64 protein-coding genes, 1 pseudogene and 1 riboswitch are annotated in these 53,395 nt (G+C 58.4%); of the genes and pseudogenes, 26 read left to right on the top strand and 39 right to left on the bottom strand.

Annotation, left to right across the window (positions count from 1 at the left end):
• Nucleotides 1-527 precede the first annotated feature (527 nt).
• The 8 genes from ACIOWE_RS20835 to ACIOWE_RS20800 form a co-directional block, all read right to left on the bottom strand.
• Complete coding sequence (locus ACIOWE_RS20835; RefSeq protein WP_401395278.1) at nt 528-1,016, bottom strand: tyrosine-type recombinase/integrase; 489 nt, start codon at nt 1,014-1,016, stop codon at nt 528-530.
• A gap of 77 nt (nt 1,017-1,093) precedes the next feature.
• Nucleotides 1,094-1,480 (bottom strand): cupin domain-containing protein, encoded by a 387-nt coding sequence (locus ACIOWE_RS20830; RefSeq protein WP_401395275.1) that lies wholly within the window; start codon nt 1,478-1,480, stop codon nt 1,094-1,096.
• A 72-nt stretch (nt 1,481-1,552) separates the two neighbouring features.
• Nucleotides 1,553-2,377 (bottom strand): AraC family transcriptional regulator, encoded by an 825-nt coding sequence (locus tag ACIOWE_RS20825; RefSeq protein WP_401395272.1) that lies wholly within the window; start codon nt 2,375-2,377, stop codon nt 1,553-1,555.
• Between the two features lie 289 nt (nt 2,378-2,666).
• A complete protein-coding gene (locus ACIOWE_RS20820) occupies nt 2,667-3,233 on the bottom strand; it encodes a hypothetical protein (protein WP_401395269.1) in 567 nt (188 codons plus the stop codon).
• A gap of 55 nt (nt 3,234-3,288) precedes the next feature.
• A complete protein-coding gene (locus ACIOWE_RS20815) occupies nt 3,289-3,534 on the bottom strand; it encodes a hypothetical protein (RefSeq protein WP_401395266.1) in 246 nt (81 codons plus the stop codon).
• Nucleotides 3,535-3,691: 157 nt separating this feature from the next.
• Nucleotides 3,692-4,129, bottom strand: a complete 438-nt coding sequence (locus ACIOWE_RS20810) for a hypothetical protein (RefSeq protein ID WP_401395263.1) — start codon at nt 4,127-4,129, stop codon at nt 3,692-3,694.
• A 228-nt stretch (nt 4,130-4,357) separates the two neighbouring features.
• Nucleotides 4,358-4,801 carry a lysozyme inhibitor LprI family protein gene (locus tag ACIOWE_RS20805; RefSeq protein ID WP_401395260.1) on the bottom strand — a complete coding sequence of 148 codons (444 nt, stop codon included), beginning with the start codon at nt 4,799-4,801 and terminating at the stop codon, nt 4,358-4,360.
• A gap of 254 nt (nt 4,802-5,055) precedes the next feature.
• A complete protein-coding gene (locus ACIOWE_RS20800; protein ID WP_201232696.1) occupies nt 5,056-5,973 on the bottom strand; it encodes a LysR family transcriptional regulator in 918 nt (305 codons plus the stop codon).
• 142 nt (nt 5,974-6,115) lie between these two features.
• Between ACIOWE_RS20800 and ACIOWE_RS20795 the strand changes: the two genes are divergently transcribed.
• The 6 genes from ACIOWE_RS20795 (at nt 6,116) to ACIOWE_RS20770 (ending at nt 11,871) form a co-directional block, all read left to right on the top strand.
• Nucleotides 6,116-6,874 (top strand): 5-oxoprolinase subunit PxpA, encoded by a 759-nt coding sequence (locus ACIOWE_RS20795; RefSeq protein ID WP_401395257.1) that lies wholly within the window; start codon nt 6,116-6,118, stop codon nt 6,872-6,874.
• Nucleotides 6,875-6,967: 93 nt separating this feature from the next.
• Nucleotides 6,968-7,213 (top strand): acetyl-CoA carboxylase, encoded by a 246-nt coding sequence (locus tag ACIOWE_RS20790; RefSeq protein ID WP_401395254.1) that lies wholly within the window; start codon nt 6,968-6,970, stop codon nt 7,211-7,213.
• 10 nt (nt 7,214-7,223) lie between these two features.
• Complete coding sequence (locus ACIOWE_RS20785) at nt 7,224-8,597, top strand: acetyl-CoA carboxylase biotin carboxylase subunit (protein WP_401395251.1); 1,374 nt, start codon at nt 7,224-7,226, stop codon at nt 8,595-8,597.
• On the top strand, nt 8,594-9,466 hold the full coding sequence (locus ACIOWE_RS20780; protein ID WP_401395248.1) for an allophanate hydrolase subunit 1: 873 nt from the start codon (nt 8,594-8,596) through the stop codon (nt 9,464-9,466). The genes ACIOWE_RS20785 and ACIOWE_RS20780 overlap by 4 nt, the downstream gene beginning before the upstream one ends.
• Nucleotides 9,463-10,437: a biotin-dependent carboxyltransferase family protein gene (locus ACIOWE_RS20775; RefSeq protein ID WP_401395245.1), complete on the top strand. Its 975-nt coding sequence runs from the start codon at nt 9,463-9,465 to the stop codon at nt 10,435-10,437. The genes ACIOWE_RS20780 and ACIOWE_RS20775 overlap by 4 nt, the downstream gene beginning before the upstream one ends.
• 111 nt (nt 10,438-10,548) lie before the next feature.
• Nucleotides 10,549-11,871 (top strand): purine-cytosine permease family protein, encoded by a 1,323-nt coding sequence (locus tag ACIOWE_RS20770; protein ID WP_401395243.1) that lies wholly within the window; start codon nt 10,549-10,551, stop codon nt 11,869-11,871.
• Nucleotides 11,872-11,967: 96 nt separating this feature from the next.
• Here ACIOWE_RS20770 and ACIOWE_RS20765 read toward each other — a convergent pair whose 3' ends face one another.
• Nucleotides 11,968-12,330 carry a DUF6124 family protein gene (locus tag ACIOWE_RS20765; RefSeq protein ID WP_401395240.1) on the bottom strand — a complete coding sequence of 121 codons (363 nt, stop codon included), beginning with the start codon at nt 12,328-12,330 and terminating at the stop codon, nt 11,968-11,970.
• 460 nt (nt 12,331-12,790) lie between these two features.
• On the opposite strand from ACIOWE_RS20765, the gene ACIOWE_RS20760 reads away from it, so the two are divergent.
• The 5 genes from ACIOWE_RS20760 (at nt 12,791) to ACIOWE_RS20740 (ending at nt 16,049) form a co-directional block, all read left to right on the top strand.
• Nucleotides 12,791-13,240 (top strand): hypothetical protein, encoded by a 450-nt coding sequence (locus ACIOWE_RS20760; RefSeq protein WP_401395237.1) that lies wholly within the window; start codon nt 12,791-12,793, stop codon nt 13,238-13,240.
• A gap of 140 nt (nt 13,241-13,380) precedes the next feature.
• Nucleotides 13,381-14,094, top strand: coding sequence for an SAM-dependent methyltransferase (locus ACIOWE_RS20755; protein ID WP_401395234.1), 714 nt, complete (start codon nt 13,381-13,383; stop codon nt 14,092-14,094).
• 194 nt (nt 14,095-14,288) lie between these two features.
• Complete coding sequence (locus ACIOWE_RS20750) at nt 14,289-14,849, top strand: hypothetical protein (protein WP_401395231.1); 561 nt, start codon at nt 14,289-14,291, stop codon at nt 14,847-14,849.
• 62 nt (nt 14,850-14,911) lie between these two features.
• Nucleotides 14,912-15,232 (top strand): hypothetical protein, encoded by a 321-nt coding sequence (locus tag ACIOWE_RS20745; RefSeq protein ID WP_401395228.1) that lies wholly within the window; start codon nt 14,912-14,914, stop codon nt 15,230-15,232.
• Nucleotides 15,233-15,356: 124 nt separating this feature from the next.
• A complete protein-coding gene (locus tag ACIOWE_RS20740; protein WP_401395225.1) occupies nt 15,357-16,049 on the top strand; it encodes a M24 family metallopeptidase in 693 nt (230 codons plus the stop codon).
• Between the two features lie 14 nt (nt 16,050-16,063).
• Here ACIOWE_RS20740 and ACIOWE_RS20735 read toward each other — a convergent pair whose 3' ends face one another.
• From ACIOWE_RS20735 to ACIOWE_RS20710, 6 genes are all read right to left on the bottom strand, one after another.
• Nucleotides 16,064-16,222, bottom strand: a complete 159-nt coding sequence (locus ACIOWE_RS20735) for a DUF2986 domain-containing protein (protein WP_201238001.1) — start codon at nt 16,220-16,222, stop codon at nt 16,064-16,066.
• Nucleotides 16,223-16,273: 51 nt separating this feature from the next.
• Nucleotides 16,274-16,600 carry a low molecular weight protein tyrosine phosphatase family protein gene (locus ACIOWE_RS20730; RefSeq protein ID WP_401395221.1) on the bottom strand — a complete coding sequence of 109 codons (327 nt, stop codon included), beginning with the start codon at nt 16,598-16,600 and terminating at the stop codon, nt 16,274-16,276.
• A complete protein-coding gene (locus ACIOWE_RS20725) occupies nt 16,597-16,791 on the bottom strand; it encodes a hypothetical protein (protein WP_201238003.1) in 195 nt (64 codons plus the stop codon). The genes ACIOWE_RS20730 and ACIOWE_RS20725 overlap by 4 nt, the downstream gene beginning before the upstream one ends.
• Before the next feature lie 135 nt (nt 16,792-16,926).
• On the bottom strand, nt 16,927-17,835 hold the full coding sequence (locus tag ACIOWE_RS20720) for an alpha/beta fold hydrolase (RefSeq protein WP_401395219.1): 909 nt from the start codon (nt 17,833-17,835) through the stop codon (nt 16,927-16,929).
• A 67-nt stretch (nt 17,836-17,902) separates the two neighbouring features.
• On the bottom strand, nt 17,903-18,331 hold the full coding sequence (locus ACIOWE_RS20715; protein WP_401395217.1) for a hypothetical protein: 429 nt from the start codon (nt 18,329-18,331) through the stop codon (nt 17,903-17,905).
• Nucleotides 18,328-18,813 carry a GNAT family N-acetyltransferase gene (locus tag ACIOWE_RS20710; RefSeq protein WP_401395213.1) on the bottom strand — a complete coding sequence of 162 codons (486 nt, stop codon included), beginning with the start codon at nt 18,811-18,813 and terminating at the stop codon, nt 18,328-18,330. Before ACIOWE_RS20710 ends, ACIOWE_RS20715 begins: the two co-directional genes overlap by 4 nt.
• A 402-nt stretch (nt 18,814-19,215) precedes the next feature.
• On the opposite strand from ACIOWE_RS20710, the gene panB reads away from it, so the two are divergent.
• Entirely contained in the window at nt 19,216-20,031 is an 816-nt protein-coding gene (panB, locus tag ACIOWE_RS20705; protein ID WP_401395210.1) for a 3-methyl-2-oxobutanoate hydroxymethyltransferase, read from the top strand.
• 6 nt (nt 20,032-20,037) lie between these two features.
• On the opposite strand, the gene ACIOWE_RS20700 is transcribed toward panB, so the two are convergent.
• The 6 genes from ACIOWE_RS20700 to ACIOWE_RS20675 form a co-directional block, all read right to left on the bottom strand.
• The gene (locus ACIOWE_RS20700) at nt 20,038-21,432 is read right to left on the bottom strand and encodes a PLP-dependent aminotransferase family protein (RefSeq protein ID WP_401395207.1); all 1,395 of its coding nucleotides are present in this window, start codon (nt 21,430-21,432) and stop codon (nt 20,038-20,040) included.
• A 2-nt stretch (nt 21,433-21,434) separates the two neighbouring features.
• Entirely contained in the window at nt 21,435-22,154 is a 720-nt protein-coding gene (locus ACIOWE_RS20695; RefSeq protein WP_401395204.1) for a hypothetical protein, read from the bottom strand.
• Complete coding sequence (locus ACIOWE_RS20690) at nt 22,151-22,687, bottom strand: AAA family ATPase (protein ID WP_401395201.1); 537 nt, start codon at nt 22,685-22,687, stop codon at nt 22,151-22,153. The genes ACIOWE_RS20695 and ACIOWE_RS20690 overlap by 4 nt, the downstream gene beginning before the upstream one ends.
• 55 nt (nt 22,688-22,742) lie before the next feature.
• On the bottom strand, nt 22,743-23,795 hold the full coding sequence (locus ACIOWE_RS20685) for an NAD(P)/FAD-dependent oxidoreductase (RefSeq protein ID WP_401395198.1): 1,053 nt from the start codon (nt 23,793-23,795) through the stop codon (nt 22,743-22,745).
• 205 nt (nt 23,796-24,000) lie between these two features.
• A complete protein-coding gene (locus ACIOWE_RS20680) occupies nt 24,001-24,477 on the bottom strand; it encodes a hemerythrin domain-containing protein (RefSeq protein ID WP_401395195.1) in 477 nt (158 codons plus the stop codon).
• Between the two features lie 304 nt (nt 24,478-24,781).
• Entirely contained in the window at nt 24,782-25,159 is a 378-nt protein-coding gene (locus ACIOWE_RS20675) for a low affinity iron permease family protein (RefSeq protein WP_401395192.1), read from the bottom strand.
• An 81-nt stretch (nt 25,160-25,240) separates the two neighbouring features.
• Here ACIOWE_RS20675 and ACIOWE_RS20670 point away from each other — a divergent pair, with 81 nt between their 5' ends.
• Nucleotides 25,241-25,675: a DNA methylase gene (locus ACIOWE_RS20670; RefSeq protein ID WP_401395189.1), complete on the top strand. Its 435-nt coding sequence runs from the start codon at nt 25,241-25,243 to the stop codon at nt 25,673-25,675.
• On the opposite strand, the gene ACIOWE_RS20665 is transcribed toward ACIOWE_RS20670, so the two are convergent.
• The 5 genes from ACIOWE_RS20665 to ACIOWE_RS20645 form a co-directional block, all read right to left on the bottom strand.
• Nucleotides 25,672-25,887 carry a PLD nuclease N-terminal domain-containing protein gene (locus ACIOWE_RS20665; RefSeq protein ID WP_201232673.1) on the bottom strand — a complete coding sequence of 72 codons (216 nt, stop codon included), beginning with the start codon at nt 25,885-25,887 and terminating at the stop codon, nt 25,672-25,674. The two genes, ACIOWE_RS20670 and ACIOWE_RS20665, sit on opposite strands and share 4 nt — an antisense overlap.
• A gap of 52 nt (nt 25,888-25,939) precedes the next feature.
• Nucleotides 25,940-26,863, bottom strand: coding sequence for an ABC transporter substrate-binding protein (locus ACIOWE_RS20660; protein WP_401395186.1), 924 nt, complete (start codon nt 26,861-26,863; stop codon nt 25,940-25,942).
• Nucleotides 26,860-27,219: a (2Fe-2S) ferredoxin domain-containing protein gene (locus tag ACIOWE_RS20655; protein WP_401395183.1), complete on the bottom strand. Its 360-nt coding sequence runs from the start codon at nt 27,217-27,219 to the stop codon at nt 26,860-26,862. The genes ACIOWE_RS20660 and ACIOWE_RS20655 overlap by 4 nt, the downstream gene beginning before the upstream one ends.
• The gene (locus tag ACIOWE_RS20650) at nt 27,219-29,156 is read right to left on the bottom strand and encodes a TonB-dependent receptor plug domain-containing protein (RefSeq protein ID WP_401395180.1); all 1,938 of its coding nucleotides are present in this window, start codon (nt 29,154-29,156) and stop codon (nt 27,219-27,221) included. Before ACIOWE_RS20650 ends, ACIOWE_RS20655 begins: the two co-directional genes overlap by 1 nt.
• A 92-nt stretch (nt 29,157-29,248) precedes the next feature.
• A riboswitch (cobalamin riboswitch) is annotated at nt 29,249-29,455 on the bottom strand.
• A 39-nt stretch (nt 29,456-29,494) separates the two neighbouring features.
• Complete coding sequence (locus ACIOWE_RS20645; RefSeq protein WP_401395292.1) at nt 29,495-30,406, bottom strand: LysR family transcriptional regulator; 912 nt, start codon at nt 30,404-30,406, stop codon at nt 29,495-29,497.
• Nucleotides 30,407-30,592: 186 nt separating this feature from the next.
• Between ACIOWE_RS20645 and ACIOWE_RS20640 the strand changes: the two genes are divergently transcribed.
• The 3 genes from ACIOWE_RS20640 to ACIOWE_RS20630 all read left to right on the top strand — a co-directional run bounded on the left by ACIOWE_RS20640 (nt 30,593) and on the right by ACIOWE_RS20630 (nt 33,301).
• Entirely contained in the window at nt 30,593-31,033 is a 441-nt protein-coding gene (locus ACIOWE_RS20640; protein WP_401395177.1) for a DoxX family protein, read from the top strand.
• A 70-nt stretch (nt 31,034-31,103) separates the two neighbouring features.
• Complete coding sequence (locus ACIOWE_RS20635) at nt 31,104-32,027, top strand: NADP-dependent oxidoreductase (RefSeq protein ID WP_401395174.1); 924 nt, start codon at nt 31,104-31,106, stop codon at nt 32,025-32,027.
• A 146-nt stretch (nt 32,028-32,173) separates the two neighbouring features.
• Nucleotides 32,174-33,301 (top strand): saccharopine dehydrogenase, encoded by a 1,128-nt coding sequence (locus ACIOWE_RS20630; protein WP_401395171.1) that lies wholly within the window; start codon nt 32,174-32,176, stop codon nt 33,299-33,301.
• A gap of 9 nt (nt 33,302-33,310) precedes the next feature.
• On the opposite strand, the gene ACIOWE_RS20625 is transcribed toward ACIOWE_RS20630, so the two are convergent.
• Nucleotides 33,311-33,772: a thiol-disulfide oxidoreductase DCC family protein gene (locus ACIOWE_RS20625; RefSeq protein ID WP_401395168.1), complete on the bottom strand. Its 462-nt coding sequence runs from the start codon at nt 33,770-33,772 to the stop codon at nt 33,311-33,313.
• Nucleotides 33,773-33,978: 206 nt separating this feature from the next.
• Here ACIOWE_RS20625 and ACIOWE_RS20620 point away from each other — a divergent pair, with 206 nt between their 5' ends.
• Nucleotides 33,979-34,575: a DJ-1/PfpI family protein gene (locus ACIOWE_RS20620; protein WP_401395166.1), complete on the top strand. Its 597-nt coding sequence runs from the start codon at nt 33,979-33,981 to the stop codon at nt 34,573-34,575.
• Between the two features lie 18 nt (nt 34,576-34,593).
• On the opposite strand, the gene ACIOWE_RS20615 is transcribed toward ACIOWE_RS20620, so the two are convergent.
• On the bottom strand, nt 34,594-35,226 hold the full coding sequence (locus ACIOWE_RS20615) for a TetR family transcriptional regulator (protein WP_401395163.1): 633 nt from the start codon (nt 35,224-35,226) through the stop codon (nt 34,594-34,596).
• Between the two features lie 112 nt (nt 35,227-35,338).
• Between ACIOWE_RS20615 and ACIOWE_RS20610 the strand changes: the two genes are divergently transcribed.
• On the top strand, nt 35,339-35,995 hold the full coding sequence (locus tag ACIOWE_RS20610; protein WP_401395160.1) for an O-methyltransferase: 657 nt from the start codon (nt 35,339-35,341) through the stop codon (nt 35,993-35,995).
• 96 nt (nt 35,996-36,091) lie between these two features.
• On the opposite strand, the gene ACIOWE_RS20605 is transcribed toward ACIOWE_RS20610, so the two are convergent.
• Complete coding sequence (locus ACIOWE_RS20605; protein ID WP_401395157.1) at nt 36,092-36,832, bottom strand: NAD-dependent epimerase/dehydratase family protein; 741 nt, start codon at nt 36,830-36,832, stop codon at nt 36,092-36,094.
• 604 nt (nt 36,833-37,436) lie between these two features.
• Nucleotides 37,437-37,820, bottom strand: a complete 384-nt coding sequence (locus tag ACIOWE_RS20600) for a hypothetical protein (RefSeq protein ID WP_401395154.1) — start codon at nt 37,818-37,820, stop codon at nt 37,437-37,439.
• A 127-nt stretch (nt 37,821-37,947) separates the two neighbouring features.
• Between ACIOWE_RS20600 and ACIOWE_RS20595 the strand changes: the two genes are divergently transcribed.
• The 5 genes and pseudogenes from ACIOWE_RS20595 to ACIOWE_RS20575 all read left to right on the top strand — a co-directional run bounded on the left by ACIOWE_RS20595 (nt 37,948) and on the right by ACIOWE_RS20575 (nt 40,820).
• A complete protein-coding gene (locus ACIOWE_RS20595; RefSeq protein ID WP_401395151.1) occupies nt 37,948-38,472 on the top strand; it encodes a MarR family winged helix-turn-helix transcriptional regulator in 525 nt (174 codons plus the stop codon).
• Nucleotides 38,472-39,674, top strand: coding sequence for an FAD-dependent monooxygenase (locus tag ACIOWE_RS20590; RefSeq protein ID WP_401395149.1), 1,203 nt, complete (start codon nt 38,472-38,474; stop codon nt 39,672-39,674). Before ACIOWE_RS20595 ends, ACIOWE_RS20590 begins: the two co-directional genes overlap by 1 nt.
• Nucleotides 39,675-39,825: 151 nt before the next feature.
• A complete protein-coding gene (locus tag ACIOWE_RS20585; protein WP_401395147.1) occupies nt 39,826-40,134 on the top strand; it encodes a hypothetical protein in 309 nt (102 codons plus the stop codon).
• Nucleotides 40,135-40,250: 116 nt separating this feature from the next.
• Nucleotides 40,251-40,358: pseudogene (locus ACIOWE_RS20580) on the top strand (SDR family NAD(P)-dependent oxidoreductase); the annotation flags it as partial.
• Between the two features lie 204 nt (nt 40,359-40,562).
• Complete coding sequence (locus ACIOWE_RS20575) at nt 40,563-40,820, top strand: DUF2790 domain-containing protein (RefSeq protein ID WP_401395144.1); 258 nt, start codon at nt 40,563-40,565, stop codon at nt 40,818-40,820.
• Between the two features lie 39 nt (nt 40,821-40,859).
• Here the strand turns inward: ACIOWE_RS20575 and ACIOWE_RS20570 are convergent, their stop codons facing one another.
• The 5 genes from ACIOWE_RS20570 to ACIOWE_RS20550 all read right to left on the bottom strand — a co-directional run bounded on the left by ACIOWE_RS20570 (nt 40,860) and on the right by ACIOWE_RS20550 (nt 46,898).
• On the bottom strand, nt 40,860-41,798 hold the full coding sequence (locus ACIOWE_RS20570; protein ID WP_401395141.1) for a LysR family transcriptional regulator: 939 nt from the start codon (nt 41,796-41,798) through the stop codon (nt 40,860-40,862).
• 70 nt (nt 41,799-41,868) lie between these two features.
• A complete protein-coding gene (locus ACIOWE_RS20565; RefSeq protein WP_401395138.1) occupies nt 41,869-42,819 on the bottom strand; it encodes an aldo/keto reductase in 951 nt (316 codons plus the stop codon).
• Nucleotides 42,820-42,841: 22 nt separating this feature from the next.
• Complete coding sequence (locus ACIOWE_RS20560) at nt 42,842-44,296, bottom strand: efflux transporter outer membrane subunit (protein ID WP_401395289.1); 1,455 nt, start codon at nt 44,294-44,296, stop codon at nt 42,842-42,844.
• A gap of 8 nt (nt 44,297-44,304) precedes the next feature.
• The gene (locus ACIOWE_RS20555) at nt 44,305-45,780 is read right to left on the bottom strand and encodes a DHA2 family efflux MFS transporter permease subunit (RefSeq protein WP_401395135.1); all 1,476 of its coding nucleotides are present in this window, start codon (nt 45,778-45,780) and stop codon (nt 44,305-44,307) included.
• Nucleotides 45,780-46,898: an HlyD family secretion protein gene (locus tag ACIOWE_RS20550; RefSeq protein WP_401395132.1), complete on the bottom strand. Its 1,119-nt coding sequence runs from the start codon at nt 46,896-46,898 to the stop codon at nt 45,780-45,782. The genes ACIOWE_RS20555 and ACIOWE_RS20550 overlap by 1 nt, the downstream gene beginning before the upstream one ends.
• Before the next feature lie 270 nt (nt 46,899-47,168).
• Here ACIOWE_RS20550 and ACIOWE_RS20545 point away from each other — a divergent pair, with 270 nt between their 5' ends.
• A complete protein-coding gene (locus ACIOWE_RS20545; protein ID WP_401395130.1) occupies nt 47,169-47,792 on the top strand; it encodes a TetR/AcrR family transcriptional regulator in 624 nt (207 codons plus the stop codon).
• A 30-nt stretch (nt 47,793-47,822) separates the two neighbouring features.
• Here ACIOWE_RS20545 and ACIOWE_RS20540 read toward each other — a convergent pair whose 3' ends face one another.
• On the bottom strand, nt 47,823-48,812 hold the full coding sequence (locus ACIOWE_RS20540) for an alpha/beta hydrolase fold domain-containing protein (protein WP_401395127.1): 990 nt from the start codon (nt 48,810-48,812) through the stop codon (nt 47,823-47,825).
• Nucleotides 48,812-49,252, bottom strand: coding sequence for a TspO/MBR family protein (locus ACIOWE_RS20535; protein ID WP_401395125.1), 441 nt, complete (start codon nt 49,250-49,252; stop codon nt 48,812-48,814). The genes ACIOWE_RS20540 and ACIOWE_RS20535 overlap by 1 nt, the downstream gene beginning before the upstream one ends.
• 181 nt (nt 49,253-49,433) lie before the next feature.
• On the opposite strand from ACIOWE_RS20535, the gene ACIOWE_RS20530 reads away from it, so the two are divergent.
• The gene (locus ACIOWE_RS20530; RefSeq protein ID WP_401395122.1) at nt 49,434-49,661 is read left to right on the top strand and encodes a hypothetical protein; all 228 of its coding nucleotides are present in this window, start codon (nt 49,434-49,436) and stop codon (nt 49,659-49,661) included.
• 79 nt (nt 49,662-49,740) lie between these two features.
• Here the strand turns inward: ACIOWE_RS20530 and ACIOWE_RS20525 are convergent, their stop codons facing one another.
• Nucleotides 49,741-50,004: a hypothetical protein gene (locus ACIOWE_RS20525; RefSeq protein ID WP_401395119.1), complete on the bottom strand. Its 264-nt coding sequence runs from the start codon at nt 50,002-50,004 to the stop codon at nt 49,741-49,743.
• A gap of 85 nt (nt 50,005-50,089) precedes the next feature.
• Here ACIOWE_RS20525 and ACIOWE_RS20520 point away from each other — a divergent pair, with 85 nt between their 5' ends.
• The gene (locus ACIOWE_RS20520; protein WP_401395116.1) at nt 50,090-52,009 is read left to right on the top strand and encodes a tyrosine-protein phosphatase; all 1,920 of its coding nucleotides are present in this window, start codon (nt 50,090-50,092) and stop codon (nt 52,007-52,009) included.
• A gap of 41 nt (nt 52,010-52,050) precedes the next feature.
• Here the strand turns inward: ACIOWE_RS20520 and ACIOWE_RS20515 are convergent, their stop codons facing one another.
• Nucleotides 52,051-53,028, bottom strand: a complete 978-nt coding sequence (locus ACIOWE_RS20515) for an AraC family transcriptional regulator (RefSeq protein ID WP_401395113.1) — start codon at nt 53,026-53,028, stop codon at nt 52,051-52,053.
• Nucleotides 53,029-53,395: the final 367 nt, after the last annotated feature.

Below are 53,395 nucleotides of genomic sequence, written 5' to 3'. Positions count from 1 at the left end.
GCCACCTATCTTGCCTGCGTAATGCCATGAAACCTCTTCGAACACTCCGCTAGCGGTCAGCATTGCGCCGAGCTCATAAATTAGTTGCCTATTGAGAGTGGGGTGGTCGGCTTCTCCGAAAGCGCTCCAAGAGTCGCTGTCAATTCGGCAAGTTCCAAACTTGCTTTCTAGATGGGAGTGAGATGCCCATATGCCATGTTCAGTGGTGTTGACTGAGAATCCCAATGGTACCAATACCATGCGGAGCGCCTCCTGAAACCCAATGTCCGATGGCTGTGGATAGAACTCAACTAGCAGTTTTTTACTGCCATAGCCTTCTCTAATCGCGAAAGGGTACATGACCGTCCTCTTGAACTATTTCGAGCTCTTTGCACCGTCCGTGAAAATTTAACGAGGTGCAAGACATTGGTTAGGTTACGAAGCCATCGACAACAAGTCTAGAAACAGGAGTGGTTAGCGCCTCTGCCAACACACGTCAGCTTTTGGCCGGAAAGCGACGGTCTGGCCCAGACCGTCGCAGCGGATAATTACACGTCTGTCTGCTCTGCCATTTCTAGAGCATCGTCTACCTCAATGCCCAAGTACCTGACAGTGCTTTCGAGTTTCGTATGACCAAGCAAGAGTTGAACTGCACTCAAGTTTTTGGTCCTGCGATAGATCAACGAAGCCTTGGTTCGTCGTAGCGTGTGGGTACCGTACATTGTCGGGTCGAGTCCAATGGCTGTTACCCATGGTTTGACTATTCGAGCGTATTGCCTGGTGGAGAGATGATCTGAGTCATGCAACCGCGTCGGAAACAGAAAGTCCTCACTGCGAAGATGCGCCTTACGCATCCAAGCCTCCAGAACTGTTCGCGTTAGCTCAGTAATTTCAAACTGCACTGGATGTTGAGTTTTCTGCGGTATCACGATGGCCCGTGACGAAACATGCTCCCCATGCGCAATGTCACGTACTCGTAGCTTGGTTAAGTCACAGGCACGCAGTTTGCTATCGATGGCCAGGTTGAGGGAGGACAAGGGTGGATCAGCGGTACTGCGTGGTGGTCGCTAGTCGACCCACAGAAGACGCCGCCATTACGCACGGCGGCATCGAATCATACCCAGACGTCGTTCAAGGCAGTTCGTTCGCCATCTTCATGACCCGTATTCAAAATGCCTCGGGGCTCGATCATCATCAGTTTCGCTTCACCTTGCGCGGCGGTCCTGTGCGCCACGCCGCGTGGCACCACAAACAACTCACCCGGTTTCACATGGACGCAACCCTCAGGCAGGTCGATGCGTAAGGTGCCTTCCAGCACAAGAAACGCTTCATCGGTTTCCGGGTGTGAGTGCCAGATGAATTCGCCTTCGATTCGCACGACCTTGAATTGGTAGTCGTTCATTTCCGCGACAACCCTGGGGCTCCATTGCTGCTCAATTAGCGAAGCCTTTTGCGCCAGGTTTACGGGGAGCGATACTTGTTGATGACGGGACTCAGGCATGACGGATCCTCTGTAGTTGGAGTCGTCAGCCTATAGAACAGGGAAACTACCGTTCTTGTACGATCCTGCAATTCAGCGTGTGAGTCGCAAGCGTTCCAGCCAGCGCATGGGCGGTACGCCGTAGCAGCGCGTGAAGTGTCGGGTCATGTGGCTTTGATCGTGAAAGCCCGCGGCAAGCGCGGCGTCCACCAGTGTGAAACCGTCAAGGACCAGCCCACGGAAGCGGTCCAAGCGACGTAAGGTGACGAAGCGGTAGGGACTGGTGCCATAGAGCGTCCTGAAGTCCCGTGACAGGCTCCAGCGTTCGCGTCCGCTGGCATGCTCCAGCATCTCCAGGGTGATGCCCAGGTGCAAATGTTCCATGATGAACGCCCTGGCGCGTTCAGCTGAGTGGTAATCGAGGCATTTTCGGCCACGCGGCTTGCCCCCCACTGCACGCAACGCCATAGCCAGATCATACAAGGCGTCCTGTTCCTCCAGCGTTTCCAGTGGATGATCCAACGCTTGCACGAATGCTTCGCTGGCCTGGTACAGGCGTGGATCGTTCGAGAGTCCACCGGCGATGAAGGGCAGAGGTTGTCCACCCAGGACGTTCTGGATCAATCCAGGATCGATGTAGGCCATACGGTAGTGAAATCCTGCGTCGGTGCCGGCCATACCGTCATGCAGTTCGTCGGGGTGTAGCACAAGCGTGTTGCCTGGCACTCCATGGCGCAGCGAGCCCTTGTAATGAAAGCTCTGTACGCCTGCGAGGGTTCGACCCACCGAGTAGGTGTCGTGACGGTGCGGGTTATAACCGTGACTGCCGAACCACGCTTCGATTCGCTCGATACTGCCGGGTTGAGCACCGCGTATTACCCAGTCGGCGCTGGTAGGTCTGCTTTTTTTTCGGTCCATGGAAGTATTTTCCCGTTTCTGCGCAGTACTGGCGGACAACTTTCTTACGGCTTGAGGAATATACAAGTGCCCGCATTCCGATGTCTGCTTTTGGCCGTTAGCTGCCGCTCCTGTCCGTCCGCTTCCGGCCACGAGTCGGCCGAAACGTTCCGGCATATCTCGCCGCGCAGCGCCCGAGCAGAGTGCCCAGAGTACGCCATCGAGTATCAAGCTCTTGCTGTTCTTGGTGTTAAAGAATAACTTCCGCTTAATCTATTGCTCACGGAAGCAAGATTTTATCGTGGTGGGTTTAATTATAGATGAAAGTATAGCTCATAATGTAGCTACCTATTTTATTCGTGCGGGCACTCACCCATACGAGCTGCATTCCCTGTTGTATGTTTTTATCCAGATCCATTTTGTTCGTGCAAAGCTCAATCCAGCGGTTTGTACTTTGATCTTCGATCCATAAACCTGCCTCGCAACGACCAAACTTCCCCCTGGAAGGTCCGGGGTATCTCAGCTCATATGAAGACTTATAACTAATAATCTTGCCAGGCAAAAGATAGGCCGCGGTGGCATAACCATTCAGAGATAGAATAAATCCTAAGCAGAACCATCCAGTAAAAGAGTTTAGAGCCTGTATTGCTGTCTTTCGCCCAGGCCGCTTGTAGAGTGTTCGAATTACAGCGGTAAGCCCAGTAATGGAGCTGATCAGTAGGTATGTGCTCCACTCGGGGATTTCAGGCATCAAAACTGTTCTTGCTGAAACTTTAGAAGCCCAGCCTACATAATAAAGCTCTGCGCCAAGAAGCAAAAATACTACCACTGTTAGAACTATTCTTTTTGATTTCCTTTCGGGTGATCCAGGTTCCATAAGCAGCTCTTGGGGGGGGCAGTAATTGTCGGAGGCAAAAATTTAAGTGGTGACGTCAGCGGGGGGGAGGAAGAAACTCATAGGTCAACCCTGCCTCATAAAACACCGTTCGCCACTCTAGAAAACCCGGACGGTATTCGCACAGAAGACGAACGATCTGAGCATCCTCTCCGATATAGACTTCTTCCACCAAAGCGATATCTCCTGGCGCTGCCTCGCGAGAGTTAATCCAATCAGTTAAAACTATTGTTGCTTGGTCAGCGCTGATTAGTTTTATGAGATCGCCTTTAGACAGTGCCATGTCCCTTCGCCTGGATTTTTACTGATAACAAGTGCATGAGCCTATCGGCTTTTTAAGGCAAAGTCCTTTCTTTTAGTCCGAAGGCTTCCTTTAGACGATGTCCGCTTCTGGCCGATTGCTGTCTTTGGGAAGGTCCGCAGTCGACCCATAGCTGTCATTAAATTGAGGTAACGAAGCGGGTTTCGAGGCCTACACTTACTGGCGGTAGCGCATTAATCAATACGACGGCATCGTCGCCCTGGTTAAGGTAGATCAATGAGTCACCGGTCTCGAACGTAACTCTGAACCCGGCCAGCCAAGGCTCTTGCCCGTTGAAGGAGTCAAGTATTCCCTCAACTGCGCAAATTTTTGTGTTCTCGAGGTGGGTTGCTAATAGACCTGCAAGCAGGTTTTCCCTCTTCCAGGAGCAGGTCACGTTCGGCTCTATCTCGAAGGAAGCTGGCGTATCAGAAGGCAACAAGTCCGCACCTACTCTCTCGCCATCACTCAAGAGATACATGGATAGAATTTCTCGCTCGCCAAAACGCCACTCTAGAGAACCTATGTCTCCCAGATCTTTCTCGTCGTTGAAATAGTACTGGTCGTGCAGCAGCACGCTCAGCCGCTTTCCCAAAAGCGAACGTGCGTTTTGCAGGTCTAGGACAGCTCTTGTAGGGGATGGGGAGTGTCGGCTAGACATCGGCATCTCATATAGGTGGGAAGAGAGGCAGATACTACACAAACGCCATTAAGTCCGCTTATGGCCAAAAGCGGACGCTCGTCCGACCCTGTTTCAGCAAAACAAGCCGCCACCAATACTGCGGATCCCGGATCACCACTACGATTAATAACGTTCTGGATTCCAAGGGATGTTTTGCAAAAAGAAACTGCGAGCATCTAGCTCATCAAGCTCGCAACGCAATGCAGCAAGACTCATCCAGGCACTGGCTCCTTCCGATACTCCGCCATAAAAACTGCAATGCTCGTTCACATACGTCCTCCATGCGGCATGTTCTTGCTCGAACTGCTTCCGGGTGGCGCGTATGTCATCCGAGCTTTCAGGAACTTTTGCCAAAGAATCCGCGTACAGACGCTCGACGGCAGCACGCTTTTGAACTGCTAAGTGCTCCATGCATTGCGTGACCTGCAAAATACTGTTGCCGGCCACATCACATGCCTTTTGCTCGATAGCGGCGCCCCATACATGGGGAATCGAGGCGGTCAGTAGCACAAAAAGGCATGATTTCATGAGATGAACGCCAAGGTCGTTTGGATTGAAATGCTTCAACGACCCGCTTCGATCAGGTGTGATCATCTAACGTGCGGAGTACAACAAAGACTTGGAAGTCGGATCGTGGCAAAAGACAGACATTTTCCAGGGACGAGGACTGAACGCCGTTAGTAAAAAGTTCACAAGTCTTGTCGATTGAAGAAGAAGCCAGGCCGATGCGACGTCTGCTTCTGGCCGAACAAAGCCCATCCAGACGCTCAACGCTCACTCTGACAAACCCAAATTTCAAACCAGCGCGGGTATGAGGCTTTTCAGCGTCGCGCAGACAGCTGCTGCGGCGCTAAAAAAGCATCGTGGAAATAGTTACGAAACGCCTGCATTGCAGGGCTGAATTCGCGCTCGCGATGCCATGCCAGTCCGACGCTCATCGGCGTCACTTTGTCGGTGACTGTCAGGGTTTCGATGCGTTTGCCTTCCAGTGACCAGGGGCGGTGCACCAGATCCGAGAGGATTGCCACGCCGCTGCCGTTGGCGACCATGCTGCGCACCGCTTCGACTGAGCTGGTGCGCACCCGCACGTTTGGCTGTTGTCGCGCATGTTCCCAGTAGCGCATCGCACTTTGTTCGGCTTCGTCCACGGTCAGCAGAATGTAGGGTTCGTTGGCCACGTCGGCGAGGCTGACTGCCGAGCGCTCGCACAGGGGATGGCGGCTGGGCAGCCATAACCGGCGCTCGGAGTTGAAGAGGATTTCCGAGACGATGTCCGGGTGGGTGAGGTTCGCGGTGAGCACCACGGCCATGTCGAATCGACCTTCCAGCAGCCCTTGCTCGATAGCTGCACGTTCTTGTTCGTGGACTTCGATGGTCACGTCGGGATGCCAGTGTTCGAGCCGTTGCAAGTGGTGCGGCAGGAAGTAACCGATCACCGTATAGCTCGCCGCCAGACGCAAGACACCGCTGGCGCGGATGTCCGGCAACGGGCTGTTCAACGCGTCGTCGACGCTGCGCAAAATCACATAGGCCCGATTCAAAAAGTGTCGCCCGGCGTCGGTGAGGCTCATGCCTTGGGCCGAGCGCTGGAACAATAGCGTGCCGAGGATGCCTTCCAGTTCCTTGATCGCCGTGGTCACCGCCGACTGGGAAATATTCAAATGAATCGCGGCTTGAGAGATTTGCCCGATCTCGGCAGTGGCGACGAAATAACGGACTTGGCGCAAGGTCAGCGACATGAACACTCCGGATGACGAGGTTTGGGTTTTTGAGGGTTATCTGTTTTTCAGAAGAAAGCCTATCTGATAATAGATCTTCCCAAGGGGTAAACAGAAATCTAACTTTGCTTGCATGAAGTCACAAGCGTCGGGAGCAAGCGTCATGCAGGCAGTAGATTTCAACTCGGACATGGGCGAAGGTTTTGGCCCCTGGACCATCGGCGATGGTGTCGACGATGAGCTGATGGGCTTTATCAGTTCGGCCAACATCGCCACTGGTTTTCATGCTGGCGACCCGAGCACCATGCGTCGCACGGTTGAACAGGCCAAGCGCCTGGGCGTGGCCACCGGCGCGCATCCGGGTTTTCGCGACCTGGTCGGTTTTGGTCGCCGGCACATCAATGCGCCGGCCCAGGAACTGGTCGACGACATGCTTTATCAGTTGGGCGCCTTGCGTGAACTCGCCCGGGTTCAAGGCGTGGCGCTACAACACATCAAACCCCACGGCGCGCTCTACATGCACCTGGCCCGAGACGAAGAGGCCGCCCGTTTGCTGGTGGAGAACCTGCAGCGTCTCGAACCAGAGTTGTTGTTGTATTGCATGCCCGGTTCGGTGATCTGGCGGGTTGCCAAGGAACTCGGTCAACCGGTAATCCGCGAGTTCTACGCCGACCGCGAATACGATCTCAGCGGCTCCATCGTCTTCACCCGCAACGTGCGGGCTTACGACCCAACCCACGTCGCCGAGCGAGTGTTGCGTGCTTGCCAGCAAGGCGTGGTGCGCACCGTCGAGGGCGAAGACCTCGCGATTGAATTCGATTCCATCTGTTTGCACAGCGACACGCCGGGCGCCCTGGCGTTGGTCGAAGCCACACGCCGGGCGCTCGACAGCGCCGGGATCGAGGTGCGCGCCCCCCGCTGAGACCCAACGAGAACACCCGGCACACAGACGCCGGGGTTCGCCTACGGATTCATTTTTGCCTGCCTTTCTACAACTATTCCAAGAGGAACAGACATGGCCGAACACAGTGTAATGACCCCGTTACCGGGGACCTTCTACCGTAAAGCCACTCCGGAATCGGCGAACTTCGTCGAGGTCGGTGCGCAGGTCAGCGCCGACACGGTGATTGGCCTGATCGAGGTCATGAAGCAGTTCTCCGAACTGACCGCCGGGACGGCCGGTCGCCTCAGTGCCTTTTTGGTAGAAGACGGTGATCCGGTGGAGCCGGGTCAAGTCGTCGCAACACTCGACGACGAGTAAGGGCGCGATCATGACCAACGCCATTGAAAAATTGCTGATCGCCAACCGTGGCGAGATCGCCGTGCGGATTATCCGCGCCGCCAAAGAACTGGGCATTCCCACCGTTGCTGCGTGCAGCGAGGTGGACGTCGATTCTCAGGCTGCGCGCATGGCCGATGAGGTGCACATTCTCGGCCCGGCCCGTGCTGACAAAAGTTACCTGAATGTCGAAGCCTTGCTCGGCGCCTTGAAAGCCACGGGGGCCAACGCAGTGCATCCCGGTTACGGCTTTCTGTCGGAGAACGCCGATTTCGCCGAAGCGGTGGTGGCTGCCGGTGCCATTTTCGTCGGCCCGAGCGCGGAGACGATCCGGCGCATGGGCGATAAAGCCGAGGCACGACGCACGGCGCAAGCCGCTGGGGTGCCGGTGGTGCCGGGTTCGCCGGGTGAGTTGTTCGACGTTGAAGCGGCGCTCAAGGCAGCCGAATCCGTTGGCTTTCCGCTGTTGATCAAAGCTTCGGCCGGTGGCGGCGGGCGCGGTATTCGGCTGGCGGAAAACGCCGAGCAATTGCGCGAAGAATTCCCCCGTTCCCAGCGCGAAGCCCAAGCGGCGTTCGGCAATGGCGCGGTGTATCTGGAGCGCTTTATCGGCCGGGCCCGGCATATTGAAGTGCAGGTGTTGGGCGACGGTCAGCATGCCGTGCATTTGTTCGAGCGCGAGTGTTCGCTGCAACGGCGCCGGCAGAAAATCTTCGAAGAAGCGCCGTCGCCAGTCCTCAGCCAACAGCAACGGCAAACCCTCTGCGAAAGTGCTGTGCGCCTGACCGAATCCTTGGGCTACAAGGGCGCCGGCACCCTTGAATACCTGTATGACGATGCGACTGGCGAGTTCTTCTTTATCGAGATGAACACGCGGATTCAGGTGGAACACCCGGTCAGCGAGCTGATCACCGGCATCGATCTGGTTCAGGCCATGTTGCGCATCGCTGGCGGGGAACCGCTGGGCTTCAAGCAAAGCGATATCAGGCTACACGGCGCGGCCCTGCAAATGCGCCTGAATGCCGAAGACCCGGCGCGGGATTTCTTTCCGAGCCCGGGGCTGGTCGAGGCACTGATCTGGCCGCAGGGTGAGGGCATCCGCGTCGATACTCATCTGTATCCGGGCTACCGCGTGCCGCCGTACTATGACTCGCTGCTGGCCAAACTGATTGTCCACGGTGCGGATCGCGCCGAAGCCCTGGCCCGGGCACGAATGGCTGTGGCGCAAACTACACTCACCGGCATGGCCAATACCTTGGCCTTACACGGTGAATTGCTTGAACAGCCGTGGCTGCACAGCGCCGATTTCCATACCGGCACCCTGGAAAACTGGCTGGCCGAGCGCCGCAGCGGAGGTGACGCATGAGCACTCCTATCCGCTACAGTTTTGGCGCCGACGAGCATTTGTTTGCCGAAGTCAGCGACAGCATGTCGCTGGACGCGTTCTTCAAAGGTCTGGCGGTAACCCGAGCCGTAGAACGCCTGGCGCTGGATGGTGTGCTCGATATTTGCCTCGCCAACGCGTCGTTTCAGATTCGTTTTGATCCGGACCGCATTGCCCCTCACACCTTGCTCGAAGCGGTGAAGATCGCCGAGGCCGGGGCCGTCGCCGAGCGCACGTTGCAGACGCGGATCATCGAGATCCCGGTGCTCTACAACGACCCCTGGACCCACGAAACCCTGATGCGTTTTCGCGACCGCCATCAAGACCCGAGCGCCACCGATCTGGAATACGCCGCCCGAATCAACGGTCTGGCCGACGTCGATGCATTCATCGCGGCCCACAGTGGCGCGCCGTGGTTTGTCTCGATGGTCGGCTTCGTTGCCGGGTTGCCATTCATGTTCCAGATGGTCGAGCGCGAGCGTCAGTTGCAGGTGCCCAAGTACCTGCGTCCGCGCACCGACACACCGAAATTGACCCTTGGTCACGGCGGTTGCTTTGGCTGCATTTACTCCGTGCGCGGCGCCGGCGGTTATCAGATGTTTGGTGTCACGCCCGCGCCGATCTACGACCCGCAACAGCAACTCGCGTACCTGAAAGAACACATGGTGTTTTTCCGTCCCGGCGACATCGTGCAGTTCAAACCGATGGACCGTGAAGCCTACGACCGTGCGGTCGCTGAAGTGGATGCCGGTAGCTTTGATCTGCGGATTCGGCCGGTGGAGTTTTCGCTGGACGCGTTCCTCGCCGATCCCGCTGGCTATCCCAAGTTGTTGCAGGAGGTGTTGGCATGATCAAGGTCCTCAAACCCGGCCTCGCCACTTCGGTACAAGACCTGGGTCGCGAAGGGTATTACCACTTGGGCATTCCGCCGTCCGGCGCGCTTGATCAGTACGCCTTGAGCGCGGCCAATCAATTGGTCGGCAACCCGGCCGGCGCGGCGGCGCTGGAATGCACGCTGCTCGGGCCGGAGCTGGAGTTTCAACAGGATGCATTGGTGGCGGTCAGCGGCGCGCACATGACGCCTCGGGTCGATGGCGTGGAAATGCACCATGACACCGCGTTCAGCGTGAAGGCCGGGCAAGTGCTGCGCTTTGACTTTCCCAAGGCGGGTGCCCGCGCTTATGTGGCGGTTGCCGGCGGCATTGATGTGCCGTTGGTGCTCGGCAGTCGCGCCACTTATGCGCTGGGCGCGCTCGGCGGTTTTCAAGGGCGACGTCTGGTTGCCGGCGACCAATTGCCGGTGGGCATCGCCAGTGGCAAGAGCCGTGCCGGGGCCAGTTTGCCCATGGCGTTACGGCAATCATTGGGTGGCGAAATCACCCTGCGGGTGGTACCGGGCTTGTACTACCACCGCTTGAGCGAGTCGGCGGCGAAGAGCTTTTTCGCCGAACCGTGGACGGTCGGTTCGGAAGCCGACCGCATCGGCTATCGCTTCAAGGGCGGCAGTGCGCTGAGCTTCCAGCCTCGCGAGCAGCCGTTCGGCGCCGGTTCCGATCCGTCGAACATCGTCGACAGTTGCTACCCGATCGGCTCGATCCAGGTGCCCGCCGGGCTCGAACCTATCGTGCTGCACCGTGATGCGGTGTCCGGTGGCGGCTACGCGATGATTGGCACGGTGATCAGCGCCGACCTTGATTTGATCGGCCAGATGCAACCCAACCAGAAGGCCCGCTTTGTCGCGGTAACCCTCGAAGAGGCGCTGGAAGCGCGACGTTCCTATAAGAAAAAACTCAGCTGCCTGAGCAAGCTGTTCCCTTCCTGATTCTGCCCGCCGTCTAGCGCGGGCCATGCCAAACGGTACGCCAACGCCGCACTTCGGTGCGGTGACGGCTGCCCGCGCTTCAACCTTTGACTGGTTCTGGAGATCACGCATATGGCTGCTTTATCGCAATCGAGTCAAACCGGGCAAGACCCGGCGCATCATCCTGTGCCCACCGATGCGCGCATGGGTCGACTGTCGCTGACCATGGCCTGGTGGGCGGTGTGCAGTGCGATGTTTTACATCGTGGTGGGTGCTTCATTGGCGTTGTCGTTCGGTGCGCGCAATGCGCTGATCGGCATGGTGCTGTCGGTGATCAGTTATGGACTGGTCAACAGCGTGCTCAGCCGCTTTGCGATTCGCAGCGGTTTGTCGGTGGCGTTGTTTTCCCGGCTGTTGTTCGGCAGCACCGGGGCTTGTCTGGCGACATTGATTTTCTTCTCGACCGCGATTTACTACGCGGTGTTCGAAGGCTCGGTGATCGCCGTCGCGCTCAATCACCTGTACCCGGAACTGATCTATCCGCTAGCGGCACTAGTGGTGGTGCTTTACAGCGTGCCGATGATTCTGGGCAGCGTGCAGCACTGGCTGGACAAGCTCAACGGCGTGTTGCTGCCGGTGTACCTCGGTGGCTTGCTGGTGGCAGTGGGGCTATCGATCAGCCGGTATGGCTACCAGCCGCAATGGCTGGATTTCGGCCCGGCAACGCCTGCTGCATTCGGCTGGTGGGATTGTTTTGTCGCCTACATGGGCGTCTGGGTGTTGATGCTGTTCACCTTCGACTATGCGCGTTTCGGCAAACCCGAAGACGCCGAGTACCACGGTCGCTGGAACTTCGGCATGCCGTTCTACGCGGTGACGTTTCTGCTCAACGGCGCGGCGGGCATTTATCTGGTCAGCAGCATTCCTCACGAAGGCGCACTGAACGAAGTCTCGGTGGTGATGGCGATTTTGCAGTTGATGGGCCTGTGGGGCTTGCTGTTTGTCTGGGCCACGCAAACCCGGATTAACACAGCCAACTATTACTTGGCGACCCTGAACATGCAGGCATTCTTTGCGCGATTTGGCCTTCGTGGTTCGTACTTGATGTGGGCAGTGGCGGTGGGGGTGATCGTCTACGGCTTGATGCTCGCGGACGTGTTTGCCTACATCCTCAAGGCGCTGGCCTATCAGGGGATTTTCGTGGTGGCCTGGGTGGGTGTGGCGCTGGCGCACATTCTCTACGCACGCAGTGACGTGGCAGCGCTCGAACGGGTGGTCGCGTTTAACCCGGTGGGCTTGACGGCCTGGTTTGGCGCCACCGCTTTGGGGCTGGCGTTGATGTTTTGCGGCGGCAGCCTGAGCAGCTTTTCCGCGCCCGCTACGGTAATAGCAGCGTTTGCCTTGCAGGCAGGCTTATCCCATCGAAGCCATTTGCGGTTACGGTTGGCGGAATAGAGTTTTGCAGTCACTCATCCGGTGACGACTTCCGGGCGATGGCGGAGGCGCTGTTCAGTGGCGAAAAGCTTGTTGATCGCCACTGAACGAGAGGGGCTACTTGGTTACATCAATCTTGTCCAAGGCTCGATTGACTGCCAACTCGCCAAGCATCACCACTTGCGCAATGCCCAGCAAAGTCTTGCGTACCGACCCCTCCACAAGCCCGGCAACATCACCCAGCATGACACTGGCTGAGGCCAGCGATTCGCAGGCATTTGCCAGCAACGATTCGGCATCAGCCTGCGGATCAACCAGAAACATCGTGCTGGGTTTATACGGCGCAGCCATGATCGCCGTGGCAGGTTTGAGGTAGTGGTCGAGGGCGCGTTCTGCCGCGTCGTGGAATTTCTTGGAATCGGGGGATTCGTAAGGGGAGGCTGGATCTGTTTCTGGTGGGTTCGGCGTTGGTTTGAACATAGATGAAACTCCATATGTGGTCAAAGGAGCCATCCACTCTCGCTACCAAACGAGGGGTGGCGGCCATACGAAGGTTGGTAGACCGGCCCACATGGAAAAAACCGGCGCGCCCGAAGACGCCCTGCGCATGGCCACCATCAAGCGGATGCCAGAAAGCATCTGCGATAGGTGACGCAATACGCCATGTGGAAGACGGGCTACCAAACCCGATCACTGCTATTTCAGTGACCGATGAACGATAGAGCTCACCCTCCAGGCGCACAAGCCGGCGGATTCTGGCGTAGTCGTAGGCAACGGCGCAAGGTGTTGTAGCCTTCTGGGCGTAACGTGGCGTGTCATTTAAACGCCTCCAGAAATTCCTTAAACAAACACTGCATGTCACTGCCAAAAGCACGCTGTTAAAGTGCATCCTCGCCGCCAGGGTCGGTGTATTGGGTGGACGGTTTTCCGGAGTCGGGTGATGGGTTTTTCTGCAACGATGTGGGAGTGGTTTGGCCAGGATGAGTACGGCCGGGTCTTTGCCGTGTGCGAGGGGCTTCTGGCTCTTCACTTTCTTGCCATGACGCCGGAACAACAGCGCTGTGCGATCCCGTATTGCCCAGCCTGTGAGACCTGGTCGGAGATAATGCTACCGCTGGAAAGAACACTGACAGCCTGCGCCAGCGCGTTGCCGATGGACGTCAGAACGCGGCTGCAAAGTCTGTGGGAGCAATGTAATGGTCTGACGGAAGCGGCTTTTCACTGTGATGACTGGTTCATGTTTGAGCATTCTGAATGGCAGCCGCTCAGAGTCGCGGCTGAAGAGTTGAAGCAACTGATGGAGTGGCAGGATATCGAACCGTTTCGGGAGGAGTTGCTGGAGGATTGCCGCAACGCCATTCGCGGCATTAAGCGTCGAGTAACTGAGTAAGCCTCAGCAGCAAAGAGGCGCATCGACGGTTTCGTGTTTGCACTGTGCATTCCTCATGGGAATGCACCGCATAAAATCAATGCATTTTTCTTATCCGATTCCCCGGCGTACCTTGCTGCAAAGACAAGGAGAATCGCCCATTGAACGCATCCGCCCCCCCATCCGCCGATAAATTCGACACCTCCCGCGCCAATGAATACGCCAGACAAAGCCGCATTGCCCTGGCCGGTTATGACGCCTGCCACGATCTGGCGGCGTGCATGTTGGCTGCCAGCCTCGGTCACTCGCCCTCGGCAAACGTGTTGGTGGTCGGCGCTGGTGGTACGGCGCAGGAATTCATCGCGATGGCGTCGCTGGAGCCGGACTGGCATTTCACGGCGGTGGATCCTTCCGCGCCGATGCTGGACGCCGCGACGCAGCAGTTGCAGGCCCATGGCTTGCAGGACAGAACGGCGTTGCATCTTGGACTGGTCGACGATTTGCCGGCGGATCAGTTGTTCGATGCGGCCACGTTGATCGGTGTGCTGCATCACTTGAATGGCGACGAACCAAAACTGGCAATCATGCGGTCCATTCAGGCTCGTCTCAAACCTGGCGCTCCGTTGATTTTGGCGGGCAACCATTACGCTTACGCCAGCCAGCCGCTATTGCTGGCGGCGTGGGGGCAACGCTGGCGGCAGCAGGGTGCCAATGCGGAGGAGGTGAGGGCCAAGCTTGGCAAGATTCTTCAAGGCGCGGATCCGCCACATTCCGAAGCGGCGGTTCAAGCGCTGTTACATGAGGCAGGGTTTGGCGAGGCGACGCGGTTTTTCAGCAGTCTGTTTTGGGGAGCGTGGCTGACGTGTAAAAGATGACTGAGCGGATGGTGTATCCTCTGCGCCGCACTCCCGGGACAGGATTTTACCGGGATGAACAAGGATGATTGAAGAGTGAACATGGAAGTGTGCTTATTCCCGCCATATCCAAACCTCCACGAGATGAAAGAAGTCACGCCGGTGAAACTACCGAATTGCGTGCTGTTTTCGCTGGCCGGAGTATTTAAATCGTCATGATGCGTTTCATTAAATCGACAGCCCATGTTCTACTCTGCACGATTCAATATCTGGCCTCGGTTTTGATTAAGTTAGTGTTGGGTATCGCCGCAATACTGGCTTTGATTGTGCTGGTTATCTACGCAATGGCAGATTCAACGAAGCCCGAAATGGTGCCTCGGTTAGATGCTCTGGTTACGACGTTTCACGGCTATGGAATCTCTTATTATCAGGACCAGGACTGGTGTGAGAGTGTACGTGTAGAGTCGGCTGAGTATGCCAACTCGACCGCCTCGACTTGTGGAGTCGGTGACGAGAAAACACCGTTTAATGGATCAGGAACAGCGCTGTTTGCAAAAGCCAGGGAGGCGGCGAAAAAGGCAAAAATTGCTCCTGTAAGGCTCAGCGTTCAGTCCGCGCAAGGCAGTGTGTCGTTCGCACAAATCGATCTTTCGTGCTTTCTATGTTACGCATCTTATGTCTATTCACCGCTCGCCAAATACCAGCCTGACGCGGCAGAAAAAGCCAGCGTCACCGAGATGGGCGGGGGTTGGTATTACGTGACGACAGGCATTTGATTCAGGCGCTCGCTCAGCATTTTTTTTGAATTTTTATACGTTTAGCTACTCAGGTACCGAAAATGAAAAGTATGAAGCTGTCAGTCGGTGTGCGGAACTTTCTGTTATGGATTTTTATGCTGTTGTTTATAGTTGCTACCAATACGTTGATCTATCTTTCTTCGCTTTTGGATTTTAGTGATGGTTCGCAGCTTATATTTGTCTTCAGTATTTATCTTCTTGTCTACGTGGTGTTTCTGATTTTATTAGTGTGGGCGTGGCAGTTTTTGCACAGACTACTGGCGCTTAAACCACTGCCGGGACAGAAAATCCTCGTCACTTATGAACTGACTTTTGACGAGTACGAAAAGCTCAAAAATTACTTGGCAGAGATCAGAGCCTGAAAGCAGTGCTTGAGTGAGCGAGTACGCTGTGTCAGCCAATAAACGCTGGCCGACGGCTGGAGGAAAGTAACTGCGGATACTCAATCAGCTTTAATCGAACCGGCCATAAAAGGAGCTTCCGTTCATGCCCGCGCCACGCAATCGACCCGTCCAGGCAGCGGCGAAATCCGTTCTCGCCCAACTCGTTGATCACATCACCCCAGGCTCTTCGGAAGCCTCTATCGCAAAGTTCGCCGCCGACCGGCTGGCGCACGCGGGGTACCCGCAAACCTGGTACTACGATTGCCCGGCCTTCGTACTTTTGGGGTCGCGTAGCCTGCTTTCAGTGTCGGGCCGCGACTATCAGCCCAGTGAAGAGAAGGTCGGCTTACATAACCTGGTAACCGTCGATCTCAGCCCGCGATCAGGCGAGATCTGGGGCGATTGCGCTCGTTCGTTTTACGTTGAAGATGGGGTGTGTCGAACGGTGCCAGTAGGTGAGGCGTTCACTGGCGGATACGCGGTGCAACAACGCTTGCATGCGCACATGCTGCAATTTGTTCGTCCTGAAACCACGTTTAACGAATTGTATGAGTGGGCGAACGAGGCGGTTCTCGATATCGGTTTCGAGAATCTGGACTTCCTTGGCAACGTCGGTCACAGCATCTGCGAGCGACGGGAGCAAAGGCTCTACATTGAATCGGGTAATCACCGGCAACTGGGTGAGGTGTCCTGTTTCACGTTCGAACCGCATATCCGTTTGCACGGTGGTCAGTGGGGTTACAAGCATGAAAACATCTACTACTTCGACGAGGACGGCGCGCCCTGTGAACTGTAGGGCAGAAGCCTGAATCAGCCCTCGGAGGAAACCACCGACTCCGAACTAGCCTCGGCTTCCAGCTTCGCGCGCTCGGCCTTGCTGATGTATTTAGGCTTTTTCGGGGCCAGTTTCGCGTTGGCCTTTTTGGCTTTTTCCTTGAACAACTGCTGCAGTTTTTTCTGACGATTCATGTTTTTTTACTCGATGTGTTAGTGGCGGTGGCAGTGGTTCAAGCCAATGGCCTAGGCGTTGAGGTAAGGCTGAACGGTGTCTTCGAGGATGCGTATCAACTCAGGATCCATGTAGCGGTAGTCATCCGGAATATCCAGCGTGTGGATCGGTTTGTGTTCAAGCAGCCGGGCGTATTCGGCCTGCAAACGATTCAGGTGTTTGCGCTCCATCACGAAGATGACATCGGCCCAGCGGATATCCGCCGGGCCGACAGGCTTGTGTGCATTGGGGCTGGTGCCGGCCGAGCGGGCATCGAAGCCGGGGCGACGGCGCCAGATGGCTTCGGCCGTGGGGCTGCGCCACTGGTTGCGGCTGCAGATGAACAGGAGATTGGTCACTCTTGATCCAACAATTGGCGCGTGGTGCGGATGGGGTAGGGCATGCCGAGCTGGCGTGCCCTGACCAGCTTGTCAGAACGGGTGTACATCAACTTCCAGTTCTTTGGCGGCTTGAACTTCAGCGGATCGGCCGCTTTGCCATTGCCGCATTTACGGGCCTGTTGACGTCGCCAGGCGCGGGTTCTTTCCATGATTGTTTCCTCGTGAATACCGGGTTCAGCAGCCGCGGTAATACGAGTTGCGGGTATGTTAAGCGTGAATCGCGGCGGTGACTAGTTTCGGCGTTCCTCGTGGTTGGCATGCGCAGCAAAAACACCGCCACTCCCTCACATCGAAATAAAGTCCCGAACAGCCTTGATCGTCGGCGCCGGCGCTTCCTCCATCAACCAATGTCCCGCGCCGGGAATCACCACTTCAGTGACTTTGTCCGCAGCGTTACGCATGACGATCGCTTCGTTGTTGCCGAAGGATTTCTCACCGCCCACGGCCAGCACCGGCATGCTCAGGCGCTTTTGTAGTACAGGTTCGTTGTCGGTCGCATCCTGTCGAATGCTGCGGAACTGCGCGAACGCCGCGTGCATGGCGCCGGGGCGGGCGTAGAGTCTGGCGTAATGCTGCCGAGTACCTTCGTCGATTTTCGCCGGAGTGCCGGCGAATTCGTTCCAGAAACGGTCGAGATAGATGCGCTCGCGTCCGGCGACCAGACGCTCCATGTCGGCGCCGCCGAAGTCGAAGTGCCAGAGCATTGGTGAGCGCACGATGTCGTTCCATGGCGTGATCCCCGGGACCGGCGCGTCCATGACCACCAGACGCTCGGTACGCTCGGGATAGCGGGCGGCATAGGCGAAGGCGACCATGGTGCCGATGTCGTGGCCGATGATCACCGAGTGCTCGATTTTCAGCGCGCTCAAGACCGCGCGAATGTCACCGGCCTGGGTTTTCTTGTCGTAGCCGCTCTGTGGGATCGACGACAAACCCATGCCACGCAGATCTGGCACCACCACCGTATGATCACGCGCCAGATCCGCCGCCAGCGGCGCCCACATGTCACCGGTATCGCCGAAGCCATGCAACAGCACCACGGCCGGGCCTTTGCCACCGACGCGCACGTGCATTGTCGCGCCGTCGACCGGGATCTCTTGAACCCGGAAGGCCGCAGGAAATGGCGTGATGTCAGCGTGGGCCGCAAGGCTCAGGGCGAGCAGTGTCAGGGCAGTCAACAGAGAGCGAATCATGTCGGTGTCTCCAATCAGACGAGCGCAGGAAGGAAACGCGCTCGATCAGCGTAGTCGAATTGGAGAGCTAGCCTTGATGATCGCCCGGGCAGTCGGACGGTGTGGTGCCGATCTGGATCATGCCGGCGTAAACGGTGGGGTAAGGGCCATAACCCCAGGATATCGGTCCCCCATAAGCCACCAGATCATAGATTTCGCTCTCCCCGAGCAACTGGCCATTGCGATTGTCGTACAAACGAAAAAACGCCGGGCTCTCCCAACTGACGAACCACGTCCGATCCTGCGGATCGTCCGGGTGGAACTTAGGGTGAAAGGAGTCGAACAACAGCCAATGGGGTCTGAACTGCTGGACACGCACGCAGCCGTCGGGGCTGATATGCGCGGCTCCTTTCGGCTCGGCGAGCGCTGTTTCCCACCAGTCTGAGGCCGTCCATAGCCCGGCGTAGAACAGCAATAAACCGAAGACGATCAGGGTCAGTCGTTTTTGCCTGCTCATGCCAGACGCATACCCATTTCGACTGCACGATGCTCGAAGCCGAACTCCGCATACATACGCGCCGCGCGCTCATTGAACGGCCAGACCGTCAGGCGCAAATCCTGAGCGTCATGCGCGATGCCCCAATCCCTGACCATTTGAATCAGTGCCCGCCCAATGCCTTTGCCGGAAAACCGCTCAGCCACGCACACCGAGCCGATGCGCACGACATTCTGCGGCTGCATCAGCGGCCCTGAGCTTGCGGATACGTTGGCTGTGATGAATGCCGCCGGCTGATCACCGACGTGGGCGATGAAAGCCACCTGATTGGGCTTTTCGAATACTCCCGACCAATGCGGCAGATCGCGGGAAAAGTCTTCAGTGGGCGCAGCGTAGATGTCTGGGCGGGCGGCGTGGTGCACGGAGTTGAGCAACTGGCCCAACTCGCAAAAGGTCGGTGCGTCTTCGGCGGTGGCGGGCCGGTAAGTGATGGTTTCATCCATGACGGGTGTTTTCCTTGAGTGTGTTGACGGTGCATCGGGATATTACAGGGCGCAGTCGAGATAACCGACCCCTGTTTTTTACCAAGCGCTCGACTCGATAGTTGCTTGCATCTTGTGGCGAGGGAGCTTGCTCCCGCTGGACTGCGCAGCAGTCCCCCTGGTTAATCAGTGAGTCGAGGGCCGCTTCGCGCCCCAGCGGGAGCAAGCTCCCTCGCCACAGGGTATTGATCAAATCGGTGATTGGCTGGGTTGGTTTTCAGGGCAAATCTGTGCATTGAATTCTCCCCGATCCAGCCAATAATCGAGCGCTCAATCCGCTGGGAGTCGAATGTCCATTGGCAGCATTCGACAGGGCCTTCGACGAGGTCTCTCACCCACGGGCAATCCTCTCAGGAAGAGCAAATGAGCATCCATACCCGCACCAAACGACTGACCGTTCCGCAATTGGTGGCGATGAAAGGCCAACAGAAAATCGTCTCGCTGACGGCGTACACCAGCGCCATCGCCAGGCTGATCGACCCGATTGTCGATTTCATTCTGGTCGGCGACTCGACGGCGATGGTCGGCTATGGTCGTAGCTCGACACTGAGCATGCAGCTTGAAGAAATCATCGGCCACACCCGGGCGGTGGTCGATAGCACGCAACTGGCCTGTGTCATCGCCGATATGCCGTTTGGCAGCTATCAGGAATCCCATGAACAGGCTTTTCGCAATTGCGCTCAGGTGCTGGCGCGTACCGGTTGTGATGCGGTCAAGCTGGAGGCCAACAAGGCGCTGGCGTCTACTGTCGAATTCCTCGTGGCGCGCGGTATACCGGTCATGGCTCACGTCGGGCTGATGCCGCAGTTCGTCAACGTCATGGGCGGGTTCAAGGCACAGGGCCTGAGCGCTGAAGCCGGCGCGGTGATTGCCGAGGATGCCCGGGCCAATCTTCAGGCCGGTGCGTTCAGTCTGGTGCTTGAGGGTGTGGCCGAAGGCGTCGCTCGGCAGATCACGGCCGATTCGAAAATGCCCACTATCGGCATTGGCGCGTCGCCGGCCTGCGACGGTCAGGTGCTGGTGACCGAGGACGTGTTGGGCCTGGGCGGTGCGCAGGTGCCACGCTTCGTCAAACAGTACGCCGATGTCGGCGCGGTGATCCGCGATGCCTGTGAGCGTTTTGCCGAGGAGGTGCGTCAGGGGCAGTTCCCTGAAGCGCGGCATTGTTATGGGCTCTGAGCGGGGTTAGCGCGCTTCGCCGATCGCCTGCGCCAGTTGCTTCAAGGCCTGGGCAATGTCCTTGTTCCATTCGAGGGTGTAGCTCAGGCGCAGGTGATGCTTCCAGTAGCCTTGCTGACTGAAGACTTCCCCCGGGATGATGACGATGCCTTGCGCCAACATGCGCTCAAAGACCCGGCGCATGTCCACCGGGTGTGTGGCTTTGAGCCAGAAACTCGCGCCGCCCTGTGGGACCACCACCTGCCATTGGCCGTTGCCGTGTTCCTCCAGTAACGCCTTCATGCGCTGCATGCGCTCCTGTAGCAGGGCGCGCAGCGTTTGCAGGTGCTGGTCGATGCGTCTGGAGTGGAACAGTCGGGCGATTGCTTTCTGTCGGGTCGGCGAGAGGCGAAACCCTCGCTCGATGAACAGCCGTTGAAATTGCCGTCCATGCTGGCGACAGAGCACGTAACCGTAAGGGGCTTCCGCGCCAATGATCTTGTCGAAGGTCGACAACACCAGCAGTTTTTCCGGGTCGGCAAAGTCGCGGTAGCGAGCAGGTTCCGGCTCGAAGCACAGTTCACCGTAGGTATCGTTTTCGAACAGCCAGATATCCCGCTCCGCCAACCAGCGACAGATTTGCTGTTTGTCCTGCGCCGGCATCAGGTTGCCTTGGGGGATGTTCACGGTCGACGACAGTACCGCCAGGCGGATGGGCTCAGCCTTGAGCAGCGCGTTGAGCGCTGGCAGGTCAAAGCGTCCGTCCTCGTCCAGTGGCATTTCGATCACGCGAATCTGCGCTGCCTGCAATTGGCGCAGAATCGCCCAAGAGCACGGTGATTCCACCAGTGCCAGCGTGCCTTGCAGGCTCAAGGCCTGGAGCGACAACGCCAGCACGCTCTGCAGATCGGCGCCGACGTACACGTGCTCGGCCTGCCAGTAGCTCTGCGTGGAACGGGTATAGCGCTCGGCCAACGTGGCGCGTAGTTCCGGCTCGCCCAGCGGTTGATAGTGCGGTGCCAGAACGGCGGGATATTGCCGGGTCAGTTCGCGTTCCATCATCAACAACGGGTTCTGCAGCGACGCCAGCATCGCCGGGGCGTCGCTGCACAGTGCGAGCATGCCCGGTTGTCGTGCGTTGACGAACGCGGTATCCAGCAGGTTGCTCGATTGCTCATTCGGCAGAGGGGCGGGCATCGATCGGGTGAAATAGCCGAGCTTGGGTCTGGCGTAGATTCGCCCTTCGTCTTCGAGCAGCGAATAGGCGTATTTGGTCGTCGACACCGACACGCTCAGACGCTGGGCGAGCTGGCGCAAGGACGGAAGTTTCAGTTCCCCCGGGCCATTGGCGGTCTCGATCAATTCGCTCAGATAGCGGTACACCGCCTGATAGGCAAACACCGCGTCTTTTCGGGTATCCATACTCACTCGCTGTGATTGTTGCGGTCCGCTGACATCAGCACCGTCTCCACCAGGTAAGCAGGCTGTGAATCATGCAGCGCCTGCGCGCTGTCGAGTGCCTGTCTGATCATCCGCCGTTCCTCGCCCATCAGTATCTTTCTACCGAAATCCTCGCACGCGCCACCCGGATCCATGTGCAACGAGAAGAGCCCGATGATCTGCTCGCCAGCCTCTTCGACGATCAACTCCATATAGGCCTCGTTCGATGTCACTGTCAGATAGGTCAACCCTTCAACAACCGCGCTACCGCACCACGTGATCCGTTCCCAGGCCCATGCATTGTTGAGTAGATGCCACGGGTTTGCGTGCGGCGCGAGTGCTTGCAGTACAGCCAGAAACCGCTCGCATGAAACAACATCAAGCTCATATTCGCGCTTACCACAGTGGGCGCGGCGTGAGGCTTCTGTAGTTGGGGCTGACGCTTGAGTCGCGCCAAGCACTTTTGCCTGCAAAAGATAGCTTTGGGCAATTTCCGAAGGCTGTTCACTCCAGCCATTCAAGTCGGAAACCGGCGGGGTCCAGACCAGGTCGATTGTTTCGCCGTCGGCTGGAAGGTCGTCGATATTGAAGAACGCGAAGGTGCTTTTGCCCACGCTTGGCAAAATATCATCGAGGCGAAGCGTGGCGGCGCCGTAGTCGATTCCTCGATGCTGGGACCAGAACATCGGCCAGTAGATTTTCATGCTTCAGCCGTCTGCGTTTGAGTCGACAGACCGGCGAGAAACGCCGAAATCTGCTGCGAACCCCGTAGGTGAACGACCGGTATTTGCGAGCCAATGGCCAAACGGTTGGCCTCAATGCCGGGGCGATTGACCCGATCAAAGTGCAAGACGAATTTCAGAAAGCCCAGAAATGCTTTATCCAGTCGCTCGGTGCAGCCGGCCGGCAGGTCCGCACGTGGCCGGTTCAACGCGCTGCGCAGAATGACCCGGCGCAAACAGGTCAGGCGCGGTGTATCGATCCAGATAATCAAATCTGCACGGGGCAGCCGCAGATCGAAGGTGCGACGCGAATAATTGCCCTCACAGACCCAGGCGTCACCGGCAATGGCCTGTCGCAGCCGTTCGCGGAAAACCTGGTTATCCGGCTCGATCCAGCCAGGCTCCCAGAACAGTGGGTCGAGGTGCACCACCGCGAGATCCAGACGTTTGCCGATCTCCCGTGCCAGCGTTGATTTCCCGCTGCCCGAGTTGCCCAGAATAACGATGCGCTGCATGTGCAAATCCTTTGCAAAAAAATGCCGGCAAGTCTAAATCAAGCACTGCCGGAATTCACCGGAATCGCTGAGGGCGACACGGGGCGAGGGCGGTGGATGATTGGCCGTCGATGATTTCTTCACTGGCGAGGCGGCCGACGATGGCCGCCAGTGTGACACCGGGATGGATCGAGCAAACATAGGAGCCAGTGACGTTGGGCAGGAAGCCAACAATCGGCAGGCCATCGGCCGTGACGGGTTTGCGACCGATGCAGGCGGACTCTGGCTTGATGGAGGTGACCCCGTGAAGTTCTTGCTGAATGGCTTTGGCGCTTCGCAGGGCGATCGCTTGCGGTGAGTTTTGCGCTGTGTCGTCGAGATAGTCTTCGGCCGCCAGCAACGTTCCATCCGCGCTCTGCCGCACTTCCATTGCCGGGTTGGAGATGATGCTGCGCACAAGATTGGCCTGGGTCTTGTAGCGAATGAGGATGACCGGCGCGGCCTCGATGGGCAGCGATGTATTGAGCAAAGCGGTCAGAAGGGGAGTGCTGGTGCCCGCTGCGATTACGACAGTGTCGCAGGCGATGCTGCCGGTTGTGGTTTCAACGCCCGTTACCTGTGCGTCACTGATTGTGAAACCGAGTAACCGGGTTTGTGTGAGTACCCGCGCACCAAGGGATTCGGCTGCGGTGATCAACGCGTGAGTCGCTTGCGCCGGTTCGAGCGCGCCTTCATCGGCGGCGAAATGGGCTTGCAGCGGGGGATGCTTGAGATTCGGTTCTCGGGTGAGAATTTCGGCACGTGACAGCAGGGTTGCAGAATCATGCGCAAGGTCATCCGTGCTCGCCCCGTAAGACAGCGCGCCGGTCCAGCGTATTTTCAGCGAGGGCACTTCGGTTTCGAGTCGGTGATATTCGTTGATCGCCGCACCGCGCAGTTGCGCGATGGGATCGGGCCCGGCACAAGTCGCATTGATCCAGCCAAATGAGCGTCCCGTGGCGCCGCACGCGATATCTTCAGCCTCGATCACCGTCACGTCGGCACCTTTGCCCGCCAAGTGATACGCCAGTGACGCGCCGACGATGCCGGCGCCAATGACCACGATGCGCTTGCCTGCTCCATGTTCCATATCCACCTCCCTGTTGTTGGCCGGGTGACGGTACTACAGGTCGGTGCGGGCTGGCTCGCGAATGTGGTCTGAGATTCAGAATTGCTTGCGCCTGACTTGCCGCGCTCGTGAGCAAGCCCGCTCCCACAGGGATCTTCGGTGGTGGTTGGATTGATGCAACAAAAAAGCCCGGCATTTCTGCCGGGCTCGGGGTGGGCTCAGATGCTTACGCGGCCATGTTGCCGGCTGCCATGTCCTTCTTGTAACTGGCTTTCATCGCTTCCATTTCGGCACCGAGTTCATCGAGCCTGGCTTTGCCCAGGAGTTTTTTCGCCTGAGGAAACATTTCCGTTTCCTCTTCTTCGATGTGGTGCTCTAGCAGCTCCTTGACCACTTTCACTCGACCAGCGAATTCGGGCGTGCCGGGGTCGGTCATTTTCAGATCAGGCAGGACCAGCGAGTCCACGGTGCGGTGTTCTTCCTTCGCTTCGAAGTACATGATCTCCTGCTCTTTGCTGCCGGCTTCCTTGAACGCCGGATAGAGGATTTCTTCTTCGAGGCGGGTGTGGATCGAGATTTCCATCTCCAGCTTGGCCAACAGCTCGGTGCGTTTTTTCAACGCACGGTCGGTGGATTCGCTCAGTTGCGACAAGATGCCTTTCACTTTTTCATGGTCGGCTTTGAGAAGGTCGATGGCGTTCATGGGGGTTGCCTCTGCTTTCACGGATTGAACACAGACCGTTGTTCCACGGTGCTGTGGATTCTCTGAAGCTGTCGCATTTGCTGTGCCAACTCGCGGCACAGCCAGCAACTGCACTGGCTCGCGGGTTTTGTCGCAATTGAGGCAAAAGGCCTTCGTGCAGCCTGCATGAACAGCCTGCAGCCGGCATTGCAGTTCACCGCTTGGGATGAATTTGCGCGGGCGCGCAGATGTCCAACTCGTAACTAAGGAGCCGGCGCTGTATTTATCTCGACGCCTATCGCTAATGAATCAAGGTGCTTTGCCCTCAATCAGCGAACGGGCCGACATCGACCTGATCGTCTTCCCCAAGAGAACTGTAATGCGCACGCAGTTTGCGCAGTTCCCGGGTGCCCATTTTGTCCAGGCAAAGCGTGGCGTTTTGCGCGTCACTGGTAGCCCGGATCAGTTCGTCGATCTTCAGATGCAAAATGTCGTTGTCGCGGTTTTGTGTGTTCTGGATCAGGAACACCATCAAAAACGTAATGATCGTGGTCGACGTGTTGATGATCAGTTGCCAGGTGTCGTTGTAGTGAAAGTAGGGGCCAGTCAGTGCCCAGATGATGATCAAGACGATCGCGGCAACAAAGGTTTTCGAGCTGCCGGCCCAGTTGGACAGGGCCTGACAGAAAGACGCGAATTTCATGAGTGTGCGAGCTCTTGAGGAAGGTAAGGCATAGACCCCGGCAAACCTTTGAAATTCTTTTTTACAATTGCGGAGTGCTCAATGAGTAAAACGATCACCGCGCAGGACCTGCATATCCACTTTGGCCACGGCGATGAGACGCCGCTGTTCAAATGGTTGATCGCCAGTTTCCTGATGGGCAAACGCATCCAGGCCGACATTGCTGCGCAGGCTTATCGGGTGATTGTCGAGAAACGCCAGCGCGACACGCCGCGCAAGTTGGCCAACTGCAGCCATCGGGAACTGGTGGCGATGCTCGGCGAAGCGCATTACGTGCGCTACGACGAAACCACGGCGCAGCGCCTGCTGGCGTTGGCCCACAAGCTCAATGATGACTACGCAGGGAAGGTCGGCAATATCGTCGCCGCGAGTGCCGATCGCCAGGCGTTCGAAAAGCGCCTGGCGGAATTCGACGGGATCGGCCCGAAGACCGTTGAGATTTTCATGCGTGAAGCCGGCGCGCTGTTGTTCGGTTAGCGCCCGGAATGCGACGCCGTGTTCTGGCTGATGTGTTTCGGCCCTGCGATTGCCCAGGCGATCAGCCCGAACAGCGGCACAAACACGATCAGTACAATCCACACCCCTTTGTTGTTCGATTTCCCCTCGCTTTTACGCACCCGATTGATGGCCCACAGTTCGATAACTAGAAGAACTGCCGCCAGTACGATCCACACGGTTTCGATTTGCATTGGCTACCTCCTGATGGTTTTTCTTAGGTGGCGTGTGGTGCGGCGGGTTCATTTAATTTTCGTTGAGTGCCTTGAGTTGTCGGGCCAGATGCAGCGCGACGGCACCGCTGTTGAGCGTCGGCAGCAAATGAGTGAAAGGAATGTCGATCATGCGGTTTTCGCGCACGGCACGCAGGCGCGATAACACCGGGTCGTTCTTCAGCAACTGACGTTTGCGCCAGGCAGGTGACCATTCGGCATCGGCCAGCAGGATGACATCGGGCTCGCCGAGCAGCAGGGTTTCGCGGCTCACGGTCACTCGATACTGATTGATCCCGGCGAACAGATTGCGCGCGCCGGCAGCGGCGAGCAGCGTAGTCACGAACCCGCGGCCACCCTCCGAGTCGAGGCCGTTGACCTCGCTGTCGAGATAGAACACCGACAACGGTTTTTCGGCGCCGATCAGGGCACTTGCACGGGCCAGGTCGGCATCCATGGCGGCGCTGAGTTGTTGGGCTTTTTGCGGTTTGTGCAGCAGCGTGCCGAGGGTGTGCAGGTCGTGGCGCACGTGTTCGAAGTAATCCAGCGAATGCCCCGCGCAGGCCGCTTCCAGTAAGTAGGAACCGACCCCGTTGCGCGCCAGACCCGAGCGCGAGGTCACGCCGTCGCCGAACGCCGTGGCAAACCCGCCGACCACCAGATCCGGCTTCTGCGCATAGAGCACTTCGCTGGACGGGTATCGCTGCGCAATCACCGGGACACCGAAATACTCGGCGTTGCCATCCCCGGCATGGGTATCGTCCAGATACGCCACGCCCACCAGCGTCGGGCCGGCATCGAGGGCGAGCAACAGGTCAGCGGCGTGCTGATTGAGCGCAACAATGCGCGACGGCGGTGATTGCGCGGTGTTCCAGGTCTCGCTGCAATTTCGCAAGCTGTCGGCACCCGCAGCAGTAGAGCAGAGCAGGGCGCTCGCCAGTAGCCACGACGCCCTCATGTGCGCGCCTTGATCAGCAAATCGACGACGACCTCGCCACCGACCAGATGCCCTTCGACCAGCCGTTGCACGTCTTCGTTGCTGTGCACGCCATACCAGCACGTCTCCGGGTACACCGTGAGAATCGGCCCCAGATTGCACGGGAACTGACAGTGCGTGCGCGTCAGCAACACCCCGCCCGGGGTTTCGATGCGGTCATGCGCCAGCAAATGCCGGCGCAGGGTTTTCCATAACTGCAAGGCGCCGCGCTGGGTGCAGCGTGGGCCGGTGCAGAGGAACACGTGACGCGCATGTTCGGGGACGTGCGACCAGTCCGGATGGGTGTCGATGCCGTCGTGGCTGATGGAGTTCGTCATCAGAAGGTGTACGTGTAGCGGACTTCGGAGGTGAACGGCCGTCCGAGGTTGTCGACGTTGTTCGAGCGACTGGTGACGTAGTCGCGGTCGAACAGGTTTTCCACCAGCAGGCTCAGGCGATGCTGGTGGGCGTTGTCGAGGTAGCGGTAAGCGTCGGCATCCACCACCGAGTAATGCCCGTATTCAACCTGTTTCGAGCTGGTCACGTCGCGGATATAACGGATCGCGCCGCCGGCACCCCACAAACGATTCTCCGACTCAAAACCGATGCGTGAGCGGGCGAAGAAGCTCGGGATGTCATTGATCGTCACACCGGTGCGCGACTCGGTGAGGTTGCGGGTCATGTCGGCCTGCACACTCCATTGATCGTTGAGCGCGAGTTTCGCGTCAGCCTCGAGACCGCGCATGCGGATCTGCCCTTCGCCGTTGACCCACTGGATGTCGTCGAGGGTGATCAGGTCGTCGATCTTGCGTTTGAACAGGGTGACGCTGGCGCTGAATTCGCGGTCGAGCAGCAGGCCTTTGTAATCGAGACCCAGTTCGGCGTTGCGGCTTTTCTCCGGTTTGAGGTTGCGGTTGCCGATCTCGTCGCCCGGTTCATTGACGAACAATTGCTCGGCGTTCGGCAGTTTGTAGGCACTGCCGTACTGGCCGCGCAGGGACCAGTTTTCGTTGAGGTCATAAAGCGAGGTGAGCATGCCGACAGTGGCGCTATCACCGCCGGCCATGGCTTCGTGACGAATGCCGATGCTCGGGTGCCAATCGGGCAGGGCGTCAATCTGCGGACGCAGTTGCGTATAGATCGCGTGGGCTTCGGCCTTGTCATTGTCGATGATCAGCACATCGTCCTGGCCCTTGAACCATTGGTTGTCGGTACCGACAATCAGCACATGACCACCGGGCAATTCTGCTTTGCCCTCGGCCTGCACACCCCAATCGGTGAAACCCCAGTAGTCGTTGTGGTTGATGACTTTGGTGCCGCCACCGTCGACGTTGTTGATGCGCGTGTAGCGCGTGTCCCAGTCGTTGATATGACCTTTGACGAAGTAACTCAGGCGCTCATTGAGGTTCTGTTCGAAGGTCGCTGTGGCGATCTGTTGCACGCGGTCGTTGGTGGTCTTGTGATCGTTGACCGGGCGGGCGAAGTCGAGATTGGCGTCGGCGTATTGGTAGAACAGCTCCAGCCGCGAGTCATCGCCAAACGACTGAATGGCCTTGCCGCCGAACGTGGTGACTTCGTAGGCGCGCTTCTTCTCGGTATCGTTTTTCATGTCGCGGTTGCGAAACGGCTGGTAGCCGTCGGAGACGTTGTGGCTGACATACGCGAGCAAGCCGAGGTCGCCGAAACCATTGCTGAAGATGTTCTCGACCCGGGCGTCTTCAGTGGTGCCGCCGAAGGTGTCCAGGCCCAGATTGACTTCGCCGGAAGCTTTGCGGCTCTGCGGGCTGCGGGTGACGATGTTGATCACTCCCGACACTGCCTGCGTGCCGAACAACAGACTCTGCCCACCCTTGAGCACTTCGATGCGCTCGATGGCGTTGGCCGGCAGGGTGTCCAGATACAGGCCACCGTAGAGACGGTTATTCAGTCGCACGCCGTCGAGCAGGATCAGCGTGTCGTCGTTGCGCCCGCCCAGCAAGGAGTAGGTGCCGTAGTCGAACGGGCCGTTTTTCGGTGCGACGTACAAGCCGGGAATGAACATCTGCATGACGCGGCTGACATCGGCGCCGGGGCCTGCGCGCTCGATCTGCTCGCGGCTGACGATTTCCACTTTGCTGCCGTAGTGCGCCATGTCGGCGACGGTGGTGGACTCCACCGAGGGCGCGGAAACGATTTGCTGATTGAGTTCCAGCGGCGCGTCGTCGGCCAGCAGAAACGGGCTGAACAGGCAACCGAATAACAGGGAGGGAGCCGAGGGATTGAAAGGTCGAATCATTGTCTTCTCGAAAAGGATCTTCGCAGAAGAGCATGCAGGAGAAGGCATCGCGCACAGCCAATACCGGCCCATGCCCGCCCACCGCAGGATTTTGCCAAACAGAAATTCCAGGCCGGTCTCCGGGCTCACGCGTATCGATGCCTTCACCTTCCCATGGCTTTTTGGCCACAGTGGTGTGTCGAAAACATCACGCGTATACCGTTGCGGGGGCAGCACCGGACTTGTTCGAAAAGAACCTACCGGTTTCCCGTTTCACCCCATGCACGGCGGCATGGGACACCTGAAACTGGGCGGCATCTGAACATTCGACAGACCGTTCGTCAACTTTTCGGACCGGCCTATGCCTGCTGCGCCGCCCCCTGTTGCACAAAGCGCTCGATCAACCACCGCGCCGCCGGGCCGGGTGGCAGATCGGTGCGATAGATGACGTCGAAGGTGTAAATGCCGCTCTCGTATTCCGGCAACTGCAGGCGTACCAGACGACCGCTGCGCAAGTCCTCTTCGACCATCGGGACCGGCATGTTGCCCCAGCCGATGCCTTCGCGCAGCAGCATGTGTTTGGCGCCGAGGTCCGCCAACCGCCAGGTGCGGTTGCTGAGCACGGCGAACTCCCGGTCCTTGGTCAGCCGCGAACGGTCGGACAGCACCAGTTGAGTGAACTCGCGCCCGGCCCCCGGCGCATTCGACTCGCTTGAGGCCAACGGATGCCCGGGATCTGCCACCGGAATCAGCTCGACGCTGCCGACTGCGATTCTCTCGATACCGTCGATGCCTTCGTTCATCGGCCCGCTGACTCCGACGATGGCGTTACCGTTGATGACCAGCTCCGTGACGGCCCCAAGCGCCTCCATGTGCAAGTGCAGAGCAACGGTGGGGAAGGCTTCGCGAAAGGATTTCAGCGCGTCGACCACACGCTCGGGCGGCAGCATCACATCGAGTACCAGATGCACTTCGGCTTCCAGCCCTTGCAGCAAACCTTTCACTTTGGCGCGCAAGCCGTGCACGCCTTGGGCGATGGTCCGCGCTTCGGCCAGCACCGTGCGGCCGGCCTCGGTGAGTTGCGGTTTGCGGGTGGTCTGGCGATCGAACAGCGACACGCCGAGCTGCATTTCCAAGTTGGCAATCGAATAGCTGACCACCGAAGTGGCGCGGTGCAGCTTCCTCGCGGCCCCGGCAAAACTGCCGACGTCGACGACGGTCAGGAACACGCGCAGTTGGTCCAGGGTTGGTGTGCCCGGGTCGGAAATCATCGTCGCAGCCTCGAACATGACGGGGTGGGTCACGCAGATATAACCGAATGCTGCGTACTCAGCTTGTCTATTTTTTAGAACGTGATGATCTAAATTAGTCAGCTATTCAGATGAGTCGTTGCAGCGCAAGATTTTCTTCAACAGGGCGGTTCACGCCGAACCCCCGAACTTTTGAAGGAAATACCGATGACCATTTCTGCAAACACCGCTCAACCACAAGTCGCTGAACAGTCACGCGCCGATGTCGCTCAAGCCTCGGCCGCGTTGATCGGCCGTGTACTGCTCAGCGCGATTTTCATCCTCTCCGGTTTCTCCAAACTGGCCGCGCCGGCAATGATGATCGGGTACATCAGCTCCGTCGGGCTACCGCTGCCATCCGTGGCGTTGGCCGTGGCGATCATCGTTGAAATCGGCGGTGGCCTGGCGCTGATCGCTGGCTATCGCACTCGCACCGTGGCGGCGGTATTGGCGCTGTTCAGCGTGATGACTGCCCTGGCTTTCCATAACGCGCTGGGCGATCAGAACCAGTTCATCCACTTCTTCAAGAATATCGCCATGGCCGGTGGCCTGTTGCAGGTGGTGGCCTTCGGTGCCGGTCGCTTCAGCCTCGACGCACGCCGTACTTGAGTCGCGCTGTTGCCAGGGGAGAGCCCTGGCAACAGACGTTTGATCAACCCGTTAAACAGTGGAGATTGTGATGAAGGCTTTGCGTGTTTACGAGTACGGCGGTTCTGCAGCGTTGCGTCTGGAAGAGGTTGCCGATCCGGTTGCTGGAGCTGGCGAGGTGCTGATTCAGGTCGCCGCCGCCGGGGTCAATCCGATTGACTGGAAAATCCTCTCGGGTGCCATGCAGGCGTTCATCCCGCTGCCAATGCCGTTCACACCGGGCGTTGAAGTGGCCGGGACCGTGATCGCCAAGGGTGACGGCGTCACCGGCTTCAGCCTCGGCGACGAGGTATTCGGTTTCATCAACATCGTCGGCGGCTATGCGAGCAAAGCGGTGGCCCCGGTAGAAAAACTGGCGCTCAAGCCTCGCTCGCTGAGTGCGTTGCAGGCCGGCGCGGTGCCCGCCAGCGCGTTGACAGCGTGGCAGGCACTCACCGAACACGCCGGCGTGCAACGGCGGCAGAAAGTGTTGATTCACGCCGCTGCGGGTGGTGTCGGCAGTATGGCCGTGCAGATCGCCAGATATCTGGGCGCCGAGGTCTATGCCACGGCATCTGCGCACCATCATGCGTACCTCAAGGCACTCGGTGCCAACCACACCATCGACTACACCGCCCAGGCCTTCGAAGAACAGGTGTCCGGCATGGATGTGGTGCTGGACCTGGTCGGCGGTGAAACGCAGAAGCGCTCGTTCGCAGTGCTGAAAAGAAACGGTGTGCTGGTATCCCCCGTGAGCGCGCCAAACATGACCCTGGCAAACGACTACGGCATTACACCGGTCCACTTCGCCACCCGCTCTGATGGCCGGCAGCTGTCGCTGATCGCCGGGTTATTCGACAAGGGCCACCTGACCGTTGAGGTTGAGGCTTACCCCTTGAGTGACGCGGCAGCGGCCATCGATAAAAGCCTCGGTCGTCATTTACACGGCCGACTGGTGCTTGATACCACGCGGTAAGGGGCGGGTTCCGGCCTTATGACTGATCCGCCACACCTCCCGCGCGTCGGGTGTGGCGTGCGGGTACACGGATCTATATTCTCCACGGCCAGTACGTGGGTATCCGTTTTAGGCTGATAACAGCCTCGCAGTCAGGGACAGAAGACATGCAGTTCAGGGTGATGGTGGTCGGTGGCTACGGTAATTTCGGCAGCATTGTTTGCCGGCATCTGGCGGGCATGCGCGGTGTGGAGTTGGTGCTGTCCGGGCGTAATCCGGACAAGTTGCAAGGCAAGCTCGATGAGTTGAACAGCCAATCGGGGGCCGTTGCCGAAGGTTGGTGTGGCGATGCCATGGGGCCGGAGTTCAGCGCCGCTCTGAGCTTGCTGAACATCCATTTGGTGGTTCATACCGGTGGCCCGTTTCAAGGGCAGTCCTATGCGGTTGCCGAGAGTTGCATCGCCGCCTCGGTGAATTACTGTGATCTGGCTGACTGCCGAACTTTCGTCAACGGCGTGGGCCTGCTCAATGAGCGGGCGAAAGCGGCGGGTGTGGCGATCCTCAGTGGTTGCAGTTCGGTGCCAACGCTTTCTTCCGCGATCATCGATCAGCAGCGTCAGCGCTTCTCCCGTATCGACGCCATCGCACACGGCATTTCCTCCTCGGCGAAGATGCCGGGGTTGTCGACCATCGAAGGTGTGCTGGCCTACGCCGGTAAACCGATCCGGCAATTGAAGAACGGTCAGGTGCATGAGGTGTCCGGCTGGCTGGATCTGACCTTGCGCAAGATGCCGCAATTGGGCACTCGGTTGCTGGCCAACGTCGACGTGCCGGACATGGATATTTTTGCCGGTCGTTATGGCGCACAAAACCTCAGTTTTCAGGCCGGCGCCGGGCTGAAACTTGGTGGTATCGCCAATGGTCTGTTGGCGCAGGCACTGAAATTCGGGCTGGTGCGCGACCATGCGATCTGGGCGGCGCGCCTGCATCGACTGGGCACTCGGTTCGAACGTTTCGGCGATGGCAAAAGTGCGATGTACATTGATGTTCAGGGCGTGGGCGTTGACGGCAAACCGCTGTCCATGACCGCGCAACTGACCGCCCTGAATGACAAGGGCCCGGAAATTCCCAGCTGCGCCGCTGTGGCGCTGGCGACAAAAATGGCTCGGGGCTACGTGCCGTCATCCGGCGCTCGTCCATGTGTCGGCGAAATCAGCGTCGATGAATATCTGGCGGCGATCAACGATCCGGCCAACTTGAGCCTGTCCGTGCAGTTTTCTGACGGGCAGCGCTGAACAGGCTAATCAGGCAGACGGCGCCGCCATTTTCAGAAAACGCTGTTCGTGGTCAGGATCGGGCAACAGACAGGTATCGTATTTGCCGAACAGCCGATAGCGATTCAGCGCAATGCGGTCATAGCCCCAGTCGCGCAGCACACGCGGGAAAATCCGCAGCAGTCGCAAAGGCTGCCAGCGGCCGGACAACTGCTTGATGACTTCGAAAAAGGCATCCGAGCGTTCCCAGTAATGCCGGTCACGAATCACCGCCATGGTGTCGAACTGATCCAGCGGCAAACCCGCCCACGCGAGCAGCGCCTGGCCCTCGGGCGACTGCACCGCCGCCAGGCGCACACGGCGCTGATGATCATGCCGAATCAGGAACCGCGCCCAGCCATTGCAGAGTTTGCACACCCCGTCGAACAGCACCACCGTTTCGCCGGGCTTGAGCAGTGGCGCGGGGGTAGGGCGGAGTTGCGCGGTTGGCATGGTGTGGGTCCATTCAGTTGGAGTGACTGGATCATAACCGTGGGGACGGCTGGCGTCTGCTTGTGGGCGAGAAGCGAACGCCGAGGGAGGTTTACCAACGGACATGCCACGGGATTATCACGAGCGTATGCATGACAATTTTTTGATTGTGCAGGGTGATCGATTTTACGCTGGCGCTGAATAATCTCACCCGGCCGAGGCGTTCAATGCACATCGCCATCCTTACCTTCGAAGGCTTCAACGAACTGGACTCGCTCATCGCGTTCAACATCCTCAATCGAGTTCAGCAACCCGGTTGGCGAGTGTCTATCGCTAGCCCTGCAACCAAGGTGCAGTCAATGAACGGCCTGATGATTGAGGCCCATGCGTCACTGGAGGACGCCTGCGACGCGGACGCTGTGCTGGTGGGCAGCGGAAGGCTGACCCGCGAGGTGGTCGCGAATGCCGAGCAGATGTCACGGCTGAGGTTTGATCCTGCGCGACAACTGCTGGGCGCTCAATGCTCGGGCACTCTCATTCTGGCCAAACTGGGCCTGCTCGCCGATGTGCCGGCCTGCACAGATCTGATCACCAAACCATGGGTTGAAGAAGCCGGCGTGGCCGTGCTCAATCAACCGTTCGTGGCCAAGGGCAATGTCGCAACCGCCGGCGGCTGTCTGGCTTCGCAGTACCTGGCGGCCTGGTTCATCGCTCGTCTTGTTGATGTCGAGGCTGCACGCAGCGCGTTGCATTACGTCGCGCCGGTGGGGGAGAAGGACATTTACATAGAGCGTGCGATGGCGAATATTTCGCGATTTCTCTAACGCGGGAGTGGTGGCTGCTCACGGTTGATTGAGCGACACCACATAAGCACTGAACATATCCGCCAACCCATCGGCGAAACCGTTGATTTGCAGTTCGCTTCGCGGGCTGCCGGAGAAGTCTTTGCCGACCGAACTCAGCGTGGTCAATAGCAGATCGCAGGCCGCTGTGCGGATCGGGTCGCCGACATCGGGCAGCAATTCCAACATGAAGGCGGCGAAGATCTGTTGGCCCGACGCGCGCACTTCCTGGGCCTCGGGGGCGTCGCGATAGAGCGGCGCCGCGTCGTTCAGGGCGCCGCGCATCTGCGCTTCCTCGCACTCCGAACGAATGAACGCCTGCACCAGCGTGCGCAGGCGATCGAGCGGCGGCTCTTCGAGGTTTTGCAGAATCCGCTGCAACATTTGCGTGGTGTGCCGCCACTCATCGCTCTGCAAGCGGAACAGAATCGCAGCCTTGTTGGGGAAGTATTGGTACAACGAGCCAATACTCACGCCAGCCTTTTCCGCGACCCGTGCAGTGGTAAAACGGCTGGCACCGTGCTCGGTCAAAACCTGAATAGCCGCCTGCAGAATGGCCGCAACCAGATCAGTGGAACGCGCCTGCTGCGGCTGTTTGCGTGAGGAAATACGGGCGGTTTGGCGGTGGGTCATGAGCAACTCGGACCTTGGTGGGGAATGCGAATAGCGGATGTGCTGAATCACTCGCATCATTTAAAGGCGACGAATCACTCGCATTTTAGTCCCCAACTGATGGAAAGCAATCATGACGACCCTGACCACTGAGCCCTTGGCAAGCCTCATCGAACGCCTTTACAACCAGGCCAGCGCCGCCACTAGCCCGGTGCTTGCGACGGTGTCTGGCGAAGAGCGCGAACGCTTGATGCACAGCAAGACCGACTACCTGAAACTCTATGAACTGCTCAAGGACCTGTGGCTGCCGGTCTCCCGCGACACCGGCAAACTCCTGTACATGCTGGCGCGCAATGCCAAGGCCAAGGCAATCGTCGAGTTCGGCACCTCGTTCGGCCTGTCCACTCTGCACCTGGCTGCAGCGCTGCGCGATAACGGTGGCGGTGTGCTGATCGGCAGCGAATTCGAACCGTCGAAGATTGCTCTGGCGCGCCATCACTTCATTGAGGGCGGCGTCAGCGATCTGGTGGAAATTCGTGAAGGCGATGCGCTTGTGACATTGGCATCCGACTTGCCGGAATCTGTCGATCTGCTCCTGCTCGACGGGGCCAAGGCGTTGTATGGCGACGTGTTGAACCTGGTCGAAAAACACCTGAAACCGGGGGCGCTGGTGGTGGCGGATAACACCGACTACTGCCCGGAATATCTGGCTTACGTGCGGGCACCGCAGAACGGTTATCTGTCGGTGCCGTTTGCGGATGATATCGAGTTGTCGATGCGGGTGAGGTGATGCACGTCTCTTCAGGAGCCACCGATTTTGGTCGGTGACTCCCGAGGGAATGTCCAGGGCAAGGCTATAACGGTTGTAACTGAAAGGCACCTGCCATCAATCAGCTTGAGCGTGTCCTTCCAGAATCTTAAAAGCGTCGTCGAGGGGCGCGTACCCAACGGCTTTTCTGGTCTTATCAATCGAAAGGCGTTTGTAGCGGTTATCTGAAACTCCATGGACAACATGGAATCCAGTCAGCTCGGCCTCAACGCAACGCCAAAGTAATGCGACGACATCCCGATAACTGATAAACGCAGCTACGTCCCGAGGGCTGTGAGTTTCCCCTGGGTGAAATTCAGCTACGTTAGCAATACGGACTGCGATTGTTGTCATTTGCCCATCGTTGGCATACATCGAAGCCAGTGCTTCACCAAACGCCTTGCTGACCCCGTAAAGATTCCCGGGTCTGGGGGCCATCCATTCATGTACCTGGACATCCTTTGGATAACCTTCAATCGCCTGCGCACTGCTCGCGAATATGAAGCGCTTGCAGCCTTGAGTTTTTGCGGCAAACAGCATGTTGTAGGCACCGACAATATTCACAGGCAGCAGTGAAGACGTGAATTCAGCGTCCGCGTTCGGATCAGCAGCGAGATGAATCACGGTGTCCATGCCTGCGCAGGCTTCAAGGCAGCTGGCTTGATCTCTGATGTCGAGAGAGAAACGTTGGGCCGAGTCTGGGAGTGTTGATACGTCTACATCGGCCAGGCGCAGATCTGACTTATCGTCTCGCGCTGTCCAGAAAGCTCTGCCGATCCGGCCAGCAGCCCCTGTAACCAAAATTTTTTGCGTGCTCATTTCCGTATGTCCTTATGGTAAACGACACACTAGCCTCTCAGGCTTGTGACCGGTTCACAACTTCCGGGAAGAGTGTGACAAGAAGGCGCTCATTAAATGTCTTGCCAAATAGTCGATTAATTTGCACCGTTCGGCGGAACGCCATCCTATGGCTCCCGCGTAATCAAATCATTAGGTACCGAAATGGGCCCGTATCGCATACTGGTTTTAGAGATAGAAAAATTCGATAGATGGGAACAGCCTTGGAGTTTTTATGAGGTTTTATCAGCGTCACCTTCGCTGGATATAAATTCCCGTGAAAAACTGCAAAGCATATGGACTACAGCAATTGACGGCTCAAGCTGGCTATCGAGCAAAGACTTTGCTGAGGGTTGCTTGCTCGTAGATGCTCGTCTTGAGTCAAGTTTTCCGTGGCTTACTGCCAAGGCTCGACGGCAACTGGTCAAGGGAGCCTCCTATCAATGGCGTTAGCTACCTAAGCAACTCCCAGGCTCAACGATCCAGTGTGTTATCACACAACCTGGACCGAAAGCAGCCGCTATTGAAAGACCTCCTTCGCTCAACAACTACTCCATCAACCGAGCATCCCTGAGGCCAGCAATCTTCATCGAAACTTCCCCCGCCAGCGGCCGAACGCTCGCCGTCCTCTTACGATTCCCGATACAAACCACAAGCCTGCACCACTTGATGCAATGAACGCCGCCACGTCGCGCAACAGGTACCCACTGAAGCGCCATGGCTGTTCGCTGAAGACGAAATGTTCTTTGATCTTGTAGGGACTTCGGCCTGTCATTACATCGAGTTGCCCAAGAGTCAGCGCGTCGTAGAGATGCTCGCTGAGTGCCCAAGTGCAGAGCAGGCAAAGCAGGGCAGCGATGAAACAGTAGATGCGGATGCGATAGTCCGGTATCACACAATCTCTCTTCTCTTGATCTGCTGATAAGGGTCTGACTTTCATCACGGCGCTAAAGCGAGATTCAACGGTCAAGCCCGGTGACGTCGTCCGAAGAATAGTCAGAAATACAGAATCGGGCTGAGCTTCGTGATTAAACTAGCTAAGCAAGTTAGCTAAATGTTAAGTTGGCGCCTCGCCACCTCGAGTCTCCGAATTTCCCATGCCCACGAAGTCCTTCTCATCGCCCTCAAGCTCGGTCGAAGACCCACGCAATCTGCAGATCGCCAGTGATCCGGTCGGCCAACAGTTGCAACAAATCGCCATCCTGACGCGCAAGGCCGCCGGCAATCTGGGGGTGGCCTTGGGCATCAATCAAACCGACGTTGCGGCGCTTGAGCACTTGATCACCGACGGGCCTTTGCCGCCGACCGAGCTGGCTGCGCGCCTCTCAGTGACCACGGCGGGCATCACGCAGGTCATTGACCGGCTGGAACGTGCAGGGCACGTGATTCGTGAACGCCAACTCGATGACAAGCGCCGGGTGCTGGTGTGTCCTGTGCCCGAGTCGGTGGCGCAGGCTTATCGGCATATTGCGCCGATGCTCAATGGTCTGGGCGCGGTGCTCGGCACACTTGATGGTCAGGATCGTGCGGTGGTCGAGGCGTTTCTCGGGCAGGTGATCGAGGTCTATCGCAGCACCTTGCCGGGCGAGAGCGCTGCCAACCATGAAAACCAGGACAAGTGATGAACCCACAGAAAATTCTCGTGACCGGAGCAAGCATCGCCGGCCCCGCGCTGGCTTACTGGCTGTCCCGGCAGGGCAAGGACGTCACCGTGGTAGAGAGGGCGCCGGAATTTCGCGATGGCGGACAGACTATCGACGTACGTGGCGCTGGTCGGGAAGTGGTTCGGCGAATGGGGCTGGAGGAACTGATACGGGCCAATACCACGCATGAGCAAGGCATCGCTTTTGTTGATAAAGACAACCAGACCAAGGCGTTCATTGGCGTCAATGCCTTCGAGGGCGAGGGGCCGATAGCCGAGCTGGAAATCCTTCGCGGTGAACTCGCCAAGCTATTGATCGAGCACAGTCAGGACCGCGTGACGTACCGATTCGGCGACAGCGTTGCCGCCATAGAGGACGAAGGCGAGCAGGTTCGTGTGCGGTTCGAGAAGGGTGACGAGCAGGTTTACGATCTGGTGCTGGTGGCCGAGGGTATTGGGTCGACGACACGCAATCAGGTGTTTGGCGATGAAGTCCGGCGCCGTCCGCTCAATTTATATACCGCCTATTTCACTGTGCCTCGGCAGCCGAGCGACGGCCGGATTATGCGCTGGCACAACATCCCGGGAGGTCGATGTGTCTGTTTGCGCCCGGACAATCTGGGCACGACACGAGCGTTTTTGTCTTTTCAACAGGCACCGAGCGGCTACGAGAAACTCACGCAGGACGAGCAGAAATCATTGCTCAAGCGACTGTTTGCTGACGCTGGTTGGCAGACGCCGCGCATACTTGCCGCGCTGGATGAGACGAGCGATCTGTATCTGGAAGCGGTGGGGCAAGTGAAGATGTCGCAGTGGTCCAAGGGGCGCATCGCGCTGTTGGGTGACGCGGCTTATTGTGCATCGCCGATCAGTGGCATGGGTACCAGTCTTGGGCTGTGCGGCGCTTATGTGTTGGCGGGCGAGCTGGGGCGTCACGCTGATCACACTGAAGCGTTTGCGGCCTATGAAAAACTGATGCGGCCTTACGTCGATCAGGCGCAAAGCGTACCCGGGTTTGCACCGAGACTGGCATCACCGCATTCGCGCCTTGGCATCGCTTTTGGTCACGCAGTCTTGAGGCTGGCCACCGCGCCGGGATTCAAGACGTTGTTCGCAAAAATCCTTTCGCCCAAGGCAGACGCCATCAAGCTTCCAGACTATGAGGCGTCGCAGCAGAAATGAGTGGCGGGGCCGTTTGACGGTGTTGCAGTCGATGTCAGGTGGCTTCATTGACTGCATCAATAACAACCATTAACGCAATCAGGTTTTCATATCAGAACCTCGGCGTAAGATCGGCTCCATTCCTAACCACTGCACATCGGAGCAAATCACCATGAAACGCCAAACCCTTCTCGGCATCGCCTTCTCGCTCTTCGCACTGAACGCTGTTGCTGCCGCGACCCAAACCGATCCATTGTTTAGCGATGCTGTCGCCGCTGCGACTCAAACCGATCCATTGTTCAGCGACGCTGTTGCCGCAGCCACCCAAACCGATCCGTTGTTCAGCGATGCCGTCGCCGCCGCGACCGAAACCAATCCACTGTTCAGTGATGCTGTCGCTGCCAATGGTTCGGATCGTCTGAACGGTAATCTGGTTGCCGAAGGTGGTGCAGACCGTCTGCTCGAACGCCGTGCCGCGTGAATGCAGGGTTCGACCGTAGTACTCGACAAGAGCCCGGCCTCATCAGCCGGGCTTTTTTTCGCCTCGAATATCTGGAAGCAACCTGTTGATTGCCAATCCATGAATCGGCTGCTTGGATGCCCGTCCACATGAGCATGCAGATCGTGCGGATGATCTTGAGTCTGTCCTCGGCAAGCTTCGTCAAGGAGCTGACCTTGCCGGCGATACTCGATGAACGTTTCTGACGGCGGGTCATCCCTGCGTTAGCTAACGCACTGTGCTGGGGGGCGTGTTTCACCGGGCCAGGAAGTCACGCCATATTCATGCCTTTTCCGGCAACAGTGTTTGTCCCCGCGACCGATTTTTAGCACGGCCGTCACCCCATAACATCGTCCTCAAGCCGCCGGTAATCAAGCCGAAGCGGTCCACTCAACGAGACGGTGAACATCATGAACATGACGAAAATGGCGATGGTTTTAGTGCTTGGCAGTTTCGGCGCGCAGGCGTTTGCAGAGAACGCCCCAGCACAAGATACCCCGGTGCAGACTTACAGCTACTCGACCAACCTCGATATCGCCCACGTGGTCTCGATCACTGAACCTACAAATGAGTGCTCCCCCGTACCGGTGCGGATGACGTATGAAGATTCCCATGGCGAGCGCCATGTTCTGCAGTATCAAGTGATGGGTACCGGCTGCTCCAGTTGAGTCCGGTGCAGGCGATGGAGGGTCGACACTCCATGCCCGTCACACGCGGTTTTTTACGCTAACGATGTCTTCGTCCGATGCCAGCAACGCAGGTATCGATTCTTTGAGAAACTCCACCCAGGTTTTGATTTTCGCATCGACGAACTTGCGCGACGGATAGATCGCGAACAGGTTCAACTCCTCCAGCCGATACTCCGGCAATACCCTCACCAACGCTCCCGCTCTCAGGCCATCCACGGCCGATGCGATCGGCTGAATGCCGATGCCCATGCCTTTCTTGATCGCGATGCTCATGCCGTCAGCGGTATTGATGTGCAACGGCGACACAGGGATGGTGATGGTTTCCATGCCTTGCGGGCCTTCGAACGTCCAGTTCTCCACCGGCATCACCGTGTTGACGATGCGCAGGCACTCATGCGCGCCGAGGCTATGCGGCGACTCGGGCACTCCGTGTTTTTCCAGGTAGCCCGGCGCGGCGCAAAGAATGCTGTAGGTGATGCCGAGGCGCTGCGCGACGAAGCCGGAATCGGGCAAGTCGCGGGCCAGCACGATGGACATGTCATAGCCTTCCTCGAGCAAGTCCGGCAGGCGATTGGTCAGCGTCAGGTCGAACATCACACCGGGGTGAATCTCGCGGTAGCGAGCGATGGCGTCGATGACGTAGTGGTTGCCGATGGCTGACATGGCGTGGATTTTCAAACGGCCGGCGGGCAGGGACTGGGCGGTGCCGGCTTCATCGTCGGCCTCGCGCACATCATCGAGGATTTTTTCGCAGCGTTGCAGGTAGCGCGCGCCGGCTTCGGTGAGGGCGAGGCGGCGTGTGGTGCGGTTGATCAAACGGGTATGGAGGCGGGCTTCGAGGGCTGAAACGCTTTTGGAGACGTTGGTCGTGGTGGTGTCGAGCAGTTCGGCGGCCGCGGTAAAGCTGCCACTTTGCGCGACGGCGATGAAAAAACGCATGCTTTGGAACACGTCCATCGTTTTCGTCTCGATCAATAAGAGGGGAGAGTATAAAAGACGGCCTCGCAAGAGGCCGCTTGGTTGCAGGTCATTTTTGCCGCGCAATGAAACCCGGTACACCAGTCTCCACGACCGAGTTGAAGCGAATCCGCGTCGTAATCTCTTCCTTGATCTCGTGCATCGCCCGTTGCGGCAGCGTCGCGATATCAAAGTTTTCCTGAATACGTCCCGGCGTCGCTGACGTCGTCAAAAACGCTGTGCCACGTTGCACTGCCCAGGCCAATGCCACTTGCGCCGGGGTTTTCTGCACATGCCGGGCGATCCCGCTGAGCACCGCATCTTCCAGTACGTTCGGTTGCATGCCATGCCCCAAAGGCGCGAATGCCAGAACGATGATGCCGTGCTGTTTGCAGAAATCGAGCATTTCCCATTCCGGCAGGTACGGATGCGATTCGATTTGCACCACGGCGGGTTTGATCCGCGCCTCGGCAACGATCGCCTTCAGCGCATCAAGGGTGATGTCCGAGAGGCCAATGGACCGGCAACGGCCTTCATCCACCAGGCTTTCGAGTGCGCGCCAAGTGTCGATCAGCTTGGTCTCGCCATCGTAGATGACGTGGCCGAACGGGTCGCGTGGGTCCTGGTCGTCTCCTGCTTTGAACGCGAACGGCGTGTGGATCAGGTAGCAGTCGATGTAATCGGTCTGCAACCGCTGGCAGCTTGCTTCGAATGCCGGTTTGACCCGATCGGGGCGGTGGTTGGTGTTCCACAGTTTGGTGGTGATAAACACGTCTTCGCGGCGAATGTTGCCGGCCGCGAAAACCTGTTGGAACGCCACGCCGATCTGCTCTTCGTTGCGATAGCGTTCGGCACAATCGAAGTGGCGAAAGCCGACTTCAAGCGCGCATTTGACTGCGTCAGTGGTGGTGCTCAAATCGCGGAACAGTGTGCCGAACCCCACGGCGGGCATCGAGCCTGCGCCATTGTTCAGCGGCCAGCGGGTGTCGCGAAGTTCATCGTGAAAGGCTTCGTAGGTCATGATTTTTCTCCAGGTTCGATCATTACAGCGGTTGTTGATCGGGGTGTTCGCGCGTGGCGAGTTTTTGCTCCAGGACACCGACGACATTGCCGCCGAGCGCGACGAACAGCTGCACCGTGTCGAGATAGCGCGCAGTCTTCACGCGGATTTGTCCGAGCAGCGCCTGCTCGTAGGCGCGTTCAGCTTCGAGCACTTGCAGAACACTGTTTTCACCTTGGGCATAAGCCTGTTGGTTCAAGCGGAAGCTGCTGTCGGCGGCGCGCAAGGCATCGTCCTGCGCGAGGTTTTGTTCGGTGCCGTGTTTGATCGCTTGCAGGCTGTCGGCGATCTGGCCAAACGACGCGATGACGGTTTGTTGATAGCGGGCGAGCGACGCGTTGTAGCCTTCAACTGCTGCCTGACGTTCGGCTTTGAGGGTGCCGCCATTGAAGATCGGTGCGCTCAGCCCGGCGGCGAATCCCCACAGTGCTGCGCCACCATTGCCGGAGGCGGCTTGCACCAGCGAGGCGGAAAGTTCGACACGCGGGTAGAGATTGGCCGTCGCCACGCCGACTGCCGCGCTGGCCATGTGCAGTTCGGATTCCGCTTGAAGGATATCCGGGCGGCTGCGGGCCATTTCCGAGGGCAGGCTCACCGGAATGCTCGACGGCAGGGCGAAGTCGTCCAGGCTGAAGTCTGGCGCGACCCAGTCTGCCGGGCCTTTGCCGGCGAGGATCGACAGCGCATGCCGCGCCGCATCGCGTTGCTGGGCGAGCGGCGGCAACAGGGTGCGATCCTGTGCAAGGCGCGTTTCGGCCAGTGCGACGTCGATGCGGGTGGTGGTGCCGCTCTGCTGCGCGCGCTGGACCAGATCGAGATTTTTCGCATCGTTGCGCAACAGCGTCTGCACGGCCTCGATCTGTGCGTTGGCCGAGGCGAGCAGTAATGCCTGGCGCGCAACGTCACCGGTCAGCGTGAGGTACGCCGCTTCGTAGCGATGTTTCTGCAAATCGGTCAGCGCCTGCTGGCCTTCAACTATGCGTTGGTTGCCGCCGAACGCATCCAGATCGAACGCCACCCGTGGCCCGATCGCGTAAACATTCGCGATGCTCGGTTCCGGTTGGTTGTGGCTGCGTTGTCGTCCGGCCGTCGCGCCGAAATCCACTTGCGGATACAGCGCACCTTCTGCCGCCGAAACAGATGCCGCAGCACTGCGAATCGTCGCATCGGCCGCCACCAGTTCGAGGTTGCCGTCGATGGCGCGGTGCATCACCTGATCAAGTTTCGGTGAGCGCAGGGCAGTCCACCAGTTACCGTTAATGCGTTGGCCCATGGCGAAGCGCTGATCGGCAGACTGTCGTTCGGCCTGTTGATCGTAATGCTGCGATGAACTCGCGGCGGGTCGCTGAAACTCGGGGCCGACGCTGCAGGCGCTGAGCATGACCACCATCGCCAGCGCACTGAGCGTGCTCGGGATTGCACAGCGGGTGAAGCACATAGAGGTGTTCATTTTCCAGACTCCACAGGTTTGCGCAGAAACAACACCAGCGGGCTCACCACGAGCATCGCCATCATCAGGATCTTGAATTGGCCCATCACCGCAATGAACGCCGCTTGATGGGTCACCAGGTGGTTGAGGTTTTCAAGCGCCGGCAGCGAGGTCGGCAGCGGCACTCGGTAAGGCGTCAGTTGGCTGGCCAGCGCCACGTGCATCGCCTGGGTGTTGTTGAAGAAGTAGATCTGCACAACGGCTACGCCGAGGGTGCTGCCATAGACGCGCATCAGGTTGAAGATCCCGGTGGCTTCCGGACGCAGTTTTGCCTCGAGGGTGCCGAACGCCGCTTTGCTCAGCGCCGGCATCAAGATGCCGAGGCCGACACCCTGGATGAACCCGGTCACCGCCACGGGCGTCCAGTCCATCAACGGCGAGTAGCCGAGCATCAGCCAATTGGCGTACACCACCAGCGCGATGCCGGCGGCGATGAAGGCGCGGTTGTCGATCCACGCAGGCGCACGGCCCATCAGCAGGAACGTGCCGACCAATCCGATGCCACGGGGGATGGTCAGGAAACCAGTGGTGTCCGGTGGGTAGCCGAGGATTTCGTCGAGCATCGGTGAGGTCAGCGCCATGGTCGACAACAGCACGAAACCGAGGGCGAAGAACATCACCGTCGACAGCACGAAATTACGGTCGGCGAGCAAACCCTTGCTGAGGAAATGCACCTTGGCGGTCCACCGATGCACGATGAACAGGTACAGCCCGAGCGCGCACGCCGTGGCCTCGAGCCAGATTTCCGGCGAGTCGAACCAGTCCAGACGTTCGCCACGATCAAGGAGCATTTGCAGCGCGATCATGCCGAGGGTGAAAGTGCCGAGGCCGAAGAAGTCGAACGGTGGACGCTGTTCGGCTTTCTTCTCGGTGAGCAGTAGCGTCACCACCAGGAAGATGTAGGCAGTCAGCGGCAGGCTGACGTAAAACATCGGCCGCCAGTCGAAGTGTTCACAGATCCAGCCACCGATGCCGGGCCCGCTGACGATGCCGAACAGTACCAGCGCCGTCCATTTCGGCGCGAACGCCGGTCGCCGTTCAGCAGGCAGGGTTTCAAGGGCAATGGCCATCGACAGCGGCGCAATCACGCCACTCGCCAGGCCTTGCATAATGCGCACACTGATGAACTCCAGCGGCGTGTCAGCCAGGGTGCCGAGCCACAGGCCGAGGGCGAACGCCACTAGCGCCAGCTGATAAACCCGCTTTAAACCGAAGCTCGCGGCGAGCCACTGCGCCACCGGCAAAGTGATTGCGCTGGCGGCCAGATAGGACGTGAAAATCCACCCGGCCTGGTCGTCGGTCATCGACAGGCTGCCTTGAATCGAGCGCAAGGCCGCATTCGGCAACGGCAGATTGACCGATTGCAGATAGGTCGCCAGCAGCGCGACAAATCTCAGCAAACGCATCTCGGCGGTTGTCGTGTGGGCGTTCATCACGAGCGACCTGCGGACAACAACGACTTGAGCGGATACCACCATGGGGTGCGGTGCCCGGTATCCACTTCGACCGTCGCGCTCGTGCCGGAAAACAACGGCAGGGCCGGGTCGGCATCGTCAAGTTCGAGGCGCACCGGGACCCGCTGCACGACCTTCACCCAATTACCCGTCGCGTTCTCTGGCGGCAGCAGGGCGAAGTCAGCACCGGCGCCAGGGCTGATGCTGGTTACGTGGGCTTTGAACGGACGATCCGGGTAGGTATCGAGGGTGATCGTCGCCGTTTGGCCGGGGCGCATATGGGTAAGTTGGGTTTCACGGAAGTTGGCCTCGACCCAAATATCGTGGTCGGCAATCAACGCGAACGCCGCGCCACCATTGTTGAGGTAGTTGCCGACCTGCAGATCGTCGACCTTGGCGACGATGCCGTCGGCGGGTGCAGTGACTGTGGCGTAAGAAAGATAAAGCTGCGCCTGGTCGAGTTGGGCCTTGGCTTCGCGCACGGTCGGGTGACGGTCGATGGCGATGTCCGGATCGCCATTGAGGGCGACGACGGTACTGGCGATCTGTTGCTCGATGGCGGCAATCCGTTGGCGCGAGATTTTCACATCGGTTTCGGCACGCTCATAGTTTGCGCGGGAGACGAAATCGGTGGCGATCAGCGCTTTCTTGCGGGCGAACTCTTTCTGATCGTAATCCGCCGACGCCCTGGCCGATTGCAACTCGGCCTGTTGCTGGCGATAACTGGCCTTGAGGCCGTCGATGCGCAGGCGAGCGTTGCCCAGTTGCGCTTCGGCGCGCTCAACGGCGATCTGCAGCGGTTGGGGATCGAGACGAAACAGCACCTGACCCTTGTGCACCCGCTGGTTGTCGTCAACGGCGATCTCGATCACTTGCCCGGAAACCCGCGCATTGACCGCAGCTTTGGCGACGCGGGCGTAGGCGTTATCGGTGGCTACGAATGGCTCGTTCGCCACGTACTTGCTGTAACTGATGACGGCGAACAGAGCGGGTACGCCAGCCATCAACAGCGGACGCAGCGTTTGCTTGAGTGGTTTTTTCGCCGCGATGGGCTGTGCGCTGGCCTGTTCTGCGGTGAGATCAAAGGGCTTGGTCATGATCTGTTGTTCCAATGTGCTGGACCCTGATTCGGGAAATCGGGCCAACCCGGGCAACTGCCCGCGGCCGCGACGTGATTAATTGCTGTGAGAAATCAAATCCGTGCGCGGTGGGGGAGGATCGCTCCGTACCGCTGTTTCGTCGTAATCCCAGCCGATTCCAGCTGCGTTACAACAAAGCTGCCGATCAAGGAATTTCTGATTCCTTAATTTTGTGCGATGGTGTAAGAATATGAGCGACGCTTACTCCATGCAAGGAATTTGTACGACATGGCACAAAATAAATCGACAGAAGGAAAAGGCCGTGGCCGTCCTCGCGCCTATGACCCGCAAACAGCGCTACAGCAGGCGCTCGGGGTGTTCTGGAATACCGGGTATTCCGGCGCATCGCTCGACAGCATTGCCACGGCGGCGGGGATGAATCGGCCCAGCCTGTACGCCGCGTTCGGCGACAAGCACGCGCTGTACATCAAGGCACTCGATCAATATTGGGAAACCGCGCACGCCGCCATGCAGGCGGCGCTGGCCGATAGCAGCCTGACGTTGAAGCAGGCACTCAGCGGTTTTTATGAAGGGCAACTGGCGATTTATTTCTCGGGCGACGGACAGCCTCGGGGCTGCTTCGCCATCGGCACGGCGACCACCGAGGCTGTAGAGGATCCGGAAATTCGTGAGGTGCTTTCCCGGCGACTGAGCCAACTCGACGCCGACCTGGAAGCGCGTCTGCGCAGGGCTGTTGATTCCGGTGAGTTGCCAACGGATGTCGACGCCGGGGCATTGGCGGTGCTTGCGTCATCGCTGCTGCACAGCATTTCGATTCGCGCACGGGCTGGCAAAACCCGCGATGAACTGACTGCGCAGGTATGCAGAGCCATTGCCTTCATCTGTGGTTGAAGATGTGAGGCAAAGGCGCGGCGAATCTGATCAAGGATTTGAACGAGTGATCGATGCTTGCGTTTCGACCCGAGCCGAAATCCACTCACGACTGTAAGCCAGTACGCTTTCGGCGATGGCTGTCGGAAAATGGATGAAACCGTGTGGGGAAGAGGGCAACAGGTACACCTCCACGGGCGCTGATTTCATCCAGCGCTCAGCGATATCGAGGGTGTCGTCGCGCAGCGGATCCAGCTCGCCGGCAAACATCAGGGCTGGCGGAAAGCCGCTGAAGTCGCCGTACAGCGGTGACAGCGGCGGTTGCCGACGCTGCTCGTCATTCAGTTCCGGCGTGAGTTTGCGCAGTGCTTCAACCATGCCGGGTCCGTCGAGTAGCAGGGTTTCTGGCGGTGCTTCGCGTACGCTCGGCGTTCCGGTCATGTCGTAGACGCCGTAATATAGCAACGCGCCGTTCACCCGTTGCAGTAAGCCGGGTAAGTTTTTCAGCGCCAAAAGCGTCGCCGCCGCGAGATGAGCGCCGGCCGATTCACCAACGATGATCACCGGCAGACCGGCAAACTCGTTCTCGCTGAGCAGCCAGCGAGCGGCTGCCACGCAGTCATCCATCACGCCCTCGATGGGCGTCGATACCGCCAGGCGATAATCCACCGAGACGACCGTCACGTTGCACGTATTGACGATGGCGATGTTGAAGTTGTCATTCATCTGCGCATTGCCGATCACCCAGCCGCCGCCGTGGAAATCCAGCACCACGCCTTCGGATTGGCCTTTTGGGCGAATGATCCGCACTGCCGCGCCACCGCTATCAATCCTCTTTCGCTCAGCCTTGAGGCCATGCTTGTGTAACTTGTCCGCGCCAACCAGCTGACTGGCACGGAGCAACATTTGAATCATGCGTGGTACCACGCGATTGCGGATTTTAAAGCGCGGCATCCATCCGAGCTTGTTGTTGAAATCGCGCACTTGCGCCAATTCGCGCTCGCCTTCGGGCCAGGGTGCTTTTCGGAGGGAGTGGGGCATCAGCGATTCTTGATCAGGATGGAAAAATTCAATGCCGCAGCAACACACAGCCACGCCAGATACGGGAACAAAATCAAGCCAGTGATCAAATCAAGCTGCACGGCCATCACCACCATCGCCGCGACCACCAACCAGAGCAGCGTCAGGATTACCATGCCGGCAACGATGTGATGCGCACCGAAGAACACCGGCGTCCACAAAGTATTCAGCGCGATCTGTGCGGCCCATAAAGCCAGCACCGTCTGGCTCCCCGGGATCAGGCTTAAACGATAGCCAGCCCAGGCCAGCAACAGATAGATCACCGTCCAGGCCACGGGAAACGCCCAGTTGGGTGGGGTGAAGCCGGGTTTGGCCAGTGATTCGTACCATTGGCCCGGCTTGAAAATGATGCCGGTGCTCGCCGCAGCCGCGCAGGCCAGAAGGAAAATGAAGAAGGTCATTGCCAGTCCTTAGCTGTGATCAGCTTAACGGGGGTGTAAACAAAGGACGCCCCGTGGCGCGAAAAGTTTGGATCGAGCGATGACATTTATTGGCGCATGTCCTGTTCGCAATGATGTTGAACCAAGAGCTGACTGGTTAGTCAGGATAGTCAGTACTTCTTCTTCCAACGCGGATGACACCATGCACACCTATCTTCTGGAATACCTGTTCAACGGCGAGCCTCGTAACCATTCATTCGAACTCAAACAGCCACAACTCGCCGATCACGAGGCCGCAATGCATCTTCTGGAATTGCATTATGGCGATGCGGAAAACAGTCTGCTCATGCCCACGGCAGATTCGACGCCGCAAGAAATCCTGGCGCAGGCCGAGCAGGTTGGCATCACGCAGATTCGGGTAGAAGGCTAAATCCTGTCCCCTATAGGAGCAATCTTGCTCGCGAAGGGAGCGCACCACCTTCGCAAGCAAAACTCCGCCAGCTCAGTAATCAATGTTGGCCCGGCTCATCCCCTATGCAGTCAGGTGCATTCGGGCCGATGTCGATCATGGCGGCCGAGACCCGGGGCAACTCTCTGAAACCCCAGCTCAAAGGCCCGCCATCAAAAACCAGATCATAAATTTCACTTTCACCCAGCAATTGCCCTGTGCGCTGATCGTACAGGCGAAAAAAGGCCGCTTCTCCATATGGGAAATCTTTAAAAGGTATCGATATGGCCGAAACACGCTCACCACGGCCCAATCGCGCTGCCATTTCGATCCAGCGTCAATCTGTCATATTCGGTATCACTTCATTGCAGATAGTAGCCAGCCCAACGCTTATTCCATGAGGCTGCACTGTGTTCCAACGTCTTCTGTGTTCGCTGTCCGTTCTGAGTCTGTCCATCGCCGCTGCCCACGCCGCCGAGTCTGTTGCTCTCGATACGCCGCGCCTGAAAAGCATCGACAACTTCCGTGATATCGCCGGCCTCACCACCGCGTACTCCACGGCCCATGACGGCACGATGCGCAGTGGCGTGTTCTACCGTTCGAATGCGTTGACACCGTCGGCGGCGGATCTCGCGACACTCAACAGCCTTGGCATCAAAGCCGTTTACGACCTGCGCACCCCCAGCGAAATCGCCGGCACACCGGACACGATGCTCAGCGGCGCGACCTACGAAAACATCGACATTATCGGCAGCACCACCTCCGGATCGAATATCACCACCGTCTCATTCAAAAGCGCCGCCGACGCGATCGCCATGATGGAACAGACCAACCGCGCGTTCGTCAGCGACGCGGGGATGCGCGGTCAATTCGGCAAACTGTTCAATGAACTGGCCAGTGTCGACGGCGCCCAACTGTTCCATTGCACGGCCGGCAAGGACCGCACTGGCTGGACCGCTGCGGTATTGCAGAGCATCGCCGGGCTCGACAACGCGACGATCATGGCCAACTACCTGGCGACCAACGACTACACGGCCGCTCGCGTCGCCGCGACCCTCAAGGCTCTGCCGCCAAGCATGGCCGCCATCTACGCGCCACTGCTCGGTGTGGAAGCCAGCTATTTGCAGGCCGGTCTCGATGAGGTCACCGCGCAATACGGCAGCATGGACAACTACCTCAAGCAAGGTCTGGGGCTGTCGCAGGAAACGATCTATGTCCTGCGCGGCAAACTGGTCGAATACAACAGCCTGCCCGGGCAGGCAGGGCTGATCGGCAATGCGGCCGCAGGTGCCGAGTTGTTGCGAGAGTTGCAGAACAGCAACCTGTCCGGCACCTACAGTGCCTACAACTATTATCTGCAGTCGGCCATCGACGTCGGTACTCTCGGCGGTGTCGAGTCCACGGTTGGCGGCCAGGTTCACGCCGATGCGGCCAGCTACCTGCTGCGCCAGAACGCGCTGATCGAACAGGCTGCCGCCCCGTTCGCCAGCGGCACCGATCTGAAAGTCGGCCAATATCGTTTGTGGACGACCGCGCTCGCCGGCTATTTGGGCACCGACGGTTCCGCGCACGCGGATAGCAGCAACGAGCACAGCCAAGGCCTGATGGTCGGCATCACCCAGCGCTTCAGCGAACAACTCAGCGCCCGCGGTGGCTTCGGTTACAGCAAAGGCTCGGTAGGAGGGGCGGGTGGCGAAGCGGATACTGATTTCGCCTTTTTCAACATCGGCGCCCGTTACGGCTTCGCCAGTCTGGAGCGCGGCTTCTATATAGATGCCAACGCCAGCGCCGGTTACATCGACTACGACAGCAAACGCGACCTCGGTGGTGGCCTCGGCTCAGCCAAGGGCGACACCCACGGCAATCTCGCAGGAGCAACATTGGCACTGGGCTACCGCGTACCGGTGAATGGGATAACGCTGGAACCGAGTCTCGGGGTGCGCGTCAGCCATCTCGATCTTGCCGGCTTCAAGGAGAAGGGCAGCGAGCTTTCTCTGGATGTCGATGACAACACGCAAACCCGTCGCAGTGCGGTGGCCAATCTCGACGTGTCCTTCGCGCCGATGCCCGTGGGCAATTGGCAGTTGGTGCCGGGGGTGCACGTGGGTTACGAACATGTGCTCGGCGATCATCAGGTCGACAGCGAAGGTCACTTGTTGGGACTGGATATCGAACAACGCGCTGCTTTCGACAACCGCGATCAGTTCAGTGGCGGTGTGAACCTCATGGCCAGCCTTGGCCCAGTCAGCGTGGGCGCGGAAGTGGGGGCCAGCGGTGGTGGCGACAGTCACGGATTCGCCGGTAGCCTCAAGGCCAGTTATTCGTTCTAAATGTCATGGACTCCGGCCGCCCTGGTTTGGCGGCCGAGTGCCTAGCGTCCCGAGCGGGATCTCAAGTCTGCCGGGCTGACGCCAAAAGCATTTTGAAAGTACTGGCAAAACCGCCCGACATTGCTGAAGCCAAACTGCAACGCCACCTCAGTCACCGAGTTCGCATGCCGTTGCGCCAGCGCTTCATAAGCCCGCTGCAACCTCACTTGGCGCTGATACGCCACAATCGACGTCCCGACAAACCGCCGAAACCCTTCCTGAAGCGCCCGCTGACTGACATTGCTCAAACGCGCCAACTCCACGCCACCGACCAACTGCTCCGGATGTGCCTGAATGAATTCCACCGCCAACTTCACATGCCGTGGCGCAATCAGAGGCGCTGGACGGCGCAGCGCTTCAGTGAAATTGTGCGGCCACGCTTCCAGCACCGCATCGATCAGCATCTCGCGCAGCCGTGACGGCATGAGTGTGCCGGTGTTGATCAGCAGATCGAACTCGCTGCCCGTCGCCAGATCGATCAATGCCTTGATCCCCTGGAATGCTGCGGTGTTCAGATCCACCACCGGCTCGAAGGCGATCTTTTGCAGAATCGGTTTGCCTAATAAAGTCGACAACCGCTCGGTGAGTTGATTGCGATTGATCGAAATTCCGTGCTGGGCATGATTGTCGAGAAAGTGCATTGAGCGGATTTCGGCTTTGTCGATGGCCAGGCCGATTTGCGCGGCGCCGACGGATTCGCTGCTGTGGTTGAAAACGACTTTGCCGGCGGTGGGGATGACGAAGGTGATTTCGTCTTGCGGGTCGGGGAAGGACACCGAGAAGTCGCCGTAGTAATGCATGCGGCGGAAGCTGACACCTTCATGCCGACCATAGACGCCGCCGATGATGATGTTTGACGGCGGGGGCGGTGTGTCGCTATAGCGATTGCCAAACATTTTCGAGAAGAGGGCGCCGAAGTCGTCGCTGCGTAGACCTTCGGAGCGGAGGATGATTTTCTGGCGGGGCAGGGGCGGGAACAACTCGGGCGGTTCCTTCTAGTCGTGTGGCGCTTGGGTTGAGGTCGGGGAGCGCGACGTTAACAGGCGGAGGTAACAGGATTGTGACGGTTGGCCATGATTACACTGAGCGCCTTCTATATAACGTCGGCTCGAAAAGCGCTGTATTCGGAGGGCGCTTCCCGGTGCGCAAAAGAATTTTCAGAAGAGGGGTTGACCACGGATTCCAGTCCTGTATTATTCGCCTCCCGCTGACGAGGACTTTGAAACTGGTTAGCGCAAGTGATTGATTTGAATGAAAATAATCACTTGACAGCAAATGAGGCTGCTGTAGAATGCGCGCCTCGGTTGAGACGAAAGATCTTAACCAACCGCTCTTTAACAACTGAAT

This window comes from Pseudomonas sp. NPDC087598, assembly GCF_044743525.1.
Classification (GTDB): domain Bacteria; phylum Pseudomonadota; class Gammaproteobacteria; order Pseudomonadales; family Pseudomonadaceae; genus Aquipseudomonas.
This window is presented reverse-complemented; position numbering and strand designations above follow the sequence as displayed.

Coding starts and splice junctions, on each gene's coding strand:
- ACIOWE_RS20535 (WP_401395125.1), bottom strand. CDS start 49,252: ATGACCTTCTTCATTTTCCTTCTGGCCTGCGCGGCTGCGGCGAGCACC.
- ACIOWE_RS20685 (WP_401395198.1), bottom strand. CDS start 23,795: ATGGAACATGGAGCAGGCAAGCGCATCGTGGTCATTGGCGCCGGCATC.
- ACIOWE_RS20575 (WP_401395144.1), top strand. CDS start 40,563: ATGAACATGACGAAAATGGCGATGGTTTTAGTGCTTGGCAGTTTCGGC.
- ACIOWE_RS20550 (WP_401395132.1), bottom strand. CDS start 46,898: ATGACCAAGCCCTTTGATCTCACCGCAGAACAGGCCAGCGCACAGCCC.
- ACIOWE_RS20750 (WP_401395231.1), top strand. CDS start 14,289: ATGATGCGTTTCATTAAATCGACAGCCCATGTTCTACTCTGCACGATT.
- ACIOWE_RS20525 (WP_401395119.1), bottom strand. CDS start 50,004: ATGGCAGCGCGATTGGGCCGTGGTGAGCGTGTTTCGGCCATATCGATA.
- ACIOWE_RS20760 (WP_401395237.1), top strand. CDS start 12,791: ATGGGTTTTTCTGCAACGATGTGGGAGTGGTTTGGCCAGGATGAGTAC.
- panB (WP_401395210.1), top strand. CDS start 19,216: ATGAGCATCCATACCCGCACCAAACGACTGACCGTTCCGCAATTGGTG.
- ACIOWE_RS20635 (WP_401395174.1), top strand. CDS start 31,104: ATGAAGGCTTTGCGTGTTTACGAGTACGGCGGTTCTGCAGCGTTGCGT.
- ACIOWE_RS20540 (WP_401395127.1), bottom strand. CDS start 48,812: ATGCCCCACTCCCTCCGAAAAGCACCCTGGCCCGAAGGCGAGCGCGAA.
- ACIOWE_RS20650 (WP_401395180.1), bottom strand. CDS start 29,156: ATGATTCGACCTTTCAATCCCTCGGCTCCCTCCCTGTTATTCGGTTGC.
- ACIOWE_RS20715 (WP_401395217.1), bottom strand. CDS start 18,331: ATGAGCAGGCAAAAACGACTGACCCTGATCGTCTTCGGTTTATTGCTG.
- ACIOWE_RS20570 (WP_401395141.1), bottom strand. CDS start 41,798: ATGGACGTGTTCCAAAGCATGCGTTTTTTCATCGCCGTCGCGCAAAGT.
- ACIOWE_RS20765 (WP_401395240.1), bottom strand. CDS start 12,330: ATGTTCAAACCAACGCCGAACCCACCAGAAACAGATCCAGCCTCCCCT.
- ACIOWE_RS20830 (WP_401395275.1), bottom strand. CDS start 1,480: ATGCCTGAGTCCCGTCATCAACAAGTATCGCTCCCCGTAAACCTGGCG.
- ACIOWE_RS20610 (WP_401395160.1), top strand. CDS start 35,339: ATGACGACCCTGACCACTGAGCCCTTGGCAAGCCTCATCGAACGCCTT.
- ACIOWE_RS20560 (WP_401395289.1), bottom strand. CDS start 44,296: ATGTGCTTCACCCGCTGTGCAATCCCGAGCACGCTCAGTGCGCTGGCG.
- ACIOWE_RS20785 (WP_401395251.1), top strand. CDS start 7,224: ATGACCAACGCCATTGAAAAATTGCTGATCGCCAACCGTGGCGAGATC.
- ACIOWE_RS20740 (WP_401395225.1), top strand. CDS start 15,357: ATGCCCGCGCCACGCAATCGACCCGTCCAGGCAGCGGCGAAATCCGTT.
- ACIOWE_RS20530 (WP_401395122.1), top strand. CDS start 49,434: ATGCACACCTATCTTCTGGAATACCTGTTCAACGGCGAGCCTCGTAAC.
- ACIOWE_RS20630 (WP_401395171.1), top strand. CDS start 32,174: ATGCAGTTCAGGGTGATGGTGGTCGGTGGCTACGGTAATTTCGGCAGC.
- ACIOWE_RS20675 (WP_401395192.1), bottom strand. CDS start 25,159: ATGAAATTCGCGTCTTTCTGTCAGGCCCTGTCCAACTGGGCCGGCAGC.
- ACIOWE_RS20595 (WP_401395151.1), top strand. CDS start 37,948: ATGCCCACGAAGTCCTTCTCATCGCCCTCAAGCTCGGTCGAAGACCCA.
- ACIOWE_RS20745 (WP_401395228.1), top strand. CDS start 14,912: ATGAAAAGTATGAAGCTGTCAGTCGGTGTGCGGAACTTTCTGTTATGG.
- ACIOWE_RS20775 (WP_401395245.1), top strand. CDS start 9,463: ATGATCAAGGTCCTCAAACCCGGCCTCGCCACTTCGGTACAAGACCTG.
- ACIOWE_RS20770 (WP_401395243.1), top strand. CDS start 10,549: ATGGCTGCTTTATCGCAATCGAGTCAAACCGGGCAAGACCCGGCGCAT.
- ACIOWE_RS20815 (WP_401395266.1), bottom strand. CDS start 3,534: ATGGCACTGTCTAAAGGCGATCTCATAAAACTAATCAGCGCTGACCAA.
- ACIOWE_RS20790 (WP_401395254.1), top strand. CDS start 6,968: ATGGCCGAACACAGTGTAATGACCCCGTTACCGGGGACCTTCTACCGT.
- ACIOWE_RS20615 (WP_401395163.1), bottom strand. CDS start 35,226: ATGACCCACCGCCAAACCGCCCGTATTTCCTCACGCAAACAGCCGCAG.
- ACIOWE_RS20605 (WP_401395157.1), bottom strand. CDS start 36,832: ATGAGCACGCAAAAAATTTTGGTTACAGGGGCTGCTGGCCGGATCGGC.
- ACIOWE_RS20655 (WP_401395183.1), bottom strand. CDS start 27,219: ATGACGAACTCCATCAGCCACGACGGCATCGACACCCATCCGGACTGG.
- ACIOWE_RS20585 (WP_401395147.1), top strand. CDS start 39,826: ATGAAACGCCAAACCCTTCTCGGCATCGCCTTCTCGCTCTTCGCACTG.
- ACIOWE_RS20640 (WP_401395177.1), top strand. CDS start 30,593: ATGACCATTTCTGCAAACACCGCTCAACCACAAGTCGCTGAACAGTCA.
- ACIOWE_RS20620 (WP_401395166.1), top strand. CDS start 33,979: ATGCACATCGCCATCCTTACCTTCGAAGGCTTCAACGAACTGGACTCG.
- ACIOWE_RS20780 (WP_401395248.1), top strand. CDS start 8,594: ATGAGCACTCCTATCCGCTACAGTTTTGGCGCCGACGAGCATTTGTTT.
- ACIOWE_RS20795 (WP_401395257.1), top strand. CDS start 6,116: ATGCAGGCAGTAGATTTCAACTCGGACATGGGCGAAGGTTTTGGCCCC.
- ACIOWE_RS20720 (WP_401395219.1), bottom strand. CDS start 17,835: ATGATTCGCTCTCTGTTGACTGCCCTGACACTGCTCGCCCTGAGCCTT.
- ACIOWE_RS20625 (WP_401395168.1), bottom strand. CDS start 33,772: ATGCCAACCGCGCAACTCCGCCCTACCCCCGCGCCACTGCTCAAGCCC.
- ACIOWE_RS20645 (WP_401395292.1), bottom strand. CDS start 30,406: ATGATTTCCGACCCGGGCACACCAACCCTGGACCAACTGCGCGTGTTC.
- ACIOWE_RS20735 (WP_201238001.1), bottom strand. CDS start 16,222: ATGAATCGTCAGAAAAAACTGCAGCAGTTGTTCAAGGAAAAAGCCAAA.
- ACIOWE_RS20565 (WP_401395138.1), bottom strand. CDS start 42,819: ATGACCTACGAAGCCTTTCACGATGAACTTCGCGACACCCGCTGGCCG.
- ACIOWE_RS20710 (WP_401395213.1), bottom strand. CDS start 18,813: ATGGATGAAACCATCACTTACCGGCCCGCCACCGCCGAAGACGCACCG.
- ACIOWE_RS20555 (WP_401395135.1), bottom strand. CDS start 45,780: ATGAACGCCCACACGACAACCGCCGAGATGCGTTTGCTGAGATTTGTC.
- ACIOWE_RS20695 (WP_401395204.1), bottom strand. CDS start 22,154: ATGAAAATCTACTGGCCGATGTTCTGGTCCCAGCATCGAGGAATCGAC.
- ACIOWE_RS20820 (WP_401395269.1), bottom strand. CDS start 3,233: ATGGAACCTGGATCACCCGAAAGGAAATCAAAAAGAATAGTTCTAACA.
- ACIOWE_RS20660 (WP_401395186.1), bottom strand. CDS start 26,863: ATGAGGGCGTCGTGGCTACTGGCGAGCGCCCTGCTCTGCTCTACTGCT.
- ACIOWE_RS20680 (WP_401395195.1), bottom strand. CDS start 24,477: ATGAACGCCATCGACCTTCTCAAAGCCGACCATGAAAAAGTGAAAGGC.
- ACIOWE_RS20800 (WP_201232696.1), bottom strand. CDS start 5,973: ATGTCGCTGACCTTGCGCCAAGTCCGTTATTTCGTCGCCACTGCCGAG.
- ACIOWE_RS20670 (WP_401395189.1), top strand. CDS start 25,241: ATGAGTAAAACGATCACCGCGCAGGACCTGCATATCCACTTTGGCCAC.
- ACIOWE_RS20825 (WP_401395272.1), bottom strand. CDS start 2,377: ATGGACCGAAAAAAAAGCAGACCTACCAGCGCCGACTGGGTAATACGC.
- ACIOWE_RS20665 (WP_201232673.1), bottom strand. CDS start 25,887: ATGCAAATCGAAACCGTGTGGATCGTACTGGCGGCAGTTCTTCTAGTT.
- ACIOWE_RS20725 (WP_201238003.1), bottom strand. CDS start 16,791: ATGGAAAGAACCCGCGCCTGGCGACGTCAACAGGCCCGTAAATGCGGC.
- ACIOWE_RS20590 (WP_401395149.1), top strand. CDS start 38,472: ATGAACCCACAGAAAATTCTCGTGACCGGAGCAAGCATCGCCGGCCCC.
- ACIOWE_RS20700 (WP_401395207.1), bottom strand. CDS start 21,432: ATGGATACCCGAAAAGACGCGGTGTTTGCCTATCAGGCGGTGTACCGC.
- ACIOWE_RS20545 (WP_401395130.1), top strand. CDS start 47,169: ATGGCACAAAATAAATCGACAGAAGGAAAAGGCCGTGGCCGTCCTCGC.
- ACIOWE_RS20690 (WP_401395201.1), bottom strand. CDS start 22,687: ATGCAGCGCATCGTTATTCTGGGCAACTCGGGCAGCGGGAAATCAACG.